A 57,023-nucleotide genomic window follows, 5' to 3' on the forward strand; every position below is an offset into this window, starting at 1 on the left:
CCCGCGCCGAGCACCAGAGGTGCTGCGGCTGCGGGAAGCGTCAGCAGAGCGGCGAGCAGCATGGCGCGCCGCTCCTGGCGGACCGGCAGCGCGGCGAAGCTCGCTGCCAGACCTTCATTGCCGCGGGCCATGGGGAAGCGGGCCATTGCCCGCACCATGTACCAGCGGCTCCACACCGGCGGCAGCAGGAGCAGCGGCAGCTCGTAGTAACGGCTGCCCCCGATAAAGGCTGCCAGGAGCGCTGCCTTCAGCAGCAGCAGCAGCACGCAGGCCAGCACGCCCATGGCCCCCACGCGGCTGTCCTTCATGATCTCCAGCATCCGCTCCCTTGAGCGGTAGCTGAGCAGCGCATCCGCGCTGTCCATCCAGCCGTCCAGGTGCAGGCCGCCGGTCAGCCCCACCCACAGGATGAGGGTGATGACAGCAGCGGGCCAGTCCGGCAGCAGCCAGGCAGCAGCCGCTGCTCCGGCCGCTGCGCTAAGTCCGATGGCTGCGCCGACCAGCGGGTAATAGACCACACTTCGCCGCAGCAGCTCCGGCGAGAAGTCCCCGCCGTCCCTAACCGGAAAGCGGGACAGAAACTGAAAAGCGGCAGCGGCATCCCTCCGCGCGCTCACAGCTTGTACTCCCTGCTCTTGAGCTCTATCGGAATGCCGGCGGTGACCAGAAAGACCTGCTGACAACGTGCAGCCAGTCTGGCATTCATCCTGCCGGCCAGATCCCGGTACAGCCGTCCGAGCGCATACTCCGGTACGATTCCGTCACCAACTTCATTCGTTACAAGGACCAGTGTCCCTTGGAAGGACGACACGCTATCCTCTAGTCGGGCGATCTCCTGCTCCACCCGTTCCTGCCTGTCCGGCTCACTTTCAACAGCCAGCAGCACATTCGACAGCCAGAGCGTCAGGCAATCCACCAGCACCGCTTTGCCTCCCGAGAGGCGGTCAAGCACTCCGGACAGTTCATGCGGCTCCTCCAGCGTCTCCCATTGTCCGCCGTTTTCCCCGCGCTGCCGCCGGTGCAGGGCAATCCGCGCCTTCATCTCATCATCAAATGCCTGTGCGGTCGCCACATACACTGCCTGCTCTGCCAGTGACAGCGTCAGCCGCTCGGCAAAGCCGCTTTTGCCGCTGCGCGCACCGCCTGTTACAAGAATGCTCATCGGCTCTCCGCTCCCGAGACCCCCGCGCTTTCGAAGGTGGCCATCTCGCGCATAATGCGGCTGGCTGCTTCAATCAGGTGGAGGCAGAGCACGCCTCCTGTCCCTTCCCCAAGACGCAGCCCAAGATCAAGCAGCGCTGTAAGTCCCAGCCGCTCCAGCATCAGCTTGTGCCCCTGCTCGCCGGAGATATGGGAAGCGATCATGTAATTAACGGATTCCGGGGCAAGCGCCTTGGCAACAAGCGCCGCCGCTCCGGAGATGAAGCCGTCGAGCACCACTGGAACCCTGGCCGCTGCCGCCCCCAGTATGAGTCCGGCCAGACCGGCGATCTCAAGTCCGCCAACCTTGGACAGCACATCAATTCCATCCCCGGGATCAGGTGCATTCAGCTTCAGCGCACGTTCTACAACGGCAATTTTGTGACGCAGCCGCTCATCGTCAATGCCGGTACCGCGGCCTACAGCCGTTTCAGCCGGGATGCCTTCCAGCGCACAAAGAACCGCAGCGCTGGCTGTTGTATTTCCGATCCCCATTTCGCCGGTAATAAAGATCTCGGTTCCGCCCTTTACAGCTTCCTCAGCGACGCTGATCCCGGCCGCAATAGCCTGCAGCGCTTCCTCGCGGCTCATCGCCGGACCTTGCGCCATATTGCCGCTGCCGAAGCGCACTTTACGTGCGATCAGCTCAGGATGGCTGACGTCCCCGGCTATCCCGATGTCAACCAGCTTGACCTCTGCTCCGGCCTGCCGGGCCAGCACATTCACCCCTGCTCCGCCGCCGAGGAAATTGTACGCCATCTGCACAGTAACCTCCTGCGGAAAAGCACTGACTCCTTCACTGCATACCCCGTGGTCGGCAGCCATCACCACTACTGTCCGCTTGCCGTAAGCCGGCTGCTCCGTACCGGAAATACCTGCCAGCCGTACCGCCAGCTCCTCCAGCCGTCCGAGGCTTCCGGGCGGCTTGGTCAAAATGTCCAGCCGTTGCTCCGCCCGCCGGACCGCTTCCTGATCGGCCGGTGTGATTCTGTTGATTACTTGGTCAATTGCTGTATGCATTCTTATTCCTCCTATGTATTATGAATCTGCCTCTCACCTCATAATGCCCCTAAGCCGATTGCCGTTTACCGCTTACCGTATACTCCTCACATACAGCCCACCATTCATCCGTTACTGCTCACTGCCCGCCACCGTACTGACGCCAAACGAGCCATCGTCCTAACGGACCGTACAGCCCTTACTGCTGCGTTTGGAACAGCCCCAGGCCCGGCAACTTCTATCCGCCGCCCGTTCCACGCAAAAAATCCCCCTCCGGAGAAGGGGGCTCCTGCCTAACGCCACTACACTGCAGCTTAAGCACACGCCTTATTGCCATGTCCCCTTTTCTTCAAGGATTATAGGGGATACGTCATGATCTTACAATTACATTTTTACCTTCATGAAGCCTTCCATCCGCTCCAGCGCCTCAGTCAGCTTAGCTGTGGAAGCTGCATAGGAGCAGCGGATATGCCCTTCGCCGCCGCTTCCGAACACATGCCCTGGAACAGCTGCAACCCCTGCTTCCTGCAGCAGCCTCAGTGCAAATTCCTCCGACCGCATTCCGGTGCGGGCAATCGACGGGAAGGCGTAGAACGCCCCTTCCGGCTCGCGGCAGTCCAGGCCAATGGTCCGCAGGCCCTGGACGAACAGCGTTCTGCGCTGCCGGAAGACCTCCTTCATCCGGTCCTTGTCAGCCAGACCGCTGCGCAGCGATTCCAGTGCAGCAATCTGACCCAGCACCGGTGCGCACATCGCGGTGTACTGATGGATCTTCAGCATCGCTGCCAGCAGCTCGCGGCTGCCGCAGGCGTAGCCGACGCGCCAGCCGGTCATGGCGAACGCCTTGGAGAAGCCGCTGATCAGGATCGTCCGCTCCTGCATCCCGGGAAGCGAGGCGATGCTGACATGCCGGCTCTCATAGGTCAGCTCGGCATAGATTTCATCTGACAGCACCAGCAGGTTATGCTGCTTCACCAGTTCAGCAATCGGCAGCCAATCTTCATAAGACATCACCGCCCCGGTAGGATTGCTGGGGAAGTTCAGCACGAGCAGCTTGGAGCGCGGTGTGATCACCTTTTCCAGAGCTTCAGCCGTCAGCTTAAAGCCCTGCTCCGCCTTAGTCTCCACCTCGACCAGCGTACCCCCGTTCAGATGGGCAATCGGCGAATAAGCGATGTAGCTGGGCGAAGGGATAATAATTTCGTCACCCGGAGCAGTGAACGCACGCAGCGCCAGGTCCAGCGCTTCGCTGCTGCCTACAGTAACGATCACCTCATCAGCAGCCTGATAGCTCAGTCCGAAGCTATTACGCAGGTAACCTGCAATCTCCTCCCGCAGCTCGGGAAGCCCGCTGTTGGGCGTATATGTGGTCTCGCCGCGTTCCAGCGCACGGATGCAGGCAGCCCGGATATGCTCCGGCGTTTTAAAGTCAGGCTCCCCAACACCAAGTGATATAATATCGTTGTTACCTGCTGTAAGATCAAAAAAAGCGCGGATGCCCGAAGGCGCAATTTCCCGCACACGCGGGGCAATCCACCCCTGCGTGTACGGAGACACCTGCTCATTAAACATGGCTGGTCACCTCCCGTATGCCTACTTCCTCCGTTGCCGCGTGTGCTCCGGCCGCCTCGGCTTCCGTATAATAGCCCCGTTCCCGCAGCGAGCCCTCAATAATCGCATCCAGCAAGCCGCTGAACGTATACCCGGCAGCAGCGGAGCTGCGCGGAAGCAGGCTCGTTTCTGTCATGCCCGGCAGCGTGTTTACCTCAAGCACGTAAGGCACGCCCTTTTGCAGCAGCATATCCACTCTGGCGTAGACAGAGCACTTCAGCGCCTTATAGCAGGCGAACGCCGCCGTCCGCACCCGTTCATGTGTGCCCAGTGACAGCTGGATAACCTGCTCATCTGCCCCGCCTTGCTCGTATTTGGCGCTGTAATCGAACCATTCTGCCCCCAGCGACTGAATGCCGACCACCGGCAGCAGCTCCCCGCCGAGGATAGCGCAGGTAATCTCCTGCCCTTCGGTGAAGGCCTCGATCAGGATCGCACGATCCTCGGCAAAAGCTTTTTCCACCGCCACACGCAGCCCCTCAGCGTTATCCACCTTGGACATGCCGATGCTGGAGCCGCCGGAATTGGGCTTTACCATAACCGGGTAGCCCAGCTGTCCCACAGCTTCCTCTGAATAGTCCTCCATGCTCTCCCAGCACAGCCAATTTGGGGTCAGCACGCCTTTGCTGCGGAGAATGGTTTTGGACAGATGCTTATCCATGCACAGGCTGCTCGCCAGCACACCGCTTCCGGAGTAGGGGATACCGAGCGTTTCCAGCGTTCCCTGGACCGTTCCGTCCTCACCGTAGGCGCCGTGGAGCGCCAGCAGCGCGAAATCCAGCCCTTTTACCGCATCAACCAGCTGTCCGCGCTCCTCAATCACAACCGGCACCGCCTCATATTTGCTCCGGTCCAGATGCTTCATCATCTCTTTACCGGTATTCAGCGACACTTCGTATTCAGAGGACACTCCGCCCATAATTACGCCTACTTTTAACATATCCCCATTCCCCTTTTCATCTCATCCGAGTAGTAGTTGCCGTGCTGTCCTGCCGATAATCCCGATTCCCCTGCGTATATCGTCATCCGCCACCCTGGAAAAGCCCAGCCGCAGCGTGTTCTGTCCTGTTCCGTCTGTAAAGAACATATCCCCCACCGTAAAAATAACCCCCTGCTCCCGGCACGCCGCCAGCAGCTCTCTCGTACTGAAGCCCCCCTGAAACGTGACGAACAGATGCAATCCCCCGTCCCCGCTCACCTTGCAGTCAGGCAAAAACTCCTTACAGCATGCCATCGTCAGCTCATATTTACGCTTATATTCCGTTCTGGCCCGTTTGAGATACTTCTCCAAATTCCCGCCGAGCAAATATTGATACAGTATGGACTGGTCGAGCGTGGAGGTGTGGATGCTGCGTGCTCTTTTGACACTTTCCAGATAGTAGATCAGCTCCTGGTCCGCCAGCACCCAGCCTACTCTAAGCCCCGGGAACAGCACCTTGGAAAAGCTCCCCAGATAAATCACACTGTTGCCGCCCCCGGCCGCCGCGATCAGCGGAGCCACATGCGAGCCGGAATAGCGCAGCTCCTCGTTGAACCCGTCCTCAATCACCGGCACACCGTAGTCGGCCATCAGCTTCATCACGCCCAGCCTTTTTTCAGGAGACATGACGATTCCGGTCGGATTGTGGTAGGACGGCACGAGGTAAGCACAGTCATACATCCCTTCCTCCAGCGCCTGCTTCAGCTCACCGAGATGGATGCCGTCACGCTCCATGGCGACTCCACGGATGCCGAAGCCGTTCAGCCGCAGGTTTTTGAGCGCCGTATGATGGGTCGGATTCTCGCAGAGCACCTTCCCGTGCCGCTGCCCCAGCGCTGACAGCACAATATCAAAACCTTCCGTGAACCCGTTCGTAATCAGCAGGTCCTTGCCGCGCATGTCTACGCCCTTATGCTCCATATATTGCTTCAAATAATCTATCAAAGGCTTATACCCCTTGGCATAACCATAGTTCAGCAGCACATTGCCTTCTACAGACATCCGCTCCAGAAAGGCGCGTTTTACATTATCCAGATCGAACAGGCTTTCATCAGGTGCGATACTGGTAAAAGAAATCGTGTCCTTCCCCGCGCGGATGCCGCGTTTCATAATATCCAGCTCTTCGGCCAGCAGCGCCCTGCTGTTCAGGCGGCTTTTCCAGTCCACATTCCAGACGGGCGCTGCTGTATTCTCCGGGAGGGCCGCGTTACTGACATAACTCCCCTGCCCCTGCACCGTATAAGCAAACCCATCATCCTCTAGCGCCATATAGGCGGAGATCACGGAGTTGCGGCTGACCTTGAGCAGCAGGCTCAGTTCCCGGGTAGAGGGCAGCTTCTGCTCCCCCTGGAGGGCACCCCTCAGAATGAGGCTTTTCATATAATCCTTAACCTGCACATACACCGGCCGTCCGGCAATGAGCGTGAAATCATTAAACATCCGTAAGTCGCCCCCTGTAGCTATCATGGCATAATCTTTTCCGTAAAAAAAGAACCACAGACCCGGCATTTTCCCCCGCCTGTGGTTCCTCTTGTCTGTTACTGCCCGGTCCGCTGGCTGCTCCGGTAGGCTGTCGGCGATACGCCGTTCAGCTGCTTGAACATTTTGCTGAAATGGTATTCCTCATAGAAGCCGCACAGCTTGGCAATTTCCCTCACCGGATAATCCGTAAACGTCAGGTAGCGGCAGGCCTGCTGGTTCTGGATGTGCATATGATATTCCTTCGGCCCCATGCCGGTATATTTCAGGAAAAGTTTGCGCAGGTACGAGGCCGAAATGCCGTACTCCTCCGCCAACTTCTCGATCCGGTGATGATCCATGTAAGCATTCTCAAGCTTGCTCTTAATCTGCTCAAAAGCGGCAAAAGCCCCCGACTCCATCAGATTCCAATCCGCCCGGACGCTCTGGTGCAGCTTATGGAGCAGAATCTGTGTTTTGGCGCGGGGAACGGCCGTCCCGGCAGTCTGCCCCGGCAGCCACTCCTGGTTAATCTCCCGGAACATAGCGCCGATCTCCTCAGCCTGCCCGGGGCTATACTGGCTCAGAAAAGGAAGCCGCAGTGTCTCTATGGGCCGGACGTTCCTCCAGACCGCATCATAGCCGAGCTCCGCACAATCGAACAGCAGCATCGTGATGCGCAGCGGGGCTTCCATTTCGGAACGCATGGACATTTTGAGGCCGGGCTTCAGATAAGCTAGCATCCCTGCCTGCACCTTATGCTCCACATTGGTCCGAAAAATCCCCTCCCCTCATGAATCCAGTACAGGCTATGCACATTGACCATGTTGCGGATGTCCTCCCAGCCCGGAAAAGTCACTTTATCCAGCACAAAATGAATATGCACGCTAAGTTCATTCAGGTTATAGGCATTCTCTTCCAAGACAGTCTCTCCTTTGCTGCTGCTGGCGCGATTTATACAAGACATTATTGTTTTTTTCTATTCAATGCCACAGTGGTAAATGATACTATCCATACTAACACGATGCCTGTAAAAGACAATGCCATCGCACAATAACGGGGAGGCGCACACACTTGTTAAGAACTTTTCGTCAGCATAATATCCGCGTAATAAAGCTACTGGACGGGCCTTGGGATTTCGCAAAAGATCCTTTAAATGTTGGCCTTGAGGAGAAATGGTTTGAGCGTTTTCCACATTCTCCACAGACCCTTTACGTTCCTTCCTGCTGGAACAACGAGCTGGGAATGTATGAATATGAGGGCGCCGGCTGGTACCGCAAAAAATCGTGCTGGCCAGTGAGCAGCATGTTCGGCTGATTTTCCACGCGGTGCAGGGCCACTCCGATGTTTATCTGGACGGGCAGCATCTCGGCTACCACTACGGCGGCTTTACGCCGTTTGAGTTCCTTGTGCAGTCCCTGGCTGCAGGAGAGCATGAGCTGATTATTCGCACGGACAGCACGCTGGACCGCTTCACTATTCCGACGGAGCAGGTGGACTGGTTCCATTACGGCGGTATCATCCGCTCGGTGGAGCTGCAGTTTTTGCCGGATCTCTATATCGAACAGCTGAAGATTGATTATGAGCTGCAGGGTGCAGAGGCAGAGGTGTCTGTTCAGGTGCAGTTGCGTTCTTTGCTGACGGATGCGCTGGCGACCAGGCTGGTGCTCAGTGAAGGCGGGCAGGAGCTGCACGCGGAGGATGTGCAGGTTGAAGCTGGTCAAGTATTAAAACATGTAATCAAGCTGCAGCTGACGGACGTACGTCTATGGAATGTCGGCAAGCCGGAATTGTATACGTTCCAGCTGCGGACTGCGCATGACGACAAAATTGAGCGGATCGGCTTCCGCACGATTGAGACCAAGGACCACCGGATTCTGATCAACGGCGCCCCGGTCTATCTGAAGGGTGTGAACCGGCATGAGGAGCATCCGGAATGGGGCTTTGCCTTCCCGCCGAAGCTGATGCATAAGGAGCTGGATATTATTCTGGAGCTGGGCTGCAACACCGTCCGGGGCTCCCATTATCCGCAAAGCTCCTATTGGCTCGACCTGCTCGATGAGAACGGGCTTGTATTCTGGAGCGAGATTCCGATCTGGGGCTGCTTTCTGCCGAATGAGACCGTCAGCGAGCCGCTGTTCCGGGACCGCGCCCTGACCATGATTGAAGAGATGATCGGGACGCATTATCATCATCCGAGCGTGGTGTTCTGGTCTGTGCACAACGAGATCGATACCCGCACGCAGGAAGCCTATGCATTCACAGAAGCACTGATCGGACTTGTGCGGAAGCTGGATACCTCACGGCTTGTCACCTATGCGACCATGCATCCGCTGGAGGACATTCTGCTGCCGCTGTTTGATGTGATCGGCATCAATAAATATTTTGGCTGGTACGAAGGCGAGGTCAGCGGCTTCAAGGGCATGCTGGAGCAGTTCCATGAGCGGGCGGAGCAGCTGGGAGCGGGCGACACGCCAGTGCTGATGACCGAGTTCGGCGGTGCCGGACTGTTCGGGGACGTCGGCTGGGAGCCGCGGCTGTTCAGCGAGGACTATCAGGCGCATATCGTGACCGAAGCGCTGAACATCTTCCGCGCTGATCCGAAGATCGGCGGCACGTACATCTGGCAGTTCGCCGACATCCGCGGCGACCTGAAGAGCAGCAGCCGGAACTTCCGCGACCGGGCCCGCGGCTTCAACAACAAGGGCCTCGTCAACGAATACCGCAAACCCAAGCAGTCGTTCCGCGAGGTGCGGCGGATTTATCAGTCGTGGACTGACTGAGGATTGGTTGGTGGTTGGTGGTTGATGGTTGATGGTTGATGGTTGATGGTTGATGGTTGATGGTTGATGGTTGAAAGCCCATGCCTGACGGCATGGGCTTTTTTTAACCTTACAAACAGGCTAACGGACTCAGATGACGTTATCTTCGCCAATTCACCCCACGGCCCAATGTAACGGACTCAAATGACCTTATTTGCTGCCGAATCGCGTCTCCGGGTCCATTTGGCGGCAAATAGCGGCTGCTGATTCCGTTAGATCAGAAATACTCGCGAAATCCAGCAAATAACGCCTCCCGGGTCCGTTAGCGGGGCCGAAGTCGCAATTAAAACAGGCGAACCAGCGCCCCCAATCCAAGGAGCAATACCGGTTGGCCTGTTTTTTGCATATAGTTACTTAATAAAGGAGCAGCACTGTTCTGCCGGACCTTTAGCGATATTACCTATGAAGAATGCCGCTGCTCCGCCTGGCTTTTTGACGATTAGTTACCTAACGAATCCCACATTTGCTTCACCTAACTTTTTGCGGGCAGGATACAGACGCTAACCGGGCCTGCCCTTCCCACTTACCGCCCCAGCTCAATCACCGCACAGAGGAAGGCAAGCGCCAGCCCCTGTCCCCAGCCCTGCGCCCACTTCCGGTCGATGCCCAGATAGCCGGCCAGATCGTTCATTACTGCCGTTCCGCCGGACACATTCAGCACACGGCCGTTGCCGGCAATATTATCCAGCAGGCCCTGCAGCGCCCGGTTGACATACTTTCCGTGCAGCGGATTTCCCTGCATGACCATGGCAGCGGCGATGCCCGCCGTAGCTGACACCTCGCCATACGCCTCCGTATGGTCGAGCACAGTGCTCCAGAGGCCGTCAGGCTTCTGCAGCTTTTTGATGGCAGCGAGCTGGTCGCGGAGTGAGCTGGAAATGTGCATATACGGCGGATACAGGTAGGCTTCCGGCAGGATTTTACCAACTCTGGACATGGTATAGGCTGCCCAGGCGTTGGCGCGTGCCCAGTAGAGGCCTGACATGTGATTCTGCTCAATGTGATTGTATCCGTGATACCACAGGCTGGTAGTTTCATCCTGCAGGTAGTTAATATGCCAGAAGAACTGGTGGAGTGCGTCGTCGATCCACTTTTTCTCCCCAAGCAGCACCCCTGCACGCAATTCGAAATAGGCTGCCATGAACAGCGTGTCGGCCCAGGCCTGCTCCGGAAAATCATTTTTGGCCGAAACCGTATGCTGAAGCACCCGGTCACCAAAACGCAGAGCCCGGTTCTGCAGATAGTCCAGCTTACTGACAATCAGATCAAGATACTTCTGCTCCTTGGTCTGTTCGTAGAGCGTGAGCAGCATATGCCCCATTGCACAGGTATTGACCGTCCACTCAGCCGGCAGTCCCGCCTCAATGTACTCTGCACACCAGCCGGCCATCCGCTCCAGATAGCTTTGCTCCCCCGTGACTTCAAAAGCCCGGCTGACTCCGTAATAAGCAACCCCGCAAGGCCAGTTCCAGGTCAGATCCATGCCGAGGGTGTAATTGACTACGCTGTCTGTAACCTTTTTCAGATCAAGATTAGATAAGTCCAGCTTCATTGTACAAAAAGCCTCCCTGTTGTTTATGTACTGCCGTTATTACACGGTCCCCTCTTCAAATCTCTCATTGCCTGAATCGTATCATGCTCCGCCCGGGCACTGGAATGGAAAAAAATAAGCTTCATTTGTAAGATTCGAGCTTTTTTCTGCGGATGTATCCGCTTTCCGACTCACGTATCCCTGGTCATTGTCATTCTAAACTATCTGTGCTAGTATCCTTTTTGAAATTGAGAGCTGTGGAAAAAATAAACAGGGGTGTTGCAGCATGCGCTTATTCTTGTTAATCGGACAATCCAATATGGCAGGCAGAGGACCACTTGAGGGGCCGGACATTAACGCGGAGCCTGAGAAAAATATATATAAGCTGGACGACAACGGGGTCTGGCTGAACGCAAAAGAGCCGGTACATAATGACAAGCCGGAGCTGGTCGGTGTGGGCCCGGGACTGGCGTTCGCACGGACAGTTCTCGGTACCCTGAACGGTGAAAAGATAGGGCTGATTCCCTGTGCAGTCGGCGGAACCAAAATCGGGCGCTGGATACCCGGCGGGGATCTGTATGAGCGGGCGGTTTCCCGGGCTTGGCTGGCTTTGGAGAGCGGTCAGCTAAGCGGCATCCTGTGGGCCCAGGGGGAGAGCGACTCCGAGCTGGAGGCTGATGCGGCGGTCTACAAAGACCGGTTATTCAGTCTGATCCAAGGCCTGCGGCAGGAGCTGGCTGCAGAGGAGGTTCCTTTTATTGCGGCAAAATTGGGCGGATTCATCGGCCGGAAGAATATCCGTATACGGGCCAGATTAACGGGGCGCTGGAGTCCGCTGCTACGGTTTTTGACAAGTTCTTTCTGGCAGATTCGGCTGGACTTACCCATAAAGGGGATTATCTGCATTATGACGCTGCCTCGGCAAAAGAACTCGGCCGGCGTATGGCTGAGGGTTGGCTAACTATGCAATAAGACACTGGATTAGAAAATAAACAAACGCTCCGCCTTCCTAAACAGGATGGCGGAGCCGTTTGTGCGAGCAGGTCTACTGCACCTGAATTACCGCTGCCGTTCCCGGAGGGGGAGCGATCGCGTTGCGGAACGTGACGCCCGGCTGTGTCTTGGCCAGCAATTGGCGGATTACGCCGCCGTGCGTGACAATCAGCACGCGCAGCTTCTGCCGCTCATTCTGTTTCTGTTGTATGGGGTCCGTGCAGCAGATTGTTGAGAGCCGGGCCTCCTGCAGCAGGTCTGTCAGGAACTGCTCCAGCCGGGCTGCAAAGGCTGCCCAGGCTTCCCCACCCGGCGGTGTAAACACCGCCGGATCATCAATCCAGCTTCTGTACAGCGGATTATCGCTAAGCTGCTCATAAGTGCAGCCCTCCCATTCCCCGAAGGACATCTCCCGCAGACGCGGGTCATACACGGCCCGGGCTGCCAGTGATGGCGCTGCCGCGGCCAAAGTCTCCCGGCAGCGCAGCAGATCACTGCAGTATACCCGCCAGAAGTCTCCGGTTAGTTCCGGCAGCTCCCTGTGTGCAGCCAGCCCGTCCCGTTCCTCAGGAAGCAGGGGCAGGTCGCTGCTCCCGAGATAGCGGCGCTCCTTATTCCATTTGGTGTGTCCATGGCGAAATAGTACGAGTTCTATAGGACACGGGCTGGCTGTTGAAGCCGCGTCCGGTTCTGCCGGACTGCTGGATATCATCCGGACCGGATCCAATTCAGCCATACTGCCAGTCTGGCCTTTTTCCAATTCGTTTCTCTTTCTCTGTTCCTGATCCTCCATGTTCTGCTTATCCTCCAAACCATAAGAAGGCTGCTGCTGCGCATAGGATTACAAATATAGTTGACGAGAGCAGCATCAGCCGGGAAGTTATAATAATATCATCCGGCTCCATACTGCGCAGAGGCTCGCCCATATAAGCACGAAACGAGGCTACGCCGTGATAGACGTTCACCCCGCCCAGGCGGATGCCCAGCGCTCCGGCCACTGCCGATTCGGGGTAGCCGCTGTTGGGACTGGGATGCAGACGGGCATCACGCCGCACCATCTGCCAGCATCTGCGCCAGTCCAGCCGCAGCAGCCATGCACAGAGGGTTAAGAGCAGTGCAGTGATGCGCGCCGGTATGTAATTCGCCACATCGTCAAGGCGTGCAGAGGCCCAGCCGAGATGGATGTATTTATCATTCTTATAGCCGACCATGGAATCCAGTGTGTTAACGGCACGGTAAGCCATAGCAAGCGGCGCACCGCCAAGCAGCGCGTACAGCAGCGGAGAGATGATTGCATCCACAATATTCTCGGCAACCGTCTCCACCGTACCGCGCACAATTTCCGGACTATCCAGCTGAGTCGTATCACGGCCGACAATCATGCCAAGCGCCTGCCTTGCTGCCGGAAGATCACCCTTCTTAAGCTCTGCATAGACGGCCATCCCGGCATCCTTCAGCCCCCTGGAAGCAATGGTTGTAGAGATCAGCCAGGCTTCGGCCGCCAACGCCAGCCAAAGCGAGATCTGCGCCAGCAGCCAGAGCAGCACGGCTGTTATCAGCCAGCTGCTCCCGGCTATCAGCAGCGGCAGCAGGACACCGGCACGTTTCAGGCTGCGCGGATTACGGACAAAACGGCGGATTGCCCGCTCCAGCGCGCTAATTGCTTTTCCCATGAGTACAACCGGGTGGGGCAGGCTGCGGGGATCGCCGATAAGGCGGTCCAGTACATACGCTGCAAGCAGCAGGATTGCAACTGTCATGGGCAATTCCTCCATGGCCGGCCTGGGGCAGTGCTTATTTGCCGAGCCCGCTCGGTCCGGTTCAAAGCAGCGTCCATTTGCCGGTTATTAATCATCCGGCGCAGAGAAATGCTCATTCGGTATTCTTCCTTGTCTGCTCCTGCACGGCATGCACCGAGCGGAGGCTGCCCGTTACCGCTGCATACACCAGCCTGCCAATCGCGCCGCCAAGATCAGTAGCTGTACCGGCATACACATGCTCCGCCCCGTAACGGCGGCTTCCGCTGACTGCCAGCACGATTGCATCTGTCGTCTGCCTGTGGCGGTCAGCCCGTTCTCTGGATCGGTGATGCCGAGATCTGCCAGAGCAGCGGCCTTGGCTTCGGTTGCCGTAATCACGGCGTTCACCATCGCCGGCGGAGTCAGGAGCCCGTCTATGCCAAGCATAATATTGATCGTTCCCGGGCGGTAAGCCTTCAGCACACTCCGTTCCACCCCCGCACGGGCCGCATTGCCCGCAGCTGCAGTCACGCAGCAAAAGATTCCCGCCGAGCCAGTATCCTCTTCGGCAACCGCAGCATGCTCCAGCGGAACTGCCGTCATCAGACCTGCGCAGCCCTCCAGCGGATAACCCCACTCTGTCAGTTTATTCTCCATATCGCGCACCGGATTGCTGCACTCATAGTCACGGCTCACATATTGGTTCACAGCCCGCTTCAAATGGCCCATTCCTCCGCCGTACACTGCACTGGAGATACTGTCAGCCTCAGCCGGAAACTCCAGCAGCAGGTGCTCCTCTTTCCATTCCAGCACCAGCCCCGGCCAGACGCTGGAAGAATACGATCGCGATCCGCCCTCAAGCTCAAAGGGAGTCTTTACTTCTGCCATACTAATCACGCCCTTTACGTTTACTTATACCTTTATTTTAGGGTACTTTACCTGCACATTCTATTTACCTTATTTGTTTTATTGGCTTTACTTGCTCTACTTAAAGTCTGCTATTTCAATGCTGCTCTCTCTATCAAGTATTCCGCTCACGAAACGAAGCTATCTATGTCATGTCTTTTTCACCTTCGCTGCCTCAAACATTTAGTTGGATTTTTGACACCTAATTCCTTCATTTCTCCGCAATTTCAATGATTAGTTGGAAAATCATCACCTATTTCAGCCCGAAATCCTCTTTATGGGCAAAATCGGTGGAATTAAGTGACCTTTTTCCATCTAGTTTCTTCCTGACAACAGTTAGACTCGAAATAGATGACGAATTTCCACTTAGTTTAATTAAAGTGCTCAGCAGAGTCCATTTCACCCCTAGAAGTTGCCTGCCTTCTACCAAACTGTGTACCGCAACCGCCTAATCAGCCTGGATGCCTTTATCCCTACAGATGGGTACTCATGCATACCATAACACTCGCAGCATCTAGTAGTATCCAGTAGCATTTAACAGTACAAAGTAGCACTCAGCATCATTCAACAGCAAACAGTATCAGTAGCATCAAGCAGAGTCAGCATCATCCAGCAGCATTAATTCACTAGCCTTGCAGCATCCAGCCGCCGCAAAACTTATTCCCCCGCCAAAACCGCCTCCAGCTCCCGCAGCAGCCGGGCGTTGTCCTCTGGCCCCTTAACGGCCACGCGGATATGCCCGGCGGCCAGGCCCGGGTACATCGCGCAGCTGCGCACGAGGATGCCCCGGCGGCCAAGCTGCTCCTGCGCGGCCGCAGCTGTCCACCCTTCCGGCAGCTCCGCCAGCAGGAAGTTCGCTTCGCCCGGCGGCACGCTGCAGCCGAGCCGCCGCAATCCCGCCCGCAGCAGCTCACGCTCTGCTGCGATCAGTCCACGCGTGCGCGCGGCGTACCCGCGCCCGCTGCGCAGGCACGCTTCCCCGGCCAGCTGCGCCAGGCCGTTTACGCTCCAGGTCACCTGCTTGCCGCTCATCCTCGCGGCAAGCTCCGGGGCTGCTATCGTGAAGCCCAGCCGCAGCCCCGGAATGGCAAAAAACTTCGTCATCGAGCGGATCAGCACCGTATGACGGAACCCGGCCAGCTCCGGCAACAGCGATTGCCGCCGCTCCTCCGGGATGAAGTCGATGAACGCTTCATCCACGGCAAGCAAGGTCCCGCAGGCCTCTGCCTTGCGGGCCAGGAGCCGCAGGTCGTCCAGCGCATACTGGACGCCGTTGGGGTTGTTCGGCTGGCCGAGGAACAGCAGATCGACCTGCTCCAGCAGTCCGGCGATTCTATCCGCATCCGCCCGGTACTCCTGCTCCCTGGTCCCCTGTACAGAGAGCACCTCCGCACCGAATTGCTCAGCCAGCTGGCGGTACTCGGAGAAGCAGGGCTCGACGATCCCCACCCGGCGCGGGGCAACAGCCAGCAGCAGCAGCGCCATCGACTCCGCCGCCCCGTTGCCCACAGTAATCCATTCCGTGCTGACGCCCAGGTCCGCGGCCAGCAGCGCTTTTAACCGGCGGTGCCCCGGATCGGGATACGCCGTCACGGCAGCCGCAGCATCCCGCAGCAGCTCCAGCACGGCAGGCGGCGGGCCAAGCGGATTAATATTAGCGCTAAAGTCAAGAAAGGCGCTGTCCCTGCCCCCGTCGCCTCCCCCGTAAAGCTCCGCTGCCGTCAGCAGATCACCGCCGTGGCCATATTTTTCAAGCATCGTTACACTCCCTCTGTTTGTCTCGTATTGTGTTACCCATAGCCCCCATTATTGCCTTTAGCGCAGAAGCGCGTCAATGATGGATGTAGGACTATTTTGCCAACGTAACCGGCACGCACAAATCGCTCCCGCTTTTGGCCCCCTACCAGCTCCCAATCCGCTCAACATCGCCTAATAAACTGATATACACTTTCTATTTTGTGAAATGCGGGCTTTTAGTTTAGAATAAATGCAGTAGTTAACCATGTACAGGCGGAGGAATATACTATGCTCTTTATTGATAACACCGGCATTACAGACGCTTCGATCAACCTGGCCATTGAGGAGTTCGCGCTCAAAAACCTCCCGATGGACGACAGCTACCTGCTCTTTTATATCAACAGCCCGTCCATCATCATCGGCAAGCACCAGAATACAATTGAAGAGATTAATCAGGAATATGTAAAAGAAAACAATATCCAGGTCGTACGCCGGCTCTCCGGCGGCGGAGCGGTGTACCATGACCTCGGCAACCTGAATTTCAGCTTCATTACCAAGGATGACGGCGAGTCGTTCCACAACTTCCTCAAATTCACCCAGCCGGTTATCGACTATCTCCAGTCCATGGGAGTCAACGCTGAGCTGAGCGGACGCAACGACCTCCAGGTCGGTGAGCAAAAAATCTCCGGCAACGCCCAGTTCTCCACCCGCGGACGCATGTTCAGCCATGGCACCCTGATGTTCGACCTAAACCTTGATGATGTACAAGCCTCCCTGAACGTAAATCCGGAGAAGTTCAAATCCAAGAGCACCAAGTCCGTGCGCAGCCGGGTTGCCAACATCAAGGACTTGCTTGGTACAGACATGACAATCGAGGAGTTCCGCGACGGGCTGCTGCGCTCGATCTTCGGCATGGAGCCTTCCGAGGTTCCGCAGTACAAGCTGACGATGGACGACTGGGTCCGCATTAACGAAATCTCCAAGGAACACTACCAGAACTGGGACTGGAACTACGGCCTGTCGCCGAAGAGCAATGTGAAGCACACCCGCAAATTCCCGGCCGGTCTGGTCGATATCCGCATGGATATTGAAGACTCCTACATTAAAGATATCAAAATCTACGGAGATTTCTTCGGCGTAGGTGACGTAGCGGATGTAGAAAATGCACTGCGCGGCAAGCGTTACGAGAATGCTGAGGTCAGAGAGGCGCTGTCCGGGCTTGATCTGAAGCATTATTTCGGACGGATTGAGCCGGAGGACTTCATCGGACTGGTATTCCTGGAGGAATAGCTGTCTCGGCCTTTGTTTTATTCGCAGGTAAAATAGAACCAGCCAATTCCGGGACCCCGGGGTTGGCTGGTTTTTTTAACAGAATTCGCTCACGCCTTGGAAAGTCTGCGTTTCCGGTACAGCAGGAGCCCTGCCGCAAAATAAACCAGTGTGAGCAAGGTGATCATAATAAGCTCCCATCCCACATCCGGCAGTCCTGCTCCATCATTCAGAATTTGATTAAAGGCACTGGCAGTATGCGTAAGCGGAGCAGATCTGTCATTCCAAAAGCGCGCCCGTGTACAGTAATGAGATTCAGCTCCGGAAGGGGAAACAGGCTGCCCGAAAAAAACATCAGGATAAAAAACGGAAAACAGCCGACCGTCAGCACATCAAATACCGTGTTCAAAAAGCTGGCCACAATCAGGCTCACAGCAACCATAGCGATACTCGACAGCACCCCGACAGCCAGAATAGCGCCAAAATGCCCTACCGGTTCATACCCCAATCCGAGTGCCGTCCAATATGACAAAACAACCGCACCGGAGGCAACTGCCGCCTGGGTAATGCAGATTCCGCCCAGAAAGTTAAAAGCGCCAAGCCGGCTGAGCTTGAGTCTAAGCAGTGTTTTATTGTCATTTTCCTTCACAATGGAGGCTGAAGCCGTGAACAGAACCATTAGCACAGCAAGGGAGATCAGTCCAGGGACGTAGCTTTCGAACTCATTCACGGGCTGCTTTTTCTCAACAAAAGTTTCCTGTATAACGGCCGGAAGCGTGATTTCGGCTGCATTCATTCCCTGCCTGTTCACCTGCCCGGCCGCCCAGACTGCTGCAACAGGATACCTCACATTCCCCATACTCCCGTAAAAGCTTACCTGCGCCTGTATCTCGCTGACCTTCCTTCCTTTAGCCTTAGACGCAAGTGCCGCTGAATAGTCCTCCGGAATGACCAGGCCGATGTCGATTTCCTTTTCTTTTACCTTGGCCTGCAGCTCATCCCCGTCCTGGAAGCTTCTTATATTAAATACCGGAGACACGCCTGCCTGCCCCTCCATCTGCTCCAGACTGCTTATAAGCTGAACCGACGCACGCCCCGCATCCAGATTCAGAACGCCAAGCTTATAAACAACAGCATCTCCCCCGTAAAAAAAGGACATTAGCAGCAGAAAAAACGGCGAGAACAGCAGCACCATCGCGAGCATTTTCCAGTCCCGGATACTCTCCCTGACGGATTTGTTAACCGCTGCCGCAAGCTTCATTCCCGCAGCCCCCTTCCTGTCAATGCAATAAATGCATCCTCAAGCGTCCGTTTGCGGATTGTCATATCCAGAGTCTGAATTTGGTGAGCCCTGAGCAGCTGCTGCACCTTTGGAACCCATTCAAGAACGCTGCCTCCCCCAAGGAGGAACAGTCCGTCGGTGTAGGTTTTTTCTGTACATTCCGGCGGCATTGTCTGCAGAACCCTCTCGGCAAGCTCCCTGCTGATTCCATCCACCCGGAGCTGCAAAAGCTCTCCCGTGCCCGCTTTGGCCTTAAGCCTGGCAGGGCTGTCCATCAGCACTATTTGTCCGTGATCGATAATGGCTACCCTGTCCGACAGCCTGTCAGCTTCATCCATGTCATGGGTAGTAAGGATTACCGTTTTATCCCGGGCCAGCCCCCGGATGAAGTCGCGCACCAGAATTCTGCTCTGCGGGTCCAGTCCCGCCTGCGGCTCATCCAGAATGATCAGCTGCGGATCGTGGACTATTGCGAGCGCGATATTCAGTCTCCGCTGCATCCCTCCGGAGAGCGTCCGGCCCAGCCTGTTTCTTTTGTCCCACAGACCCATTGCGTGCAGCAGTATTTCTGCCCGTCTGCTGGCTGCTCTGGACGAGAGTCCGTAGGCGATGCCTGCGAAACGCAACTGCTCCAGACAGGTCAGCAGCTCCCAGATGACAATCTCCTGCGGACATAATCCGATCAACGGCTTAATCCGCTCATAACTGCCTGAAGTCATTGGTATACCATTGACCGAAATCCGGCCGGAATCTGCCTTGAGCAGGCCACACAGCATTCTGATCGTGGTTGTTTTGCCTGCTCCGTTAGGCCCCAGCAGGCCGAACACTTCCCGTTTGTGGACTGTGAAGCTTATGTTGTCTACGGCGGGCACCGTCCCATACTGCTTGCTCAGACCCGTTACCGCCAGAACCGCCTCATTCTCCATGCAGCACCTCATATTCCATTTATTTCAAAATGGTACTACAACCAATTTATCAGAGCTTTCGGGGGGATGCAGTGAGCTACCGCTCATTGTCCATGGTGGCTGCCTTCTCTTTGCCACAGCCTGCCTACCAACGCAAAAAAAGGCCCTCCGCTGCAGACAGCGGAGAGCCTTATCATGCCCTTCCGGGCTCCCTCCGTTTAGGAGGGGGTAATAACGAACACATAGACAACCAGCAGCAGTGTGAGCACAATGCACACCTTCTCCACTCCGCTGCCCTTCTTCGTGCCGGTGCTCATCAGCTTCAGACGAAGCTTGAAGGGCAGCGGCGGCAGCGGGGTAATCCCGCGCTGGGTCAGCGAGTCGGCCAGCAGATGCAGCGCATACGACAGGCCTCCGGCAATCCACAGGCTGCCGCCGTCATTCATGCCGAGGGAGACAAAGTACAGCAGCGCCCCCCAGCCGGCTACCGCATACAGGGTATGCGTGATTCCCCGGTGCGGAACAACAGAAGCTACCACGAGTATGCAGGCGGCGATGTAGTTCCACGGATCATAATCGTCGGCGAATGCAAACAGCGCCAGAGCGATTAGCAGCATAACCAGCTGCCGCAGCCTTCTGCCCGGAAGGAACGATACACTACCCACGAGCAGCGCCAGCACGATATGCCATGGCGGTTCAGCGATGCCGGCAAAATAAAGATATATCGCCGCGCCGATCAACGCCACCTGCAGCAGCCTCAACATAGGTTCCGGTACAGCACTGCGTACCAGCAGCGAATTCGGCTCATCAATATCGGGCAGCAGGGAGCTGACCGCCGCTACAGCAACTGCCGGAACCGTGATTTCGTAACCGAGCAGATTCATCACAGAGAGCGTAATCCCGGTGCTGATAATAAAATGGGATTTGCCCATCATCTTTGAAACCGCCCCTTTCTAGGATGTCAAAAATAAGAACAAATGTGCGGTTACCAAAGTATACTAAGAGAGCGTTTTTTTGTCTAGCCTGCGGCTGTAATATTCGCTTCAAAACCCTTTAGCCGCCGGGCTTCCTTATAGTTTTGGCTTGTCCTCCCCTGTGTTTTAGGATACAATTTGGACAACTTGATACGTTTTCTGTATTTCATGAAAGGATGACGACTGTGAGCCGCTCGCGAATCGCCGATCTCAGCCTGCTGCTGGTGGCGCTGATGTGGGGCTGTACCTTCCTGATCGTCCAGCACGCCGTCAGGGTACTGCCGCCGCTTGCCTTCAACAGTATCCGGTTCACAGGCGCCGCCTTGCTGCTGGCGCTGATTACGGCTGTCTTTTACCGCCATGAATGGAAGCAGCTGAGCTGGCGTATGGTTCTGCATGCCCTGCTGCTGGGCCTTTTTCTGTTCATGGGCTACGGTCTGCAGACGATGGGACTGCTGTACACAAGCACCTCCAATACCGGGTTCATCACGGGCCTGTCCGTTGTGATTGTCCCCTTCCTGTCGCTTGCGCTGCTGAAGCATTCTATCTCCCGCTACACTTGGCTTAGTGCAGCTATTGCCGTTGCAGGACTGTATCTGCTGACCTTCACCGGCTCGGCATTTTCGCTTGGGCTGGGCGACAGCCTGGTTCTGCTCTGCGCTGTCGCTTTTGCCCTGCAGATTGCCTATACCGGCGTGTATGCGCCGCGGTATCCGGCACTGCCGCTGGCAACGCTTCAGCTTGCTGTTGTCGGTCTGCTCAGCATCGTTGCCTCGCTGATCTTTGACGGCAGCGTCCCGCTGCTGCAGAGCCGGGAGCTGGTGAGGGAGCCCGATGTGCTCTGGGCGCTGCTGATCTCCATCGGGCCGACCAGCGCGTTTGCTTTCTGGATTCAGACGGCCTGCCAGAAATACACCACACCGTCCCGGGTGGCCATTATCTACGCGATGGAGCCGGTGTTCGCCGCTTTTACCGGACTTGTCTTTGGCGGTGAAAAGCTCGGTTTGTCCGCCGGGCTTGGCTGCCTGCTCATCCTTGCGGCGATGCTTACTGCCGAGCTCAGTCCTGCGCCTGACAAGGATGGGAGCTCAGAAGAGGATGCCGTTCCTTTAGCTTCATCAGACGGATAATTTCATTTATACTAGTACAATAACCTTTAGGAGAGAACCCGAATGTACAAACTGATTGCAATTGACATCGACGACACATTAATTAATGATGACAAGGAAGTTACCCCTGCCACCCAGACCGCGCTTGAGCAGGCTGTCGCTGCAGGTGTGGTAGTAACTCTGGCCACCGGACGCGCTTATGCTTCCGCTCAGGCTATTGCCCGCCAGACCGGCCTTAACGTGCCGATTATCACTTACCAGGGGGCCCTGGTCAAGAACCTGATGGACGAAAAAGTGCTCTACGAGCGTTATGTGCCGCAGGATGCTGTACGCAAGCTTTTCCAGTATTGTGTGGAGCACGATCTGCACCTGCAGACTTATATTGATGACAAGCTGTATGCGCGTGAAGAGAACCAGAAGCTGATTGAATATTCCCAGCTGAACCGGACTCAATACTTCATTGAACCGGACTGGGAGAACAAGCTCGTTCCGCAGAAGACTCCAAAAATGCTCATCATCGACGACCCGGCCTACCTGGACGAGCTGTCCCCGATCCTGCGGGAGCTGCTGGGCGATTCCGTCCACATTACCAAATCCAAACCGCACTTCCTCGAAATCATGCACAGTGAAGGCACCAAGGGCATCGCGCTTGAGTTCCTGGCCGGCCACTTCGGCTGCGAGCTGTCCGAAACGATCGCTGTCGGCGATTCCTGGAATGACCATGAGATGCTCGAAGCGGCCGGTCTTGGTGTGGCTATGGCCAATGCTATTCCTGCGCTCAAGGAAATTGCCGATTTCGTCACCCTCAGCAACAATGAAGACGGCGTGAAGTATGCGATCGACAAGTTTATTTTGAAGACAGTAGAATAGTTTTTTAAATTTATAGCAAAAGGGTGCGCTGCCGCCGGTTCTCCAATCAACCGGCGCAGCGCACCCTTTTTATTGCTTGCCATCCTCTTATAAGGCCGATCTGGTAATACGCAAATCCCGCGTAGTCTCGCAAGTCCGCTTCCGGCTAATATTCCGCTCCGCGCACCTTGGCATACACTTTGCTGTCATGCAGCTCTCCGTCAAAGCCGCGGGTGTTGAGCCGCAGCACTCCATCCAGCTTATAACCGGCACGTTCTGCTACGGCAGCGCTTTTGGCATTGCGTCCGCTGCAGCGGATTTCAATCCGGTTAGCCCCAAGCTCATGAATGGCGAAATCCGTGATCGCATTTACTGCCTCCGTCATGTACCCTTTTCCGGAGCAGGAGGTTCTGATCCAGTAGCCCATTTCAAACGCACGGACATCCCAGTCTATATGGTGAAGCCCGCTGCAGCCGACGAATGTTCCGTCAGCCTTGTTATAGATGTTCATATGCATGTTAGTGCGCTTCAAGTAATTGATCCGTGCTTCCCGTACGAAGATTTCACTTTCCTCTGGTGTCTGCGCCTTTTGGGCGAAGATCATCCACGGCTGCAGCTCATTCAGACTCTCCATGATTGCCTCGTTCATCTTCACTCCGTCGCCCCATTGCGCTGCCCGGATCAGCAGGCGCTCCGACTCTATACTTTCAGGAATATCAAGCAAAATGGGAATTACCGGCTCAGCCATATTATTAGCCCCTCCTATTTTCTAATTTAATCTCCTTCCCGGAATTATATTTGGAAAACCTTTTTCTGGAAGTGATAAATCTTATGTGCGTTCGGCGGCCTGCGGCCAAATCAAGGGCATTTATGCCCTTCATTTCGCTCATTCCGTCAGCGGCTAATTCAAAGGCATTTTTGCCCTTCAATTTACTCATTCGGCCATCCGCTCCCGAATCAAGGGCATTCCTCCCATTATTCCAACCGTTCAGCCCCCAGCCCGACTCACACCCGCTCCAGCGCAACCCTCATCCCGGTAACCGCCAATGTAACGCCCTCCGGCAAAATGTAGTCCTTGCGGATGTCAACGTCATGCGACATATGCGTATAGATGGTGCGGGCCGGCTGGACCACCTTCAGCAGCTCTGCCGCTTCCGTCATATCATACACGGAGCGTGTGGAGAGCTCAGCCGCTTCATAATAGAAGCTGGTGCCCAGCACCAGCAGGTCAGCTCCGTGCATCGGAGCGTACTCCTCCGGTCCGAGTGAGATGGAATCGGAGCAATAAACCCATGTATACTCAGCCTTCTCCAGCTTGTATGCGTAAGAGTAGCCGTTCTTGCCGTGATTCACCCGCCAGGTACTGATCTGCCAGCCGTCCAGTTCGATCCCCTCGTCACAGGCAATCATATCAATATGACCGCCCAGCCACGGGTACTGCCGCTGAATAATCGGGATTACCTCGGCCGGAGCATACAGCTCTCCTCTGTAGCCCATCCAGCGGCAGGCATCCGCCCATTCCGGCAGCCCGCCGATATGGTCAAAATGGGCATGGGTAATCAGCATTCTGCGCATGCTGCGCAGCCCCTGCTGCTCCATCTGCCGCCGCCAGTCCGGCCCGCAGTCAATCGCAAAAAAATCACTGCCGTTATCTATAAGCACGGATGAGCGCAGCCGGGCATTCAGCCCGCCTGTTCTCGCCTCCATGCAGGTCTCACAGCTGCAGTACACCCGGGGTACGCCCATTGCGTCGCCTGTCCCCAAAAACACCAACGTATCCATCTGCACTCGCTCCTCCAGTTCAAACAGCTAAGATTAGTAACCCTCATTATAGTACATATCGGAGTTCATCTCATCCATTCCTCCCCTCCGCCCCTTTTTCCGCATCAAAAAGGCCGCCCTCCAGCTCTGGAGGAACGGCCCCGCTTACCTTCATTGTTGTTTTCCCTTGCCGGCCGGAAGAGCCTCCGCTGAACCGCTAAATGCCCGCCAGCACCTGATACCAGATGCCGCGCTTGGAATACAGCGTCTCCCGGACTTCCGTCCAGCCGCCGAGATAATCGATGCCGAACAGCCCCGCCGGAACCGGATAACGGCTCTCATTGGCCGCATAGACCTGCTCGTTCACCGGACGGAAGCCATGCTCCGCGAATACCTCCTGCGCAGCAGGTGTCGACAGATAATCGACCAGCGCTTCGGCAGCTTCCCGTGTACCGCGCTCATCCACATATTTGTCCACGACTGCTGCCGGATTTTCAATCAGAATCGTATCCTTAGGGATAATGACTTCATACTTCACGCCTTTGGCGATCCGCGCCAGCAGCTCATTCTCATAGGTAACGATAACATCGCCTACGCCATATTCAAAAGCCGCCATCGAGGCCCGCCCGCTTTTATCCAGAGATTCCACGTTAGCATGTACCTGCTCCAGAAAAGCTTTTGCCGCCGCAGGGTCCTTCGTTCCCGTCTGCTCCTCGGACATCTTTAGGCCCGCTCCATAGATCGCGTTGATATCCCACTGTGCTCCGCCGGAGGTCTTAGGGTTGGGGTAGAGCACCTTCACACCCGGCTTCGCCAGATCGGTAAAGTCCTTAATTCCCTTCGGGTTGCCTTCACGTGTCCCCAGCGCCACCACCGAACGGGTAATCATGCCGTCAGCACCGTGCTCCTTCCAGGTATCCGCAACCAGTCCCGCTTTGACCAGCTTCTCAACATCACCCTCCAGCGCAAGCAGGGTCACATCCGCTTCAAAACCGCCGGCTATGGCTCTGGCCTGCGTTCCCGAAGCCTCATAGGATTCCTGAAAAACAATAGTCTGGCCAGTCTTGGCCTTCCAGTCCGCCGCGAACAGGGGCAGAATGTCGCCCATTGCATCTTTGACCACGCTGTACGCTCCGACCACCAGGGTCAAATCGCCCTGCTGGGGAGCCGCTTCACCTTCTGCCGTTTCCTTACCGTCTCCGCAGCCGGCCAGAGCCAGTGCGAGCAATGCCAGCATCAGGGCTGCCAGCCATCCGTGCAGTTGTCTGCTCCTTTTGTGAACCCTCATACCGGCACACATCCTTTACTTAGATAAACACAGGCATCGGATCTTCCTTCAGCCCGTTCTCCTGAATCCAGCTGCGCTCGTCATTGAACAGATAAGCACGGTGGACCAGCACGGAGATTTCCTGGCCCGGTGTAAGGGTCTCCTTTTCAAGCGAGCGGTACGTCACCAGCTTGTGCCCGTTTACTTCTACCTCTACCAGCCACTCGCTGCCGCGGAAGTGCAGATGCTTCACGATGCCCTGCTCTGTGGCTGAGGCCATTTTGAACTCGTGCAGATGTCCGACTTCGATATACTCGGGACGGATCAGCGCCTTGGTCGGCTTGCTGCCTCCGGCATTCTTGAAGCCCTTCAGCTCGCTGGTGCTCTCGATCAGTGTGGATTCACCGATAAAGGTGGCCACGAACGGTGTCTTGGGCTCTTTATAAATATCCCACGGGGTTCCCTTCTGCTCCAAACGTCCCTGATTGATGATCATAATCTCATCGGCCACTTCAATCGCCTCATCCTGGTCATGCGTGACGAAGATTGAGGTGATCCCGACCCGTTCAATCAGCTCGCGCAGCCACGAGCGCAGCTCCTGGCGTATCTTCGCGTCGATTGCGGCGAACGGCTCATCCAGCAGCAGCAGCTGCGGCTCAGGCGCAAGCGCCCGGGCAAAAGCGACACGCTGGCGCTGCCCGCCTGACAGCTGATGCGGATAACGCTTCTCGAATCCTTTGAGTCCGGTAAGCTCAACGAGCTCTGTAACCCGGTCACGGATCGTATTCTTGTTCGCTTTCTTGACCTTCAGCCCAAAAGCAATATTCTCATACACGGTCATGTGCTTGAAGAGCGCATAGTTCTGGAACACAAAGCCGATTTCGCGCTCCTGCGGCGGAAGATTGTTAACCGTTTTGCCGTGAAAAACAATTTCACCGCTATCCGGTGTCTCCAGTCCTGCCAGCATGCGCAGAATCGAGGTTTTGCCGCCGCCGCTCGGGCCGAGCAGGCCGATCAGATGACCTTTGGTAATACCGAAATTAACGTCCTTCACGGCGTGAAAATCTCCAAAATGCTTATTTAGTCCCCGAACCTCTACATGCATCTCTAATGCACACCCTTTCGTCTCTTACTCCATTCCATCAGCAGCAGCAGACCTGCGGAGAAAGCAGCCAGCACAAGAGCCACCCCGCCCGCAGCCGTTACATTAAAGTTCTCTACATCCTGGTAGACCAGCGTAGTTGCGGTCTGTGTTTTATTCATAATGTTACCCGATACAACGAGCACGGCGCCAAATTCCCCCAGAGAGCGGGCCACCGTCAGGATTACGCCATAAATGACCGCCCAGCGGATGGAAGGCCAGGTAACCTTCCAAAAGGTTGTCCAGCCGTATGCCCCGAGCGTCGAAGCGGCCTCCTCCTGCTGTGAACCGATCTCCTGCAGCACCGGCATTACCTCTCGCACCATCAGCGGGAAGGTCACGAACAGAGTCGCAATGACCATGCCGGGAAAAGCATAAACGATATTGACCCCGATCTGTTCAAATAGCGCCCCCAGCGCACTGTCCGGACCGAGCAGCAGGACAATCATCAGCCCGCCGATAACCGGCGATACGGCATACGGCAGATCGACAATGCTGTTCAGCAGACCCTTCAGCCGTTTGCCCAGCCAGTTCGCCCGCACCAGATACAGCGCCAGCATAATGCCGAACAGGGTATTCAGCAGTGTAACCACTACTACCACTAACCCGGTCATCATCAGCGCGTGCAGCGCCTCAGGTCTCGACAGCGAGGCCCAGAATCCGCTAAACCCGCCCTTGAACGCCTCCGTCGCCATTTTTCCCAGCGGGGCGGCAATCAGCAGGATAAATACGAGATAAGTCAGGATAATCCATAGTTTTCTCATGATCTTCTCCCCCGCATCTGCAGCAAATTAATCAGCCAGAGGATCAGGAAGGACAGGGTCAGCAGAATGACCGACACCGCCGCAGCACCTACGGGATTATCACTTTCCACTTCACCGAAAATAAAGACCGAGGACACCAGCGTCCGTCCTGGAATATTGCCGGCTACCAGCACGACTGCACCGAATTCAGCCAGCGCCCGCGAAAAGGCCAGCATACCGCCGCTGATCATTCCAGGAGCCATTGAGGGCAGAATCACCTGCCGGAATACCCGGCTGCTCCCCGCGCCCATCGTATAAGCGGCTTCTTCCTCGGATGGGTCAAGCTCCTCCAGCAGCGGCTGTACCGCCCGGATCACGAACGGGAACGTTACGAAGATCATCGCAATGACAATCGCCGGCTGATGGAACACAATCTCGAAGCCGAGCTTCTCCGCCAGTCCGCCGATCAGACTCCCTGGGCCCAGCAGCAGCAGAATCATCAGGCCTCCGACCGCCGTCGGCAAGGCAAAAGGCAGATCGACCAGGCTGTTCAGCAGCGCCTTACCGGGGAACCGGTAACGGATCAATACCCAGGCAATCATCGTACCCAGCAGAACATTAATGACAGTGGCGATAACCGCCAGCTTCAGTGTTAACAGGACCGATTTCCAGGCAATCGGGTCGCTTACACTTTCGATAAAGGTGCTGAAGCCCAGCGAAAAGGAATTGTAATATACGCCGAGTATCGGCAAAACAATCAGCACGACAAAATACAGCAGAATCGTTGTGCGGAATCCCCAGGTCCAGCCCTTGTGTCTAAGCAGCGAATTCAAATTAGAAGTCCCCCCACCTCCGGATATCCGGTCGGTATAGTAGCCATTACAGCCAGCATTATTCCTATTAATATACTTGGTATTATAATTATCACTACTTTACCAAAGCCGCTTGTGTCCGTCAATTACTTTCGTTCATTTTGGGGTAAACTATAGTATATTTTATTTATAGCACAGGGAGGGGATAGCATTATGTTACATACTATCGAGATTTCGACCAGCAAACGGGACGAATTACGTGATATTACCCGTGAAGTTATTTCCTATGTAAAAAAGAGCGGAGTGCAAAGCGGCATTGCTGTGGTCTACTGCCCGCATACCACTGCAGGAATCGCCATTAACGAAAATGCCGATCCGGATGTGAAGCACGACGTGCTGATGAGGCTGGACGAGGTGTATCCTTGGGAGCATCCGAAATACCGCCACGGGGAAGGTAATACTGCCTCCCATCTGAAATCGATAACAGCTGGTCCGTCCCAAAGCATCATCATTCATGAGGGCTCGCTGCTGCTGGGCCGCTGGCAGGGCATTTATTTCTGCGAGTTCGACGGGCCCAGACACCGCCAATATTATGTAAAAATTATTGAGGGATAGAAAATTCTGCGGAAACAATTAAAAATACGGCTCCGCCATTTAGGGCGGAGCCGCCTCTATATAATATATAGTTTCTATAACACTTTCACTATGCAAAGTTATACCAATGCACAGCTCTAAAGCGGTAAGCCCCAAAAAAGGATGACAGCCTACAAACTGCGGCTAAGTACCTTTATATGGGTAAGAGCCGCCTGTTTAACATCATCAAACGATACTTTATCCTGGATATAATAAGAAATAAATCCGTGCGCGGACAAAAACAATGTCAGCGGAACACTCTGCCAATCCTCGGAAACATAGCCTTCTTCCTTCATGTGCCGGCGTACAATGCCTGCGAATAACTCAAAACATCGGCCCTGTTCTGCCCGGCAATAAGCCAGAAGCTCTTCGTCACGGATCATGAACATGATCTCATACTGATGCGGATGATCCAGTCCAAAACGGATAAATTCCATTACCAGCTGTTCCACCCGGGTCATTCCTGGTTCAGGCGGATTATTCATTGCCTCACTGAGCAGACCTGCCACATGATTGAAGTCTTCAACCACAATCGCGTAGAACAGCTCCGCTTTTTCCTTGAAATGATAATAGAGCGAGCCATGGCTGTACCCCAGATGCTGTCCGATGCTGCGCATTGAAATTGCACGGTATCCTTTGGTGATGAACAGATGCCTGGCCGCCTCCAGAATTCTCTCTCTCGACAACTCCCGCTCCACTGCTCTTCTTGCCATAATCTATTCCCCTTCGCTGAAGTAAAGCCGCCGCCCTTCTGTAACCAGCGCTTGCCCCTGGGTAAGATCCGTTATCCATGCTACAAAAGCGTCACCTTCATCATTTCGCGGCAGACACAGCAGCGTCACTGTATCCGTAAAGGAAGTTTCACCTGTTTTGGTGCCTTTGGCACGCAGCTCATTCTCGACCTTGCCCAGCCACGTATAATCGATCTGTACGAAGACCTCACGCCTCAGCACCCTGGTTATGACTTCTCCAGCCTCAAGCGCCAGCACAGCGCCGTCAGCATAGGCCCGGATCAGTCCGCCTGCACCCAGCATAATGCCTCCGAAATAACGGGTAACGACGATTGCTACATTTTTAACTTGTTGGTTGCGGATTACTTCCAAAATCGGTTTCCCGGCCGTTCCACTCGGTTCCCCGTCATCTGACTGTCTTTGAATCTCATCTCTTTCGCCAATCATGTAAGCAGAGCAGTTATGCGTCGCATTGCGGTGCTGCTTCTTGATGTCCTCGATAAATTGCATAGCCTCTTCTTCATTGTCCACCGGCATGACATGGCCGATAAACCGCGACTTACGAATTACGACTTCCCGAGACCCGGGAGAACGCACCGTCCGATATTGTTCAAGCATCCTTAATCCAGTCCTTACCTGTATTTATTAACTTGATATAGTTTAGGAGCAGCCCCGGTATGGTTAACCTATGGACTGCTCCCAGTTACTACATTTGTATGAAAGATCTGCGGTGTGCTGTAGTTCTATTCAGTAAGTCTGGCTTCCAGCTCGGCTTTTTCTTTTTCGTAGCCCGGTTTGCCCAGCAGTGCGAACATGTTCTTCTTGTATGCTTCCACACCCGGCTGGTCGAACGGATTAACGCCCAGCAGATATCCGCTGATACCGCAGGCTTTTTCAAAGAAGTAAACCAGATAACCAAAAGTATATGGAGTTTGATCTGGAATGGTCACAACCAGGTTCGGCACTTGTCCGTCTGTGTGCGCCAGCAGCGTTCCCTGGAATGCCTTCTTGTTGACAAAATCAACCGTTTCACCGGCCAGGAAGTTCAATCCGTCAAGATCGTCAGCATCGCTTTCGAGCGTAATGTGATGACGAACCTGCTCAACCTGGATAACCGTTTCGAAGATGTTGCGGTTACCCTCCTGAATGAACTGTCCCATGGAGTGAAGATCTGTAGAGAAGTCAACAGAAGAAGGATAGATCCCCTTGTAGTCCTTGCCTTCACTTTCGCCGTACAGCTGTTTCCACCATTCGGAGACAAAGTGCAGGGAAGGCTCGTAGTTGACCAGGATTTCTGTCGTTTTGCCTTTGCGGTACAATGCGTTGCGCACTGCAGCATATTGATAGCTCTGGTTGGTAGCTACATCCGGATTGTTGAACTCATCGGCTGCGGCTGCGGCACCCTGCATCATTTCTTCAATGTCAATGCCTGCTACAGCAATCGGCAGAAGTCCTACAGGTGTCAGTACGGAATATCGTCCGCCTACATCATCAGGGATGATGAACGACTCGTAGCCTTCTTCAGTAGCCAGCTTCTTGAGTGCGCCCTTCTCCTTGTCTGTTGTAGCATAGATGCGTTTGCGTGCTTCTTCCTTGCCGTATTTCTTCTCCAGCGCTGCGCGGAAAATGCGGAACGCGATTGCCGGTTCAGTGGTTGTCCCGGATTTGGAGATCACGTTAACGGAGAAGTCCTTGCCTTCAACCAGGTCAAGCAGGTGCGTGATGTATGTAGAGCTGATGTTATTACCTGCGAAGTATACTTCCGGAGTCTTGCGCTGATCCTTAGGCAGATTATTGTAGAAGGAGTGAGTAAGTGCTTCAATCGCAGCACGCGCTCCCAGATACGAACCGCCGATACCGATAACGATCAGGACATCGGAATCATTCTGGATCTTCTTGGCTGCCTCTTGAATACGGGCGAACTCTTCCTTGTCATATGCGGTCGGGAGATCAATCCAGCCCAGGAAATCGGAGCCGGCCCCAGTCTTATTATGCAGTTGCTCATGGGCTAGTTTAATCGGAGCAGCAAAGTAGTCAATTTCATGCTGGTTAAAGAAGGACAGCGCTTTGCTGTAGTCAAAATTAATCTTCTTGGACATCGGTTATGGTAACCTCCTGTTTATCTCTTTGGATTTGACACCGTTTGTTACAACTTTATAATCTAGGATACTTTAATTTGCCTTGACTGGCAAGGTCTTAGGGCACAGCGCCGGCTTTTGGAATATGTTTTCGGGAATTACATGAAAGCGTTTGCTGATACAGCATGCTCTGCTAACACGGTGGAACAACCCCATATGCCGTGATAGAATGTAGAAAAAAAGTGAAGGCGGAGATGGAATGAAACAGATCGGCTTTATCGGACTCGGAACCATGGGGGCTCCCATGGCGGAAAATCTGCTCAAAGGCGGATATCAGGTTACGGTGTACAACCGTACTGCGGCAAAATGCAAGCCACTGGAGCAAGCAGGCGCTGCTGTTGCAGCTACCCCTCAAGCCGCAGCACAGGACAAGGATGTTATTATTACCATGATCAGCAATGACGATTCGATCCGTGAGGTTTTTTACGGAGAGAACGGCATTCTGGCCGTGCTCAAGCCGGGGGCGGTAATCATCGACTCCAGCACTATTTCTCCGGGACTGGTCAAAGAAGTCGCGGCAGCCGTGGAAGAACGCGGCGGCAGCTTCCTTGATGCCCCTGTAACCGGCAGTAAGCCTGCTGCGATCGAGGGTACGCTTGTATTCATGGTCGGCGGCGACGCCAGCGTTATTGAAGCACACCGTGACCTGTTTGATACGATGGGCCGCCTGCTGCTGCATATGGGTGAGAACGGCAGCGGCGCAGTGGCCAAGCTGGCCCACAATACCATGGTCGGCATTCATAACGTTGCCCTTGCCGAAGGCTTCTCCATCGCCGTGAAAAACGGCGTTCCGGCAGACAAGTTCCTGGAACTGGTCCAGAACGGCTCCGCAGGCAGCAAACAGGCTGAGCTGAAAGGCCGTAAAATTATTGAGAATGACTTCAGCAACCAGTTCTCACTGGCGCTTATGCTGAAGGATCTCAAGCTCGCATCGGCACTCAGCGATGCCACAGGTGTACCTGCACCCATGCTCGGACTGGCAAAGAGCATGTTCCAGGCCGGATACACACAAGGCTACGGTGACGAGGATCTGTCCGCAGTAGTCAAAACCTATGAGGACTGGATTGGCCGGAAGATCGGTTCAGACACGGCAAACCAGGAGTAACTTTGGTACAGTTCAATTAAAGAAGGTGTTCCACAGCCCGCATTGCGGCAGTTGGAACACCTTTTTTGTAGGGATAACTGGCTCCGGTAAATGGATTGCCTTACACTTCCGGGGCGCTCACTGGCTCCGCGGTGATTTGCCCTGAGCCTTCACCTTCAGTTGCCGCTCCCTGTCCTTCGTCCTCAACGGGCCACCGCAGCTCTGCCGTACGGCCGTCAATCCACCAGCTTCCTGCCGGGGTTAAAGCCTGCAGCCAGTTGCCCCATCGGCCGGTCACCTGAACTGTCTGAGGCTCCAGCATAATTACCTTAGGAGCATAGGTGTCCGGATATTTGTACGCCGGTACACTCTGATTCAGTACAGCTGCCGCTTCAATCTCCTCGACCATTGTCAGCTTTCCAGGGGAGGGGTGAATCCAGCCGGTGCCTTCACCTGCCTGCACCTGATACCAGTCCCCTTTTTTGGCGGTTACATGCAGCATTTGCGGCTGAATGCTGATACCGCCGGTCACCACCCCTATCTTTGGATACATCTCTGTTCCGGCTAATACACTCATGGACTGCTGAAGATACTGGACCTTTTGCTTGTTCAGCCATAAGGAATGAGACTGCAGCCCGGAGTAGAGACCAACTGCCCGGTTATCGTTCCAGACGCTAGCAAACTGGCTTAACGGAACATTGCTCTCCCCGGCATATTTGGCGATTTCAACTGTAAATCCGGGACGGCCAAACTCCTGGATGAACCAATCCTTGTATCCTCCACCCGAAGGATTCTTCTCCGGGGCCACCAGAGCATATCCGGTCATCCGGCTAAGTGCACGGGCCATTGCCTGATCGCGGGCTACATTAGCGCTAAGGGTATTAAAATGCCAAAAAATAATTTCACCTGAGCTATGATAGGAGATTGTTACCTCCGGATCAATACGGCGGGTGAAGTCCATCATCAGCTGGACTTCCGGTGCCTGGCCGGGTCTTTGCCCCTTATAATTCTGATACCACGGGAAGGCGCCCGCATTCTTAATAGTACTCCAGTTCGCCGGATACTGGCGGTTAAGATCGATTCCCTGCATATTCGCCTTCCAGCGGCTAAAGTTTGTACTGTTGCCGTTATAACGCTGCAGCGTCTTGGCCAGCTCTGCCGGCAGTCCTGCGGTGCCCTGCTGGGACAAGGTAACCCCATCGGGATTGACCATCGGAACGATCCAGATGCTTACCTCGTCCAGCAGCCGGCGGACATTGTAACCAGCGATAGTTGTATTATTCACGTAGGCCCCGGCATAAGTGTCGATCATTTTCATCAGCACCGTGCTTGTCATCCACTCTCTGGCGTGATGGGAACCGTTCAGAGACAGCACGGCTTCCCCTCTGCCCAGCTTTACAGCCCATAGCTGCCGTCCGTATGGACTTTGTCCCAGCGACTCCATAGATACCAGATCCGGATACGCTTTCACCAAACGTTCAATATCTCTTTGCATAATAGTGTAAGAATAGATCTGGTTGGGATTCACAACAGCCGCCGATGCAGATGCCTCTGCCGGTTTTATTGATAGTAACAGGACCAGCAGCATACAACTCCACAAGCCCAGCCAAACCTTATGTACCCGCCTGTACTTCCGCGAACCTTTCATCTTCATGCCTCCTACTAATCTATGTACTCTAGCAGCTAGTGGAAGTATAAGAGAATGTCCGTATATCGTCAATATTCAACATTTTTCTGCGAAATCTAATACTGCTGCCAAGTCAGGTATAAGGCAGTACACAATCGCGAATCGGCAGACAAATAAAAGAAGCCCTGCAATTAAGCAGAGCTTCTTTCTGTAGAACAGATGAAATTACAGGTTCGGGTAAGAACAGCAATAATCAGTTAAAGCGAATACTTCCAGCGCAAACTTGGAGTTGCCGGGAACGTGGAACGTTTCAGCACCCTTGATTTCTTTCCAGACGTCAGTACCGGGAAGCAGAACCTTCAGATCGCCGGACAGGATCTCCATGGTTTCCGGACCTTCCGTACCGAATTCATACACACCCGGCAGCATGATGCCGAGCGTTACCTTCGTGCCATTCTCCAGAATGACGGTACGGCTGGTTACTTTTCCATCGTAATAGATATTGGCTGCTTTGTGAACTGTTGCGTTGGTAAACTGACTCATGCGCTTATTCTCCCCTTTATGTTTATTCCGTCTATTATAGCAGGGCTTTAACGCGGCTGACTACATTTTCTACTGTAAAGCCATATTCTTTCATTACGATATCGCCAGGCGCGGAAGCGCCGAAGGTAGTGATACCGAGAATGTCGCCCTGATCGCCTGTGTAACGCTCCCAGCCGAAGGTTTGTGCCATTTCCACTGCCAGACGAGCCTTAACTTCAGGCAGGATAACGGAATCACGGTAAGCTTTGTCCTGTTTCTCGAACAGATCCCAGCTCGGCAAGCTGATTACACGTACATCGATGCCTTCTTCAGCCAGCGCTGCCTGAGCTTTTACAGCCAGCTGTACTTCGGAACCTGTAGCAATAATCTGTGCCTGCGGAGTACCGTTCTTGGCATCGGACACAACGTATCCGCCACGTTTGATGTTCTCACGTACGCCTTCTACAGTTCCGGCAAGGATCGGCAGATTCTGGCGGGTAAGCACCAGTGCCACAGGGTTAGCAGTGTTCTCAAGCGCATATGCCCAAGCCGCGGATGTTTCGTTGGCATCAGCCGGACGGATTACAGTCAGACCCGGAATAATGCGCAGGGAAGCCAACTGCTCGATTGGTTCATGTGTAGGACCGTCTTCACCGACAGCGATACTGTCATGAGTCAGGACATAGGTTACCGGCAGCTTCATGATGGATGCCAGACGGACAGCCGGACGCAGGTAATCGGTGAATACGAAGAACGTTCCGCCGAATACTTTGAGACCGCTGTGCAGGGCAATCCCGTTCATTGCAGCAGCCATACCGAATTCACGTACGCCGAAATAGATGTTGCGGCCGTCATAGGATTCGGAAGTAAACTGGGTCAGGCCTTTCAGGTGAGTCATTGTGGAGCTCTCAAGGTCAGCAGAACCGCCCACGAGCTGCGGAACTCCGGCTGCCAGTCCGTTCAGTGCATTACCGGAAGCAACGCGGGTGGACACGGCTTTGTCTTCTGCTGTGAAGAACGGAAGCTGTGCATCCCAGCCCTCAGGAAGCTCACCGCTGATTGCTGTTTCGAACTGTGCTGCCAGCTCTGGATAAGCTGCTTTGTAGGCTGCAAATTTCTCGTCCCAGGCTTTATTTGCGGCAATCCCTTTTTCCTTCACTTCAGCAAAACGTGCACGTACTTCATCCGGTACAAAGAAGTCCTCTTCATATACCCATTTGTAGAAGTCTTTAGTCAGCTTCGCTTCGTCAGCGCCCAGCGGGGAACCGTGAGTACCGCCATGGCCGCCTTTACCTTGTTTGTTCGGGCTTCCGTAGCCGATAACCGTTTTAACTTCGATCAGGGTAGGCTTGCTTGTATCTGCCTGTGCATCAGCAATAGCCTGTCCCAGCGCCGGCAGATCGTTACCGTCCTCAACGCGCAGAACCTGCCAGCCGTAAGCTTCAAAACGCTGTGCAACATTCTCGGAGAATGCCAGGTTCAGCTTGCCGTCGAGCGAGATATCATTGGAATCGTACATTACAATCAGCTTGCCCAGCTTGAGGTGTCCTGCCAGGGAGGCGGATTCGGAGGAGATACCTTCCATCAGGTCACCGTCGCCGCAGATTGCGTACGTATAGTGGTCGATTACGTTGTGATTGTCTTTATTATAAGTAGCTGCCAGCTGAGCTTCAGCCATAGCCATACCTACTGCCATACCGATACCTTGTCCCAGCGGACCGGTAGTCGCATCAACACCTGCAGTGTGACCGAACTCAGGATGGCCTGGAGTCAAGCTTCCCCATTGGCGGAACTGCTTCAGTTCTTCCATCGGCAGGTCGTAGCCGCTCAGGTGCAGCAGGCTGTACAGCAGCATAGAGCCGTGTCCCGCGGACAATACAAAACGGTCACGGTTAACCCATGTCGGGTGATCTGGATTATGATTCATTGTTTTGGCAAACAGTTGGTAACCCATCGGTGCGGAACCCATCGGCATACCCGGGTGGCCGGAGTTAGCTTTTTCGATAGCATCGATAGCGAGCGTACGGATCGTAGTGATCGCCAGGTTATCCACCGTCGAATTTTCTTCCTTATGGATTGCTTGCTCTTTTGCCTGCTCAGTCATTAAAATAATCCTCCTCTAAATCAAGAATGTCATTTTGACTATTATTGTATCACTAATGTGGAAGCATTACCAATTGTTTTTGCAAAACACAGGCTTTCAACAGCTTATATTCTGCTGATTCCCGCCGGATTATGCACTGGCCGCACACAGAAACATCATCTAATCTGCACATCACATACTGGTCTCAAGACCAGGTACTTAGCCTTTAGTCCAGTTTCAGGTTAAGACTAAAGTTTGTTTCCCGGAGACGGATTATACAGTAAGATGAAGTTACCTAACGAGGATTTTACCGGATTATCCATAACTTCCAGCAGAAAGGAATCTTGAGCATGAATGCACGCAAAAACATTTATATCGTACTGACCGGAACGGGCACCGCCTTCAGCGGATTAATCAAATGGTTCACCAAAGCTGAGTTGAATCATGCTTCGATTGCCTTTGACCGGGAACTGCAGGAGGTCTACAGCTTCGGCCGGAAAAAAGTGCATAACCCGTTTGTGGCCGGACTGATCCGCGAGCATTTTGACCATCCTTTTTACAGTACGGCGGATTGCGCGGTCTATGAGATGAATGTGAGTCTTGAGGAATACGATACCATGTACAACCATGTACAGGGCATGATGGAGAACCAGAAGCGCTACAAATATCACCTGCTTGGCCTGATCGGAGTACTGCTGAACGTAAAATTCAACCGCGAGGACGCCTATTTCTGCTCCCATTTTGTCGCTTCTGTCTGTGAGGAGGCTTCCTGCCGGCCCGTGGCCAAGCCCTCCTACTTTGTCACACCTGAGGATTTCGCTGAATCCCTGTGCGCAAGTAAAATATACAGCGGTAAACTGTCCTATTATATGCACCTAACACAAGGTAACACCTACATAAACACAGCAAAAGTAACTGCCTCTTCCACAGCAGCATCAACCGCACGCAGACTTCTGCTGGCAGAAGAACGGGCCGAGGGAATCGTTTGAAGATTCGTCCTCAGCCCGTGTTATAAGGCTATACGCCAGCACAATCCGCTATTTTATCCGGTGACTTTGAAAATAATCCTGCCAGTCCCCCTGAATGGTCACCGTTACCGTATCTGTTTTGGTGCTATATGCATTCCTTGCTGTAAAAGTAAACGTGACCGGCCCGTCGGGCAGCCTTTCGAATGATGAATCATACAGCTCACCGCTCCACAGCGTCTTGCCGCTGTCATTCGGGGTCAGCATGGTCCGGTACCCTCCCGTCATCGCGACCTCAATTGTATCCGGCATCCCTGTTGCGTTCGAATGCAGCACGAAGCTCTCTCCCGCCCAGAATACGCTGTAGCTCCGCGGACTCTCTGCTGTCCCGCTTCTTTTCAGATTATAAGCCTGACGGTTGTTATTCCATTCCGCCGTATGGCGCACAGCACCTTGTACAGACAGCAGATTGACCATAAAATACTTGCGCGGAGACACACTGCTCCAGTTAAATCCGTCATACACCTCAACCTCCACGGCGTATTTCTGGTTCTCTGTTAATGCACCGGCCGGGATCTGCCACTCCTCTACGGAGGAAGTCTGTTCTCCTGACTGTACAGTAACAGCCCCGGTAGCCAGATTAATGACTTTCACTTTATAGCGCTGCTGCGCATCCCCGTCCTCATCCTCATAGTCCCATTTCAACACAGGAGTCAGTGTATTAACAACCGTTGGAGCGGTCTGACTGCTGCTTCCCGGATAAGTGATGTTAGCTGCAGGAATGCGGTTTGCCACTGTAATCGTCTGTGTCAGCTCTCTACTGAGCCCCAACGAATCTGTTACAACCTGCCGCAAGATAAAGGTTCCGTTAGTGCTGAACTGCTTGGTGAATGTACTTAGCGTGCTGGCCAGCCCTTCTGGTCCGCCGGACGGTTTTAAATAATATTGGTAGCTGATGCTGTCGCCTGCAGGTATATCAGAATCTGTCGCCGTTCCTTGAATGGTCAGTGTATCCGTACGATAGATCAGCGAACGGGCAGCATTACGGCCAGTGTCTGTTGTAAGTGTAAACCCGGGCTGCGGCGGATTGTCGATGATGAATGCCTTCTCATTGGAGACTTCCGACCAGGAGTTCATCGAGTAAACCCGCCCCAATACAGTAAAGAGCTTAAACCTTTCAAAGGTCCCATTCGGCACCTGATATTGCCTTATCGTGCCGCTGCTATCTGGAGCTTCTACCGCTTTGGCCAAAATGCTGTCCTTGGTGTAAAACTCAAGTGTGTATTTTTCCTGCGGATCACTCTCCGGATCGATGTAAGTCCAGGCAATTGTTGGATCACCTGCAATGCTGGTATCGATTATAGTCGGGCTGATTACAGTGCCAGCCGGGGACGTGAGAGTCATAGAGGGCTTCAGATTTTCCCGAACAGTGACTTTGAGGCTGGCCACGTTAGATTTTGCACCAATCTGGTCGGTTACCCAATGCTCCACCGTATATATTCCGGTATGGTGGAAATTCACATCGATTGATTTATGATTGCGAAGGATACTGGCCTGCCCCTCGCTGTCGATGATCCTCCAATAATACTGCAGGCTGCTTGCATCTGAGCTGTCAAGATCGGTTGCTCCGGAAGTAAAAGTCCTCGCGATGTACTGCGTGGCTTCCGCAGGTCCAGACAGCTCGGCTGTAGGGACATGATTCAGTATTTCAAACATCCGGGTAGCATAAGCCTCCTGGCTGCCATCCGATACGTTAAGCCTCATTTCCCAGTCCCGTGATATAGCAGCCTTATCTGTTATGCCAAGCCCGCTAATCAGATTTCGGATGACTACATTCTGGTTCCGTGTGCTGCCGCTGTATATATAACTGCTGTTACCTTTACGGCCGTACCAGGTGTAGGCCAGTGCATCACCGTCTGCATCCGGATCAGGAGTCGTATTTTCCATCGCCACAATATCATCACGGTACACTTGTGCAGGCATGTTGAATTGCGCTACCGGTTTTTGATTGATGACATTTGCCCATTGCGCGTAGTAGTCGGACCATGCTCCTCTGTTATCTCTTACCCTCAGGACAACCTGATAACTTCCTGCTCCGTAGCTAGTTAAGCTTGGCGGAATAGTAAACGCGCCGTAGTGGTAGTACACCTGGGTTCCATTTTTGCGGATTACCCATTCGTAGGTGTCCAGGTAATCATTGTCGGGGTCATATGATTTATCTGTTATTGCCGTGCTCTTTCGGTAACTCACATTAATCGGATCGATAATGAAGTTTGCAACCGGCGGTAAATTGGCACCTGTACCCAGAACCTGAGATGTCCAGTCGGACCAGACGCCGATACTAAGCGGCCCGTCCATATCTCTGACACGTAAACGTATTTCGTAGCCATCATTAGTTGGCCGAGCATTCAGCTGCCCATCATTCCAGGATTCATTGCCCACTTTCCGCCACTGCCATTGCCGATCAATTAGCCCCTTGTTATATGCAGTTGTATGGTCAATATCATAAGAATTATCAGTAATTTGAATACTGTTTCCGATAAGCTTAGCTGCAAAAAGAGCAGTTGGCTTCCGATGGATAAGAAAGGTAAGCGATGACTCATTGTCTCTGCTCCATTTTCTAAATTCATCAAAACTATCTCCTTGCGGGTTATCCTTGACTTGAACAATTGCATTATATACACCAGGGTAAGCAAATGATGTGTACATTGTTGAACGCCATAAACCAGAATCAGAAAGGGTTCCTAAAGGATTGTCAAAGAAAGTCGGGTCATGATCATATCTAAATCGGGTTGAATATTGTGGATCACTTTCATAGTCCTTATAAGACGTACCAATCTCAAACTGTGAATTGATTAAATAGTAGTTTTTATTGAGCAGTTTGTTTTTTACGCTGAATGTGAATTGCCCGCTCGCTTTATAGTTTCGCCTATCTACTACTGTAACAGACCCCGTATAACTGCCTGGCGGTAAGGAATCATTAACGGCATCTATAGGGACAGTAAATTGCTGGGCAGTGTATGAGTTATAGATTTTGATCCGGCGGTAATACACATTTGGGACCTCTACGATGACATCCAGCTCTTCATTATCCGGATCTTGCGCATAACCGGTAACATTCAGAATATTTTGTCCGTCCACATTATAAAGCGTGGCTCCGTTTTGAGTGGTCAAATTAAGCGTAGGTGGTGAATTCACTTCAAGCTTAGCTTCTACTTTATCTATCAGAGGATAAGTGTTGCTGGGTCCGTTATACAGAACATCTTGAAATTTAAAATTTGTACGTATCACTTTGGGATCATTTATTAATAGACGGTTATTAAGCCAATCTCGAACTGAATAGTCATTAACATAGTAAGCAGCCTGTATCGTCTTTTCCGTGTATACATGTGGTGTTAAAGCTTCGTTATAAAATGTGTTTGGGTATCTGTGATATACATCAAAGAATGGTCCTGGGTTTGGTATTGTAGTCGCTGCCCCATATGCGTAATAGTAAGGAGCAGCAAAATTTTCTTCTATTAATCCACTCGTACTTTGAAAATCTCCGATAATCCACTGATCTACCAATATTTGTGAATAGCCGTAAATGTTATTAAACCCCCAGGAAGAATCTGGATCTCTTTTAACCCGGTCTATATTGATGGACATATTGATTTCTGACATATCATAAGTCAGTTGCCTCGTCACCCGGTTGAACTTTATGTTTGTAATTTTAAAGCTGCTACGGTGGGCGGTAATTGTAGATTCAATATATTGTGACCATTGTGCCCAGCTATCCGTATTCCCATCTTCTACAAACCGTGGGGTAACATAAGTCCCATTAAACTCCGGAATCTCCACATCCATAAAGTTGACGATTGTAGTGTCAGCAGCATTTACTTCAGTCTCTGGCATGTACGGGATCATTGATGTAAACATAGCAAAGCATAAAATGATTTTGCCAATTAATCTATATACAGATGATTTCTTTCGCTCTTCCACCAATACCTATCCCTTCTCCATTACCATGACCAATCTGAGGTCGGAGGACGATTTTCAACCGTTACAATTCGTTCGAGTACCGGCTGCGTATCAGTATTCGCAGATTTGCGATCTGCCGCAGTCACAAAGGCATCTATCGTAGGCTGCCCAAATTCTTCTGTCACGGTTAGCCGGATCTCGTATCTGCCCACTTTTGTCGGATAAAAATTAATGCGGTCAAGGTTAGCGTTATTTATTTGAACCCATGCTTCTCCTGTGAAATTACCGTTGTTATCCGAATCATAGCGATATTCCCAGACTCTTTTTGCCAGATAGTCGTAGTCAGGTGAAACGGTGAAGTCCTCCAGAGTTACACTTGCCTTATTTCCATTGTCCGGATCACGGTAGACTATTAATGGCATGGAAATGTACGGTACAGGCGCTTCGTCAGGGGCAACCGTGAACGTCCACGAAGTTGTTCCGGAGTAGCCGGCAGTATTTTCAACATACAGGGCAGCCTTGTACTGACCAGGCGTTTTCATCAAGACATCTATTTCTTTTACCCCTACAAGACTTCCACTATATTTGATATCTGCATTGGTTCCGCCAGAGACTGCGGTGATTGTAAAGCGTGTACTGCCTTCTATGATTGGGAAATCATCGGATATGTTCTTAGTTCCGTTCCGTATTGTTATCTTCCGATTCTGTTTCAAAGTTCCCAGGAGTTCGATTTTTGCTTTTGGTGCAGGAGCTACTACCTTAATGTCGCGTGTGGTAGTGGATGTAAGACCATCATTATCTGTAACTGTAAGCGTGATGGTTTGCGTAGTGTCAATGGAGTCTAGGCCGTATGAGGTATCACTAGACTTGCCGTATAATGCAAGATTTACGTTAGGATGCTGCCAGGAGTACTTGACGATTGTACCGTCAGGATCGAAGGACCCGGCTCCGGATACGATGAACTTTTCACCGGCAACTACTTGGTCAGGCATAGTGATTCGGGCAATCGGCGGTTTACCGGTAGCCGGTGTGGGTGTAGGAATAGGTATACTACTTGGCGGTGGACCGTTATAGGTTCCAGCATTAATGGTAAAGTTCTCACTTAATGATGATATGCTTCCGTCTGCCGTAACCACCGGCTTAGCAAATCTTACAGTTACGGTCAAAGTGTAATTCTGAGTAAATTCAGGCTGTGTGGCAGCTTCTTGTTTTGAAATGGTGAAATCAAATTGCCGCTCACTGGACAGCACCTTTGCCGTATCTTTTTTGGTGACTAAAGATGCATCATCACCTGTCTTTTTGGCATAAAAAACCCATTCCAGGATGTTTGATGTATCGGTGTAAGCAGCTAGAGTTCCTTTCAGGGACAACTTTACCGGCACGGCCTTATCCGCGTACTTCTCCGGATTTGGGTTAGGGGTAAGTAATCCGACCTCGCCGGTTAAGGTGGGCTCTGTAGGTAGTTTGTAATCGAAAGTAACAGTACCTGCATAACTGTATGTAGTAACTTTTGCGGTGGCCTTGTAGTAGTACGTAACAAAAGCAGAGTATCTTCTACCTTCCGCAACACCGGAAAGACCACCAACTTCTTCTTCTGTGAATGGCATAGAGTTAGGAATCCAGTAATTTATAATAACTCTGTTATTTTTAAATTTCGGCTCCCCTTTTAAATAGCCACTTTTATCGATAACTTCCGCTTCGACGGTTGATTGAATAACATCTCCGGAATCGATCACCTCAGTTTTGAGCCATGGTACCATTTTAAATATGCTGTATCTTGAGGAGGGCCTGCACTAATGACTGTAGAAGGTGGGTTTTGAGATGGAACTCCATCAGTTGCCAGAACATCCCGGTGCGCATTGTTCACATCATTTTTTTCATCGTACTCATTAATTTGCCAGCGTCTTCCATCCGAATATAACCAAATGGAGTTATATATATTGGCTTTGTATTGTTCCCCATAAGAAGCTCTATAACCTTGTACATCAATTGTTTTAGTAGTTTGGTTCCCTTTGAGATTGAGTTTAATCTTCCCATCAGTAAGAGAAGGATTTCCCACTGGTGTATTATTGCCAGTGTATTTTATGGTACTTGTTACAATCGACGAAGGTGCAACTCCACTAGGTAAATCTAATGAAAATGACTTTGCACTATTATCAGAGCCTGTTAGCCCTGTTGAAACTGGAATAGTAATTGATGCAGTATTTAAGTCAGCTGCAAACGTAAATTGTGGAACACTTGTAAGTACAATAGCCAATAACATTAAAGATAAGATAACTTTGCTATTTTTCATAACAGGATCTATATTTCCTCTACAATATATTTTTCTGCAAATGCCCCATTAAAAAATAAATTAATCCGAAAATAATTGAAATTTGCTTTGTAGTAATAGGCTTGATAAGATGACAACTGTTCTCCAGGATTGAGTCTTATCCAGCTTACTGCAGATTTATCATTAAGCTTAACTGGCGCAGGTCTATAAACAGGATCAAGAGATTTTAAGTTCTGAAATTTCAGAGACCACTTTTCACCACTATTAGAAGTATTAAGAACTACATTACTATTATTTTTCACAGTAAATTTTGTCCATACCATATATTTTGGATCAGTCACCAATCCACTTTCTTCTCCGTATTTGTATGTCTTCCGTAAAGCCACTGCTTCCTTTGACTTAAAATCAAAAATCATTATTTTCTCTAGCGTATAACTCAGCCCACCAGCCGTAAGAGTAACAGGCAGCTCAACATCCTTCTTCAGCCCATACTTAAACAAATTATCCGTCATAACTGTGGCTGCAGGTTTGGCGGAACTGGGAGCTGCAGCTGCGGCAGTGACCCGACTATTCTGTACTCCCCCACCCATTGAGAGCAGCTGACTCAACAACAATACCGCTGCAGTTACTTTAACAATCGACTTTTTCATAATAATATCCCCTTTAATGTTTTTAGATTTAACTGCCGGCTTGAGCTAATGAATCCCCCGCCTAGTCCCCCATCCTATACTCCTGCACCGCCGGTACAATGATGGCTTCTTGAACTTTTGAGCGGGAGATCAGGACCGGGTGCTGTGTCTCGATGACGGCGATGACCGAGGGGCCTTGTATGTATTTGGTGATGCCGTAGGTACTGTCTTCGTAAAGGAACGGAAAAGACGCTCCGGTTGAATCATCGACAATGTCAAATTTCATAATCTTCACTTGTGTTTGCAGCCTGCTGCCCGTGATAGGGGATAAGCTGTCGTCAAGTCCGAGGTTTAACTGCAGTGACTCCCGGAAGGTGTTGTACGCTTCAGCGGGATCAATGATCAGGCGTCCCCGTACACGCTCGGCTTCATTAAGCTCCTGTGATGCATCGTGTACAGCCATGTTGTTGGCATCTTTCAGCATGCTGCGCACCATGTCCCACTCCTGATTTTGAATCTGAAAAAACCAGGAGTAGACAAAGATCAGCAGGACAAAGGCCAGTTTGATTATGTAGTCCATAGCTCGGAACCATTCCTCAATCAATCAAGATATTCACTCATTATTGAACCGTGTCCGTAATAACGTGTTGGCTGAGACTTTCCCGAGAAGTCATAAGGAAACAAATGTAACCGGGGAGCAATAATGTACACGTCAAGCCGCTGTTTACGCTCCTGCACAATCTCCGTATTGCTGGAAATAACAATAGAAGCTTCCGGAAAGCCAACAGCCTTCAGATTGGCAATGACTTCATTTTTCATAGAGCTGGTGACTATTCCTTCTGTAGCTGCCTTTTGCGTGATGTAGGAGGTGTTGGCTTTGACCTGCAGATCGAGCAGATAATCGATGTAAGTAAAGATGGGCTGAAGAAGAATAAAAAAGACCAGCCACAAAAATAATGCCCGGAGGACCGTTTCCTTCACACCCGTCCCTCCTTCTAGTATTGCTCAACTTGTTTGGTATGCTCGATGATATCATCCTGGCTGCCGCCGATTATATGGGTAGCTGCCGTGATAAAAATCCCGGCGATCACAAAACCGATGGCCAAAAACATGGCAACAGAGATCGAATCTTTTTTCATAAAGGCTTAGACCATGGACCGGGTTGGGGCTTGTACCACTGCTATTGCCCGGCCAGGCTCTTTGGACTGAATCACACTTACACTCACAGCAGGAATAACAGGTCTGTTATCGTCCGCATCATTGATTACATCACGGACTACAGGGACAAGAATCGCGATAACAATTGCCACACAAAGGAACCCGATAGCGATAAACAAACCAGTCGAAATAGCGTCTTTTTTCATTGTAAATATCTCCCTTTTCATTTTATATTTTTAATCAGTGCTTGAATATAACAAAAACCTCAAAGTTATAACTTCATAGTTGCCACATCTGAATCACTGGAACATTCCCACTCCGTTAAAATTCCCTTTAATCAGCATAATGTACTGCATCGCGAGCGATACGATCATCAGGAATGTGGCGATAGAGGGAATAACGTTGATAATAGTAGAGACGTCGCCGATGAAGGACCATTTTTTCAAATACTGATCGCTGGATATTTTGGTGATAATCTTGCCCTGCTCCCTCAAATAGTTGGCGGCCTCGTTATCGTCATCCATCCCTTCCGTTGCCAGCAGAATTGAGCGGATATCGTTGATAAAAGCATGCCTCTCCGGGAATTTTCCGCAAAACCATTCAATCGCCTTCTCTGTCCCCTCATCCACCGCCCGCTCGGACAGCTCGTACAGCTCCTGCCGGATGTAATGGAATTGATTGGCCGTCCCTGCGCAGAAAGCGCCGAACTGTACATACCCGCGCTTGCGCAGCCGGTTGTTCTCGTATAGCCGGATGAAGGAGATCAGCTCTCCGTCCTTTTGGATCAGCGTTTTTTGATGCAGCCAGGCCAGTAGCCAGCCAAACGGCAGATAACGCATGGGACTGCTGACGATCAGGATAAGCAGAGCTATCAGCAAATCCGTACCGGAAAAAGGGGCAACCTGCACAAAACCGCCTACCGCCTGAACTGCCAGGTACAGCAACGCCGCCGAATATCGAAAAATCGTGATTTTACCTGCTGATACCGAAAGCCCGCCGGATTGCAGCAGCTGTTGCAGCCGTTCATTTTGCATCTTTTCACCGAGTGATGTCCACTTGATCCCCAGCCGTAATGCATAACGCTCCTGTTTGCTGCTGCTGCTCACAAAAACAAGCAAGGCTAGATAAACAACGCCGCAGATGGCAATCAAAAGCAATAACCGTTCCATCTTTTTATCACCTCAGTGGTAGTCCAGTTTGGGTCTGGCAAGTATGGTACTGATAAGAAAGGATACGAACAGTCCGGCTATAATGACCATCAGAAAAGCAAGACCGACGCTCGTCTGAAACTGCAGTTTGAAATAGACATCAGGCTTCAGCATATACATGAAGGTTCCGACGGAGGATACCAGCACAACTAAATTCCCGTAAATCCCCAGACTGATTGCATCCCGGCTGCCTGCTTTTACCGTCAAAATGGTCTCCCGCTGCTGCTCCATCGAGCGGTTCAGCATCATCAGCGAGCTTTTGAGATGACGGGTCCCCTCCTTCTCGCAATATAGCAGATCAGATACAAACTCTATGGCAAAAGTAGTGCCGATTGCGCCCGAGAACCTCATCGCCTCCTCCTTAAGCTCATATTCATTACTGTAATTGGCAAATCCCGCTCCCAGCAGCCTTATCGGAGTTTTCAGCACATTGTCCTCGGTCAAAAAATCCGCCGTCCTCGACAAAATGCTGTCTACCGACAGGTGCGTGAACTTGGAAGCAATTTTGATCACATCAAGCAGATCGTAGCTTCCCCGTACTTTCCGCTGGGCGCAGGTGTATCTCATCCGCAGGTATGGAATACTTGCCGCCAGGACTGATACAAACAGCGGAAGCCGCCAGGCCTGCTCAATCGGCATCCGTTCCCCGAAGCTGATTCCATCCAAAAAAGGATTGCTGAAGCTCATATGCCCGGGCAGCTCCCTAAGCGTAAGCATGGTGGACACAAAGACCGCAGCGAATAGAAAGGCTGTTTGCAGCGAAAAGCGCATTACACTGATTCCCGGTTCATATTTCCGGTGTGCGAAATACAGCAGGTCATCCAGGTGCCGGTACAGCCAGATCCGCCTATCCGCCCTGCTGACTTTTTTGCGGAGCAGACTCCTTCTAAGATTCATCTGCATATCGACTTTCTGCCCCAGCTGCCGTAAATGCCGCTCAATCAGCGGTCTCACCATCAGCGATAGACCAAAAACAACCAGCAAGTGCAGGGCAAAGCGGATGATATAAAAAACAAGCTCCACGCCTAACGCCCCCTCATTCGTTCAGCACAATCTTTGACTTCAGGCTTTCCTTTAGCGGCTCCTCCATCGGTTTCATTGCTGCCAGGTGTCCCAGTTCCCGGATGAATGTGCGCATAGCTGCGGCATTCTTTTTGGTCATCTTGGCCATCAGCTTCCCGGTCAGCTTGTCATTATAGCTCCAGGCCGAACGCTCTTCCTCCCAGCGCATCAGATCATTGGCAAATACTGAATTGCGCTCTTCGTCATAAAACACCTCGGAAATCCGTGCCAGCCGCTTCTTCCCGTCCGGAACGCTTTCCAGAATAAACACCAGCTCACACGACTTCAGCGCTGAGATCAGATGTCCCTTCAGGCTGCCGCCGATCCGTGTGGAGACTGCAAAAGCGCCCTGGTACGGAATATCCTCAGAATCAACGGTATGAAAGGTTCCTGTAATCCCGTCATAGCCCTTCTCGCCGCTCCAGAGATAAAACTCCCACTCGTTGTAACGCATTTCGGTCATGTAGAGGATGTTCGGATCATGGCGCAATGACTCCACTCCAACCTCCATCAGCTCCTCGTTGGTAGCCTGAATCGGAATGATCCGGTGACCTTTAATCTGGTACGGCAAAATCGACTCCGGATGCTTCTCGATCATCACCACACCCATGCAGGAGCTGGAGCCCAGCAGCTGTTCGCCGACGATCGTGTTGGCAAAGGTTGTTTTGCCTGAACCTACAGCCCCCGCGATGATAGTGTTGCGGAAAGTGCCGGCCAGAGCACGGATTAGCTCTATGGCTTCTGCCGGGATGCATTCTGTTCCCGCCTGATCCTCCAGATCAAGAAACTCAACCACCTGCCTCCGCATGGAAATGGTTGTGAACCCGTCCCACACCCTGGGCGATACCCAAATCGCCAGCCGGATGAACCGGCCGGGCCACAGCGGATCATCCATTTTGAACTCCACCGAAGGATTGTCTTTGTTCAGCTTTTTGCCCGGATCACTTTTGAGGAGAGAGCGTTTGAGCTGCTCCACCCGGTCCAGCGAGGGCATCTCATACGGATAAGCAACAAACCTGCCGCGGTGATTATAAAAAATCTGCCGTCCGATCATCTGCAGCCCGGTAGATTCACTGTAGGCACGGTCTGTGAACCAGCGGTAAGCCGGACCAAACCCTTTCCATTCATGAAAAAGCGCCTCTGCAGCTGTACGATAAGCCTCCGGCACTTCGCCGGTGAACGGTGTCTTGCGCAAATATTTTTCAATCTCATTCATAAAAAAGCTAACTGCCTGTGGATCACCAATCAGCGCCTTGGCATTCAGCTCGAAATAGCTGTCATCCTCCCGCTCCAGCCCTGCGTTCATGTCCTGCTTCATCTTGTGCAGAAAAGCAAAGAAGTCTTCTTTTCCCGGCTTGCTGGTACGCAGGACACTCTGTTTCAGAGAAAAAAGAGGGCGTGCTTCATGTAACAGATCTGCTCCACACTGCCCGGACAGATTGAACGGCAATGCTGTTTCAGTTGCCTGCGCGTTCTGCTTCTGTCCTCCCGGATTGACATAACGCAGCCCGCTCACCCTGCGCGGCTTCGGCCGCATCTCCTCACGGTATTCAATCATTGAAAGATCCCCTTCTTCCGGACTTCCAGTGCCAGCCCCAGAGAGACCAGCAGGGCGTGAACCTTATCATCTACGTGCTGAAGCTCTTTTTTACCTAAAGGCAGGCTGTCCAGCAGCGGCTGATAATACGGCAGCTCCAGCAAAATTTCACAGCCGAAACGCAGCGCCAGACTTTTGGGCGAGGACATCTCCTCTACATTGCTGCGGTTGATGATCCACTGAAAATCCTGCGGATGCAGGTCCATATGTCCGGCAAGCTCCATCAGAGCCTGCAGCCTGTATTCGTGTCTGGGATGCGTCACCATCATGCGCAGTGCCGATTTCTGCATACCGGTATACCATGCGGCGCTTTCGGGAATCGAACCAAAGTCAGCCACCACCACATCCGCATGCACACGCGCTTCTGCCAATAGATATGCGATCTCCTCCTCCTGGTAATCATGGACGCTCAAATAGTCGAAATTGCCTGGCAGGTATAAATATCCGTCCTGCTTAACCAGCCCTTCGAAGTCCTCGCCATGGAGCATCTTGCCGGTGATACGCGGCCGCAGCCTGTCCAGGCTGATCTGCGTTTTACGGTCATAGCCGGGATCATACAGATCCAGCCCCAGTAAAATCACCCGAAACCCTGCCGCAGCAATCCTTCTGGCGAACAGCTTGGCAGTGCTGGTACAGCCAATGCCCGGTCCCGAGCCGAAAAATCCTACCAGGTTACCGCGTTCTACACGTTCCTCCTCAGTAATAAATCGCAGCTTTTCGATTATTGCCGAGGCTGAGGAGCGAGGGGGTACAAAAAATATCCCCAGACTTTCGCACAACATATGAATAGCCTGATAGCCGTGCACCCCTCTTTGCAGATACAGGTACAGGATCGTGGAACGCGTGTATTGGCGGCTTAGTTCGGTTAAAGCAGACACAGGCACCAGTTCACTTGTTACCATCAGCAGATGGCCTTCGGTGTGCGCCGGTTCTGGCAGTACATTTTGCGTAATGACCGTAAACCCTGCCAGTTTGATCTCATTAATCGTCAGCTGCTCGAGCCCCAGACTGAATATTTTCATGACTGCTCCTCCTTTCTACTCCACACGGACAATCCACAGCCTGTAGCCCTGCTCCAGAAACTGTCCCAGCAGCTCACCGTCGCTCTTCTTGAGCTTTAATTCAGGTGCCGCCACCTTGCCAGTGGAAGTAACGCGGTTATTGGTGTTGCCGTTTTCCGAGTCAAGCACATCATTGTTATCCTCAGAACGTACATAGTTCACGGTAACGCTGCTTAGAAACACCTTTCGGGCGGCTGTTGCGAACCTGGAATCCTTCTGCCCGCTGTCAGGTGCAGGTGCAGTTGTACCTGTCGGCGGGAAGCCCCCTCCGGCATTACTGCTTCCATTCTCCGTCATGTCTGCTTTATCGCCTTCCACCAGGTAAATATCCACCTTGTCTCTGCTGCGTAGCGAGCCGTTAATGGCATATATCGCCTCCTTGGGAATTGGGAAAATTCCTTCATCAGCCTGCGGCTCCAGGTCACTGACATCCACCAGCGATGAAGTAAGAATGCTGCCGTCCATCAGATTGACATTGGTTATCTTGTCCTTTACCTGGCTGAACTCCGTAATGACACCTGAAGGAATGTCCTTAGTCTGGACTGAATCGAGATAGAGATCGCTTTGCTGCAGCTGATAGTTTTTTGGAATAAATCCGCCGTCAGCCGCTTTAATTTTGACCACAGTCTGCGAAAGCACATACGGCTTAAAGTAAAGGTCGTAGCCGAGCAGTCCGCCGAACCCGGCGAACAGGATTAGAAAGGCAAACAGATAATTGCGTTTTAACAGTTGTCCGCGCTGTGAAGCCAAGCCCTTACCTCCTTGAGTACTGTTTATTGGAACGAAAAAAGGCACTTTGGCAGACTTCGCCAAAATGCCGGTAAAATGCTTTTTTACCTGTAATGCTCTTCAGAACTATAGGGTTAGTTAAACACTACTGTTTTGTTGTGATGCACAAGAATACGGTCTTCAATATGCCACTTGACAGCCCGCGCCAGCACAACCCGCTCAATCGTACGGCCGATCCGCTTCAGCTCGTTCACATCATCGCTGTGGCTGACCCGCTGCACGTCCTGCTCTATAATCGGTCCGCCATCCAGCTCCTCGGTGACATAGTGGGCGGTTGCGCCAATAATCTTCACCCCGCGCTGGTAAGCCTGCGCGTAGGGCTTGCCGCCGACGAACGCCGGCAGGAACGAGTGATGGATATTGATGATCCGGTGCCGGTAATGCTCGATGAACGACGGTGAGATGATCTGCATATAGCGGGCGAGGATGATCACATCGATGTCGCTGCCGATCACCTCCAGCTGGCGCTTCTCAGCCTCAGCCTTGGTCTCAGCCGTAACCGGAATATGGTGGAACGGAATGCCAAACGATTCAACGTAAGCCTGCATATCCGTATGGTTGCTGACCACCATGGCAATATCCGCATCCAGATCACCGGCCTGCCATTGCCAGAGCAGCTCAACCAGACAGTGGTCTTCTTTGGAAACAAAGATCGCTAATCTTTTCTTATGACTCACATTAAAAATCTGCCAATCCATCTTAAAGCGCTCGGCAACTCCGCCAAAAATATTGCGCACCTCATCCAGCCGCTCATCCAGCTTGGGCAGATCAAACTCCACTCTCATGAAGAACATACCGCCGTCCGGGTCCATTGTGTACTGGTCCGACTGCACGATATTAGCTCCATGCTGATACAAAAAATGCGAGACAGCCGCTACAATACCCGGCCCGTCCGGACAAGAAATGAGCATGCGCGCCCGGTCCGGATATTGCCCGCCTGAAGAATGATCTCTTTTCACATGTAATTCCATAGTCCCCTGTCCATCCTCTCATCTGCTAGCGCAATCTGTAGTTATCCTTAAGCGTTCACGAGCGCCTGTCTGCCTGCCAGCCAGGCGATCAGGCGCTGATTGACAGCTTCCTCACTAAGCTGCGGGAAGAGTCCGGCTGCCAGCACATTGTCATATAGACGTTCCAGCGGTTCACGCGGATCTGCCTTTTTGGCTTTGGCATCATTCTTGAGCAGCTCCCATACATCGAGTACATACCGGCGCGGATCAAGCTCCTGCTTGGCGAAGAACGAATGCAGCTCTTCCACTTCCTGCAGGAACTCTGCACCGAAGCGTTCTGCGACATTACCGCGCAGCAGGGCGATTTCGATCTCGTACATCGGGCGGAGCTTCTTGGCATCCTTCCCGATCCATGGAGTCTCCAGAATAAACGGCAGCCCTGCAAGTGCTTCGTGGTGGACGACCTTATTAATCGTCTCGAAACCGATCCAGCCTGAACCAATTGGTGTATGGCGGTCTTTACCTGCTCCGCGCGGATTTTTGCTGTCATTGATGTGGATGACACCAAGACGCTTAAGGCCGATAATCTCATCGAATTGGCGGAGCACCCCGTCCAGGTCGCCAACGATGTCATAGCCGGCATCATGAATGTGACAGGTGTCAAGACAGATGGACAAGCGCTCGTTATGTACGACCTTGTCAATGATGGAGGCAATTTCCTCAAAGCTGCGGCCGACTTCTGTTCCTTTACCGGCCATCGTCTCCAGAGCAATATGCACTTCTGTCTCGTTCGTACCGCCAAGCACCTCATTCAGCCCGTCGGCAATCCGCTGGATACCGTATTCTGCATCCTTGTCAGTATACGCCCCCGGATGAAGTACAATATGCTTGACCTCCAGCTGATGGGTACGGCGGATCTCCTCCTGCAGAAAATCAACAGCAAGCTGATAGGTATTATCCTTATAGGAACCCAGGTTAATGATATAGGGAGCATGTACCACAATCTCTTCTACGCCGTTCGCTTTCATCGCGAGCTTTCCTTCAGCAGGGTACATAGCCTCAATCGGCTTGCGGCGCGTATTCTGCGGCGCCCCGGTATATATCATGAACGAACTGGAACCATACTCATTTGCTTCATTGGCTGCGCTCAAGAGACCCTTGTCCGCGCAGGACACATGTGAACCTATTTTCAGCATGCCTTTTTTCCCTCTTTCCTTCACGAATTAACCCTTATTCTACCGTGATCGGGAAAATAAATCTAGGCAAGCTGCGGCAGGCCGCTTCAGCTTCGCAAAACTTTGGAAATACGCTATACTTTAGATGAGATGAAGGTTTGTGACAATCATCATTGTCAAAGGCGGTGTATACATGTCTTCTGAACTGGGATTCAGGCTATTATCGTCCATGCCAAGCAACTGGTTTATGAACTCCATCGCATTTTGGACTTTTTTACTGCTGGGCTGCATGTGTATCGGCGGTTTTTTCATGTTCCGCAAATTCCTCAAGGTGCTGCCCAAAGCGGACGGCAAGTCCAAGCTGGACTGGCAGAACTACTGGGTGGAGCGCAGCCGGCCGCTGTGGAGCGACGAAATGAAGGCTTTTCTGGACCAGCTCGTGCAGCCGGTGCCCGGACCCTTCCGCGATATCGCCAAGCATTCGATCGCTGCCGAGATCGGCAAAATTGCTGTTGAAAGCGGCGCTCCGGCGGTTACCCGGGAACACTGCATTAAAGGCTATATCGTAGCTACCCCTCGCCGGGACAACAAGTTCCTAGTTTCTTTCCTGGAAAAGAACGGGATCGACTACTCTCCCTACCGTCATCTGATCAAGTAAGCCGCATCCTGAAACGGAGGATTTCAGCATGAAATACATTATCTGCGGCGGCAGCGGCTTTATCGGCCGTGAGCTCACTGAATTGTGGCTTACAGCCGGACATCAGCTCATTATCGCCGGACGCACGCTGCCCAAAGACGCATCTTCTCACCCTGCTCTAAGCTATACAACCTGGGACAACCTCGCAGCCAATCCGGAATTGGCTGAGAACGCAGATGCGCTGGTCAATCTGGCCGGAGCTTCGCTTAGCCAGCGCTGGAGCGCTGACGGTAAGCGGGCTATTATGCAGTCCCGGCTTGAAACGGTGGAAGCCGCCGGCAAACTGGTTGCGGTGCTTAAGCATAAGCCGCCTGTCATTGTGCAGGCTTCCGCCGTCGCCATATACGGCACCTCGCTCACGGATACCTATAACGAGGATTCACCTGCTCGGGTGGTAGATTTCCCCTCAGAGGTGGTCCAGACCTGGGAGGCCGCCGCTGATGCAGCCTATCAGGATATACGGCTCATCAAGCTGCGGACAGGTGTTGTGCTCGGCAACGAAAGCGGAGCCTTTCCCAAGATGAAGCTGCCGTATAAGCTTGGCTTTGGCGGGAAAATCGGCAGCGGCAAGCAGTGGCTCTCCTGGATCCACCTGGAGGATATCGCCAGACTGATCGATTTCTGCATCATCACTCCTGAAATCACCGGACCCGTTAATGCCACCGCCCCCAATCCGGTGACTAACGAGCAGTTCGGCCGGATGATCGGCAAAGTCTACCATCGTCCGCACTGGTTTCCGGTTCCTGCATTTGTATTAAAGGCAGCTGTTGGCGAGCTGTCGGAAATCCTGCTGGAAGGCCAGCGGGTACTCCCCTCCAAAGCAGTAAACCATGGCTTCACCTTCAGCTATCCGACTCTGCAGCCGGCACTGGAACAGCTGAAATCAGAGAAGCGATGATTCATTCAGGCCGTTCGAAAAGTATAGCTGCCCTTAATAATTGTAAAGACGCTGCCTTCGGTCAGCGGATATTCTTTATAAGGAATCATAGGGCTTCCCTGATACAACGTCCCGTTCCGCGAGTCCAGATCCTTAATAATGTAACCGGCAGGGCCTCTGGAAATTTCCGCATGCACTCTGGAAGCCCCCTCGGACTTCTCTACATACTGGGCTACATCAGGTGAACGTCCGATTATGAAGCTTGCGCGGTCCAGTTCAATCTTCTCGGGTGCTCCATCCTCATCTGCCCCGGTGCGTTCCAAAAAGGGCCCGGCAGGGCGAAGGGGCAACTTCGCCTGCCCGCTAATCGCACTATCGCTGGCCGTAAGCAGCGCTGTCGCCGCCACAGCAGCGGGCTGAGGCGGCACTTGTCCCGCAGCCCCAAATAACGAGCCCCCGGAATTCTGCCTCACCTGTGAAGTCAGCTTCTGTTCACCCCCCTGCTGAATATGCAGCCTTGCCGGCACTACCGGATTTCTGCCAAAATCCCACTCCGAACGGGGCGGTTTTTGGCTCACACTGCGCTCCCGGGTCCCAGCTAATGCAGATTCAGGTCTCTCTCTGCTTTCGTCAATGACAGGGTCCTGCACAGCCATAATCCTCCCGCTCCACACCATCCAGCTTACAGCCGCAAATATAGCAGTAGCGGCAATACAAACAGCCAGCCAAATGGTCATCGGCCTGTCCAGGTACAGGAACTTCCAGAGCAAGGCATCAGCCAGAACAGCACCAAATACAGTATAAGTTCTGTAGGAAGAAGGCACTGTGACGGCGGTTTCTCCTGCATCCTCCTGATCATCTGACACGACTTCCTCACTCAGCCTCAGCTTTGGCAATCCGTTTCCCCATCGCTGCTCCTTAGCGTGGTTACTGTCATTTGCCGGTTCCTCTGAACGGGCACTTAGCTGCCTCTGCTTCATAGATATTACAGAAGCTTCAGGAGTGGCAGAAAATCCTGCCGCTACATAAGCCTGCGGGCCCTCTCTAAGCCGGACTGGTATTTCCCCCGATACAGCATTTCCCCCATCAGACGGCACCTTTAACGATACAGCTTCTATACTGCCTGCAAGCTTCCCGGCGGCGGAATGATCTTCTGCGAGCAGCTCTGCCAGCAGGCCCTTGAGCCCGGACGGTGAAAAATCCCCGCTCCCGCAATACTGAAGTAATCGCTGCAGCCCGCTTCCCGATAACTCCGTCACAGATGCAATGAGCACCATAATGAGTGACTTCACTGCTTCTCCGGGAGATATTGGCGTTCCTGACGGCTGCAAAGGTATGTAAGTAAGAAACACCTTGCCGCTGCCAAGCGGCCCCTCAATAAAAATATAATCCTTATGAAGCGCGTACTGCTCAGCCCGCAGCATGTATTGTCTGCCTTCCTCCATTCCCCGGGCAATCTGCAGCAGCAGGCCGAAGAGCTCCGCCATACTCATTTTTTCGCTTTTTAGCAGGTGACTGAGCATTTTACGCCGGGATACGGCGTACTCAAGCGTCACCTTAAGATCAATTTCCCTAAGCAGCAGCCGCAGATGATGCGGGATAGCAGTGTTCATCAGCATCTTCGCCTGGACCATATTCAGCTCTGCCAAAGATAATCCGCCGGCAGTACCAAGCTGCATGGAGATGCCGTCCTGTTGTATGAAATCACGGTTTAATCC

At 52.8% G+C, this 57,023-nt stretch carries 56 protein-coding genes (1 of these 56 running past the window's edge); 11 read left to right on the forward strand and 45 right to left on the reverse strand.

The annotated features are described in order from the left end of the window. The 8 genes from AWJ19_RS06090 to AWJ19_RS34595 form a co-directional block, all read right to left on the reverse strand. Window positions 1–617: adenosylcobinamide-GDP ribazoletransferase (locus tag AWJ19_RS06090; protein ID WP_068722162.1), on the reverse strand; the 617-nt coding region annotated here is incomplete at its 3' end. After that, window positions 614–1,162, reverse strand: coding sequence for a bifunctional adenosylcobinamide kinase/adenosylcobinamide-phosphate guanylyltransferase (gene cobU, locus AWJ19_RS06095; RefSeq protein ID WP_068722163.1), 549 nt, complete (start codon window positions 1,160–1,162; stop codon window positions 614–616). The genes AWJ19_RS06090 and cobU, both read right to left, overlap by 4 nt. Continuing rightward, window positions 1,159–2,220, reverse strand: coding sequence for a nicotinate-nucleotide--dimethylbenzimidazole phosphoribosyltransferase (gene cobT / locus AWJ19_RS06100; RefSeq protein WP_068722164.1), 1,062 nt, complete (start codon window positions 2,218–2,220; stop codon window positions 1,159–1,161). The genes cobU and cobT overlap by 4 nt, the downstream gene beginning before the upstream one ends. Before the next feature lie 363 nt (window positions 2,221–2,583). Then, window positions 2,584–3,771, reverse strand: a complete 1,188-nt coding sequence (locus tag AWJ19_RS06105; protein ID WP_068722165.1) for an aminotransferase class I/II-fold pyridoxal phosphate-dependent enzyme — start codon at window positions 3,769–3,771, stop codon at window positions 2,584–2,586. Next, a complete protein-coding gene (locus AWJ19_RS06110) occupies window positions 3,764–4,750 on the reverse strand; it encodes a D-alanine--D-alanine ligase (protein WP_082707725.1) in 987 nt (328 codons plus the stop codon). The genes AWJ19_RS06105 and AWJ19_RS06110 overlap by 8 nt, the downstream gene beginning before the upstream one ends. 21 nt (window positions 4,751–4,771) lie before the next feature. Beyond that, window positions 4,772–6,229: a PLP-dependent aminotransferase family protein gene (locus AWJ19_RS06115; protein WP_068722256.1), complete on the reverse strand. Its 1,458-nt coding sequence runs from the start codon at window positions 6,227–6,229 to the stop codon at window positions 4,772–4,774. A gap of 98 nt (window positions 6,230–6,327) precedes the next feature. Then, window positions 6,328–6,990, reverse strand: a complete 663-nt coding sequence (locus tag AWJ19_RS36295; protein ID WP_241781620.1) for an AraC family transcriptional regulator — start codon at window positions 6,988–6,990, stop codon at window positions 6,328–6,330. Beyond that, window positions 6,984–7,169, reverse strand: a complete 186-nt coding sequence (locus AWJ19_RS34595) for a hypothetical protein (protein WP_128083516.1) — start codon at window positions 7,167–7,169, stop codon at window positions 6,984–6,986. Before AWJ19_RS34595 ends, AWJ19_RS36295 begins: the two co-directional genes overlap by 7 nt. A gap of 152 nt (window positions 7,170–7,321) precedes the next feature. Here AWJ19_RS34595 and AWJ19_RS36300 point away from each other — a divergent pair, with 152 nt between their 5' ends. Continuing rightward, window positions 7,322–7,564, forward strand: a complete 243-nt coding sequence (locus tag AWJ19_RS36300) for a hypothetical protein (protein WP_241781621.1) — start codon at window positions 7,322–7,324, stop codon at window positions 7,562–7,564. Next, window positions 7,534–9,030: a glycoside hydrolase family 2 TIM barrel-domain containing protein gene (locus AWJ19_RS06130; protein WP_241781622.1), complete on the forward strand. Its 1,497-nt coding sequence runs from the start codon at window positions 7,534–7,536 to the stop codon at window positions 9,028–9,030. The genes AWJ19_RS36300 and AWJ19_RS06130 overlap by 31 nt, the downstream gene beginning before the upstream one ends. A gap of 562 nt (window positions 9,031–9,592) precedes the next feature. Here AWJ19_RS06130 and AWJ19_RS06135 read toward each other — a convergent pair. Then, a complete protein-coding gene (locus tag AWJ19_RS06135) occupies window positions 9,593–10,621 on the reverse strand; it encodes a glycoside hydrolase family 88 protein (protein WP_068722167.1) in 1,029 nt (342 codons plus the stop codon). Between the two features lie 265 nt (window positions 10,622–10,886). Here AWJ19_RS06135 and AWJ19_RS06140 point away from each other — a divergent pair, with 265 nt between their 5' ends. Further along, complete coding sequence (locus AWJ19_RS06140; protein ID WP_068722168.1) at window positions 10,887–11,561, forward strand: sialate O-acetylesterase; 675 nt, start codon at window positions 10,887–10,889, stop codon at window positions 11,559–11,561. A gap of 84 nt (window positions 11,562–11,645) precedes the next feature. Here the strand turns inward: AWJ19_RS06140 and AWJ19_RS06145 are convergent, their stop codons facing one another. From AWJ19_RS06145 to cobD, 4 genes are all read right to left on the reverse strand, one after another. Then, window positions 11,646–12,386: a histidine phosphatase family protein gene (locus AWJ19_RS06145; protein WP_082707727.1), complete on the reverse strand. Its 741-nt coding sequence runs from the start codon at window positions 12,384–12,386 to the stop codon at window positions 11,646–11,648. A 7-nt stretch (window positions 12,387–12,393) separates the two neighbouring features. Then, window positions 12,394–13,353 (reverse strand): adenosylcobinamide-phosphate synthase CbiB, encoded by a 960-nt coding sequence (gene cbiB, locus AWJ19_RS06150; RefSeq protein WP_068722169.1) that lies wholly within the window; start codon window positions 13,351–13,353, stop codon window positions 12,394–12,396. Between the two features lie 171 nt (window positions 13,354–13,524). Continuing rightward, window positions 13,525–14,220, reverse strand: a complete 696-nt coding sequence (locus AWJ19_RS37515; RefSeq protein WP_347231086.1) for an adenosylcobinamide amidohydrolase — start codon at window positions 14,218–14,220, stop codon at window positions 13,525–13,527. Between the two features lie 675 nt (window positions 14,221–14,895). Next, window positions 14,896–15,996, reverse strand: a complete 1,101-nt coding sequence (gene cobD / locus AWJ19_RS06160) for a threonine-phosphate decarboxylase CobD (protein ID WP_068722170.1) — start codon at window positions 15,994–15,996, stop codon at window positions 14,896–14,898. 267 nt (window positions 15,997–16,263) lie between these two features. Here cobD and AWJ19_RS06165 point away from each other — a divergent pair, with 267 nt between their 5' ends. Then, window positions 16,264–17,265, forward strand: a complete 1,002-nt coding sequence (locus AWJ19_RS06165) for a lipoate--protein ligase (protein WP_068722171.1) — start codon at window positions 16,264–16,266, stop codon at window positions 17,263–17,265. Window positions 17,266–17,473: 208 nt separating this feature from the next. Here the strand turns inward: AWJ19_RS06165 and AWJ19_RS06170 are convergent, their stop codons facing one another. From AWJ19_RS06170 to AWJ19_RS06180, 3 genes are all read right to left on the reverse strand, one after another. Next, a complete protein-coding gene (locus tag AWJ19_RS06170) occupies window positions 17,474–18,505 on the reverse strand; it encodes an ABC transporter permease (RefSeq protein ID WP_068722172.1) in 1,032 nt (343 codons plus the stop codon). Next, window positions 18,502–19,452 carry an ABC transporter ATP-binding protein gene (locus AWJ19_RS06175; RefSeq protein WP_068722173.1) on the reverse strand — a complete coding sequence of 317 codons (951 nt, stop codon included), beginning with the start codon at window positions 19,450–19,452 and terminating at the stop codon, window positions 18,502–18,504. The genes AWJ19_RS06170 and AWJ19_RS06175 overlap by 4 nt, the downstream gene beginning before the upstream one ends. A gap of 197 nt (window positions 19,453–19,649) precedes the next feature. Continuing rightward, a complete protein-coding gene (locus AWJ19_RS06180; RefSeq protein ID WP_068722174.1) occupies window positions 19,650–20,366 on the reverse strand; it encodes a metal-dependent hydrolase in 717 nt (238 codons plus the stop codon). Window positions 20,367–20,590: 224 nt separating this feature from the next. Between AWJ19_RS06180 and AWJ19_RS06185 the strand changes: the two genes are divergently transcribed. Beyond that, window positions 20,591–21,535 (forward strand): DMT family transporter, encoded by a 945-nt coding sequence (locus AWJ19_RS06185; RefSeq protein WP_068722175.1) that lies wholly within the window; start codon window positions 20,591–20,593, stop codon window positions 21,533–21,535. 42 nt (window positions 21,536–21,577) lie between these two features. Beyond that, window positions 21,578–22,384 (forward strand): Cof-type HAD-IIB family hydrolase, encoded by an 807-nt coding sequence (locus tag AWJ19_RS06190; protein WP_068722176.1) that lies wholly within the window; start codon window positions 21,578–21,580, stop codon window positions 22,382–22,384. Between the two features lie 145 nt (window positions 22,385–22,529). Here AWJ19_RS06190 and AWJ19_RS06195 read toward each other — a convergent pair whose 3' ends face one another. From AWJ19_RS06195 to cysT, 7 genes are all read right to left on the reverse strand, one after another. After that, a complete protein-coding gene (locus AWJ19_RS06195) occupies window positions 22,530–23,111 on the reverse strand; it encodes a GNAT family N-acetyltransferase (RefSeq protein WP_068722177.1) in 582 nt (193 codons plus the stop codon). A 4-nt stretch (window positions 23,112–23,115) separates the two neighbouring features. Further along, window positions 23,116–23,301: a hypothetical protein gene (locus AWJ19_RS06200; protein WP_068722178.1), complete on the reverse strand. Its 186-nt coding sequence runs from the start codon at window positions 23,299–23,301 to the stop codon at window positions 23,116–23,118. Between the two features lie 67 nt (window positions 23,302–23,368). Next, the gene (locus AWJ19_RS06205; protein WP_068722179.1) at window positions 23,369–24,145 is read right to left on the reverse strand and encodes an MBL fold metallo-hydrolase; all 777 of its coding nucleotides are present in this window, start codon (window positions 24,143–24,145) and stop codon (window positions 23,369–23,371) included. A 196-nt stretch (window positions 24,146–24,341) separates the two neighbouring features. Further along, entirely contained in the window at window positions 24,342–25,412 is a 1,071-nt protein-coding gene (locus tag AWJ19_RS06210) for a sulfate ABC transporter substrate-binding protein (protein WP_068722180.1), read from the reverse strand. 19 nt (window positions 25,413–25,431) lie between these two features. Next, window positions 25,432–26,496 (reverse strand): sulfate ABC transporter ATP-binding protein, encoded by a 1,065-nt coding sequence (cysA, locus tag AWJ19_RS06215; RefSeq protein ID WP_068722181.1) that lies wholly within the window; start codon window positions 26,494–26,496, stop codon window positions 25,432–25,434. Between the two features lie 2 nt (window positions 26,497–26,498). After that, window positions 26,499–27,296 (reverse strand): sulfate ABC transporter permease subunit, encoded by a 798-nt coding sequence (locus tag AWJ19_RS06220; RefSeq protein WP_068722182.1) that lies wholly within the window; start codon window positions 27,294–27,296, stop codon window positions 26,499–26,501. After that, complete coding sequence (cysT, locus tag AWJ19_RS06225) at window positions 27,293–28,108, reverse strand: sulfate ABC transporter permease subunit CysT (protein ID WP_068722183.1); 816 nt, start codon at window positions 28,106–28,108, stop codon at window positions 27,293–27,295. The genes AWJ19_RS06220 and cysT overlap by 4 nt, the downstream gene beginning before the upstream one ends. A gap of 192 nt (window positions 28,109–28,300) precedes the next feature. Here cysT and AWJ19_RS06230 point away from each other — a divergent pair, with 192 nt between their 5' ends. Continuing rightward, a complete protein-coding gene (locus tag AWJ19_RS06230) occupies window positions 28,301–28,702 on the forward strand; it encodes a secondary thiamine-phosphate synthase enzyme YjbQ (RefSeq protein ID WP_068722184.1) in 402 nt (133 codons plus the stop codon). Window positions 28,703–28,851: 149 nt separating this feature from the next. On the opposite strand, the gene AWJ19_RS06235 is transcribed toward AWJ19_RS06230, so the two are convergent. The 3 genes from AWJ19_RS06235 to AWJ19_RS06245 form a co-directional block, all read right to left on the reverse strand. Beyond that, window positions 28,852–29,433: a TetR/AcrR family transcriptional regulator gene (locus AWJ19_RS06235; RefSeq protein ID WP_068722185.1), complete on the reverse strand. Its 582-nt coding sequence runs from the start codon at window positions 29,431–29,433 to the stop codon at window positions 28,852–28,854. Window positions 29,434–29,436: 3 nt separating this feature from the next. Further along, window positions 29,437–30,069: a YigZ family protein gene (locus tag AWJ19_RS06240; protein WP_042173638.1), complete on the reverse strand. Its 633-nt coding sequence runs from the start codon at window positions 30,067–30,069 to the stop codon at window positions 29,437–29,439. A gap of 125 nt (window positions 30,070–30,194) precedes the next feature. Beyond that, window positions 30,195–31,550 (reverse strand): glucose-6-phosphate isomerase, encoded by a 1,356-nt coding sequence (locus AWJ19_RS06245; protein ID WP_068722186.1) that lies wholly within the window; start codon window positions 31,548–31,550, stop codon window positions 30,195–30,197. A 238-nt stretch (window positions 31,551–31,788) separates the two neighbouring features. Between AWJ19_RS06245 and AWJ19_RS06250 the strand changes: the two genes are divergently transcribed. After that, window positions 31,789–32,694 carry an NAD(P)-dependent oxidoreductase gene (locus AWJ19_RS06250; RefSeq protein ID WP_068722187.1) on the forward strand — a complete coding sequence of 302 codons (906 nt, stop codon included), beginning with the start codon at window positions 31,789–31,791 and terminating at the stop codon, window positions 32,692–32,694. A 100-nt stretch (window positions 32,695–32,794) separates the two neighbouring features. On the opposite strand, the gene AWJ19_RS06255 is transcribed toward AWJ19_RS06250, so the two are convergent. From AWJ19_RS06255 to tkt, 3 genes are all read right to left on the reverse strand, one after another. Beyond that, window positions 32,795–34,321, reverse strand: a complete 1,527-nt coding sequence (locus AWJ19_RS06255) for a M14 family metallocarboxypeptidase (protein ID WP_068722188.1) — start codon at window positions 34,319–34,321, stop codon at window positions 32,795–32,797. 204 nt (window positions 34,322–34,525) lie between these two features. Further along, a complete protein-coding gene (locus AWJ19_RS06260; protein WP_068722189.1) occupies window positions 34,526–34,843 on the reverse strand; it encodes a pyrimidine/purine nucleoside phosphorylase in 318 nt (105 codons plus the stop codon). Between the two features lie 34 nt (window positions 34,844–34,877). Continuing rightward, complete coding sequence (gene tkt, locus AWJ19_RS06265; protein WP_068722190.1) at window positions 34,878–36,926, reverse strand: transketolase; 2,049 nt, start codon at window positions 36,924–36,926, stop codon at window positions 34,878–34,880. 329 nt (window positions 36,927–37,255) lie between these two features. Here tkt and AWJ19_RS06270 point away from each other — a divergent pair, with 329 nt between their 5' ends. Continuing rightward, the gene (locus tag AWJ19_RS06270; protein ID WP_198536475.1) at window positions 37,256–37,894 is read left to right on the forward strand and encodes a hypothetical protein; all 639 of its coding nucleotides are present in this window, start codon (window positions 37,256–37,258) and stop codon (window positions 37,892–37,894) included. A 48-nt stretch (window positions 37,895–37,942) separates the two neighbouring features. Here the strand turns inward: AWJ19_RS06270 and AWJ19_RS06275 are convergent, their stop codons facing one another. From AWJ19_RS06275 to AWJ19_RS06335, 15 genes are all read right to left on the reverse strand, one after another. After that, window positions 37,943–41,854, reverse strand: coding sequence for a hypothetical protein (locus AWJ19_RS06275; RefSeq protein ID WP_128083517.1), 3,912 nt, complete (start codon window positions 41,852–41,854; stop codon window positions 37,943–37,945). A gap of 17 nt (window positions 41,855–41,871) precedes the next feature. Then, complete coding sequence (locus AWJ19_RS06280; RefSeq protein WP_068722192.1) at window positions 41,872–43,590, reverse strand: hypothetical protein; 1,719 nt, start codon at window positions 43,588–43,590, stop codon at window positions 41,872–41,874. Next, a complete protein-coding gene (locus AWJ19_RS34600) occupies window positions 43,563–44,123 on the reverse strand; it encodes a hypothetical protein (protein WP_128083518.1) in 561 nt (186 codons plus the stop codon). The genes AWJ19_RS06280 and AWJ19_RS34600 overlap by 28 nt, the downstream gene beginning before the upstream one ends. 8 nt (window positions 44,124–44,131) lie before the next feature. Further along, a complete protein-coding gene (locus tag AWJ19_RS06285) occupies window positions 44,132–44,752 on the reverse strand; it encodes a hypothetical protein (RefSeq protein WP_068722193.1) in 621 nt (206 codons plus the stop codon). Between the two features lie 61 nt (window positions 44,753–44,813). Continuing rightward, window positions 44,814–45,311, reverse strand: coding sequence for a hypothetical protein (locus AWJ19_RS06290; RefSeq protein ID WP_068722194.1), 498 nt, complete (start codon window positions 45,309–45,311; stop codon window positions 44,814–44,816). Window positions 45,312–45,331: 20 nt separating this feature from the next. After that, window positions 45,332–45,712, reverse strand: a complete 381-nt coding sequence (locus AWJ19_RS06295; protein WP_068722195.1) for a hypothetical protein — start codon at window positions 45,710–45,712, stop codon at window positions 45,332–45,334. A 14-nt stretch (window positions 45,713–45,726) separates the two neighbouring features. Next, the gene (locus AWJ19_RS35115; RefSeq protein ID WP_157889954.1) at window positions 45,727–45,870 is read right to left on the reverse strand and encodes a hypothetical protein; all 144 of its coding nucleotides are present in this window, start codon (window positions 45,868–45,870) and stop codon (window positions 45,727–45,729) included. A gap of 6 nt (window positions 45,871–45,876) precedes the next feature. Beyond that, window positions 45,877–46,095 (reverse strand): hypothetical protein, encoded by a 219-nt coding sequence (locus AWJ19_RS06300; RefSeq protein WP_068722196.1) that lies wholly within the window; start codon window positions 46,093–46,095, stop codon window positions 45,877–45,879. A 93-nt stretch (window positions 46,096–46,188) separates the two neighbouring features. Further along, a complete protein-coding gene (locus AWJ19_RS06305) occupies window positions 46,189–47,058 on the reverse strand; it encodes a hypothetical protein (protein WP_068722197.1) in 870 nt (289 codons plus the stop codon). A 12-nt stretch (window positions 47,059–47,070) separates the two neighbouring features. Continuing rightward, entirely contained in the window at window positions 47,071–48,120 is a 1,050-nt protein-coding gene (locus tag AWJ19_RS06310) for a hypothetical protein (RefSeq protein ID WP_068722198.1), read from the reverse strand. Between the two features lie 13 nt (window positions 48,121–48,133). Beyond that, complete coding sequence (locus AWJ19_RS06315; protein ID WP_068722199.1) at window positions 48,134–49,717, reverse strand: ATPase, T2SS/T4P/T4SS family; 1,584 nt, start codon at window positions 49,715–49,717, stop codon at window positions 48,134–48,136. After that, window positions 49,714–50,778 (reverse strand): hypothetical protein, encoded by a 1,065-nt coding sequence (locus AWJ19_RS06320; RefSeq protein WP_068722200.1) that lies wholly within the window; start codon window positions 50,776–50,778, stop codon window positions 49,714–49,716. Before AWJ19_RS06320 ends, AWJ19_RS06315 begins: the two co-directional genes overlap by 4 nt. A 15-nt stretch (window positions 50,779–50,793) precedes the next feature. Beyond that, window positions 50,794–51,567, reverse strand: a complete 774-nt coding sequence (locus tag AWJ19_RS06325; protein WP_068722201.1) for a hypothetical protein — start codon at window positions 51,565–51,567, stop codon at window positions 50,794–50,796. A gap of 113 nt (window positions 51,568–51,680) precedes the next feature. Then, on the reverse strand, window positions 51,681–52,577 hold the full coding sequence (purU, locus tag AWJ19_RS06330; RefSeq protein ID WP_068722202.1) for a formyltetrahydrofolate deformylase: 897 nt from the start codon (window positions 52,575–52,577) through the stop codon (window positions 51,681–51,683). Between the two features lie 47 nt (window positions 52,578–52,624). Next, window positions 52,625–53,752 carry a deoxyribonuclease IV gene (locus AWJ19_RS06335; RefSeq protein WP_068722203.1) on the reverse strand — a complete coding sequence of 376 codons (1,128 nt, stop codon included), beginning with the start codon at window positions 53,750–53,752 and terminating at the stop codon, window positions 52,625–52,627. A 172-nt stretch (window positions 53,753–53,924) separates the two neighbouring features. Here AWJ19_RS06335 and AWJ19_RS06340 point away from each other — a divergent pair, with 172 nt between their 5' ends. Together AWJ19_RS06340 and AWJ19_RS06345 are read left to right on the forward strand one after the other, a co-directional pair. Beyond that, the gene (locus AWJ19_RS06340; RefSeq protein ID WP_068722266.1) at window positions 53,925–54,389 is read left to right on the forward strand and encodes a DUF2621 domain-containing protein; all 465 of its coding nucleotides are present in this window, start codon (window positions 53,925–53,927) and stop codon (window positions 54,387–54,389) included. Window positions 54,390–54,417: 28 nt separating this feature from the next. Further along, window positions 54,418–55,326, forward strand: a complete 909-nt coding sequence (locus AWJ19_RS06345; protein WP_068722204.1) for a TIGR01777 family oxidoreductase — start codon at window positions 54,418–54,420, stop codon at window positions 55,324–55,326. A 5-nt stretch (window positions 55,327–55,331) separates the two neighbouring features. Here the strand turns inward: AWJ19_RS06345 and AWJ19_RS06350 are convergent, their stop codons facing one another. Then, window positions 55,332–57,023, reverse strand: partial view of a DUF6382 domain-containing protein gene (locus AWJ19_RS06350; RefSeq protein WP_068722205.1) — the 3' portion only. Its footprint extends 6 nt past the window's final position; only the last 1,692 of its 1,698 coding nucleotides appear in the window; the start codon falls outside the window, past its right edge; it ends in the stop codon at window positions 55,332–55,334.

Source organism: Paenibacillus sp. DMB5 (genome assembly GCF_001517085.1).
Taxonomy (GTDB): domain Bacteria; phylum Bacillota; class Bacilli; order Paenibacillales; family Paenibacillaceae; genus Paenibacillus_AQ.

Excerpts from the sequence above, each read along its gene's own strand:
- cobD (WP_068722170.1), bottom strand. The coding sequence starts at position 15,996 with ATGCTTGAAAAATATGGCCACGGCGGTGATCTGCTGACGGCAGCGGAG.
- AWJ19_RS06200 (WP_068722178.1), bottom strand. The coding sequence starts at position 23,301 with ATGAGTAAATTGAAGGGCAAAAATGCCTTTGAATTAGCCGCTGACGGA.
- AWJ19_RS06270 (WP_198536475.1), top strand. The coding sequence starts at position 37,256 with ATGAATGCACGCAAAAACATTTATATCGTACTGACCGGAACGGGCACC.
- AWJ19_RS06240 (WP_042173638.1), bottom strand. The coding sequence starts at position 30,069 with ATGCTTGAACAATATCGGACGGTGCGTTCTCCCGGGTCTCGGGAAGTC.
- AWJ19_RS06260 (WP_068722189.1), bottom strand. The coding sequence starts at position 34,843 with ATGAGTCAGTTTACCAACGCAACAGTTCACAAAGCAGCCAATATCTAT.
- AWJ19_RS06190 (WP_068722176.1), top strand. The coding sequence starts at position 21,578 with ATGTACAAACTGATTGCAATTGACATCGACGACACATTAATTAATGAT.
- cysA (WP_068722181.1), bottom strand. The coding sequence starts at position 26,496 with ATGCATGTAGAGGTTCGGGGACTAAATAAGCATTTTGGAGATTTTCAC.
- cobT (WP_068722164.1), bottom strand. The coding sequence starts at position 2,220 with ATGCATACAGCAATTGACCAAGTAATCAACAGAATCACACCGGCCGAT.
- cbiB (WP_068722169.1), bottom strand. The coding sequence starts at position 13,353 with ATGACAGTTGCAATCCTGCTGCTTGCAGCGTATGTACTGGACCGCCTT.
- AWJ19_RS06290 (WP_068722194.1), bottom strand. The coding sequence starts at position 45,311 with ATGGACTACATAATCAAACTGGCCTTTGTCCTGCTGATCTTTGTCTAC.
- AWJ19_RS06165 (WP_068722171.1), top strand. The coding sequence starts at position 16,264 with ATGCTCTTTATTGATAACACCGGCATTACAGACGCTTCGATCAACCTG.
- AWJ19_RS06300 (WP_068722196.1), bottom strand. The coding sequence starts at position 46,095 with ATGAAAAAAGACGCTATTTCGACTGGTTTGTTTATCGCTATCGGGTTC.
- AWJ19_RS06205 (WP_068722179.1), bottom strand. The coding sequence starts at position 24,145 with ATGGATACGTTGGTGTTTTTGGGGACAGGCGACGCAATGGGCGTACCC.
- AWJ19_RS06210 (WP_068722180.1), bottom strand. The coding sequence starts at position 25,412 with ATGAGGGTTCACAAAAGGAGCAGACAACTGCACGGATGGCTGGCAGCC.
- purU (WP_068722202.1), bottom strand. The coding sequence starts at position 52,577 with ATGGAATTACATGTGAAAAGAGATCATTCTTCAGGCGGGCAATATCCG.
- AWJ19_RS06335 (WP_068722203.1), bottom strand. The coding sequence starts at position 53,752 with ATGCTGAAAATAGGTTCACATGTGTCCTGCGCGGACAAGGGTCTCTTG.
- AWJ19_RS06170 (WP_068722172.1), bottom strand. The coding sequence starts at position 18,505 with ATGAAGCTTGCGGCAGCGGTTAACAAATCCGTCAGGGAGAGTATCCGG.
- tkt (WP_068722190.1), bottom strand. The coding sequence starts at position 36,926 with ATGACTGAGCAGGCAAAAGAGCAAGCAATCCATAAGGAAGAAAATTCG.
- AWJ19_RS06180 (WP_068722174.1), bottom strand. The coding sequence starts at position 20,366 with ATGATGGGCAAATCCCATTTTATTATCAGCACCGGGATTACGCTCTCT.
- AWJ19_RS06345 (WP_068722204.1), top strand. The coding sequence starts at position 54,418 with ATGAAATACATTATCTGCGGCGGCAGCGGCTTTATCGGCCGTGAGCTC.
- AWJ19_RS35115 (WP_157889954.1), bottom strand. The coding sequence starts at position 45,870 with ATGAAAAAAGATTCGATCTCTGTTGCCATGTTTTTGGCCATCGGTTTT.
- AWJ19_RS06115 (WP_068722256.1), bottom strand. The coding sequence starts at position 6,229 with ATGTTTAATGATTTCACGCTCATTGCCGGACGGCCGGTGTATGTGCAG.
- AWJ19_RS06175 (WP_068722173.1), bottom strand. The coding sequence starts at position 19,452 with ATGGAGAATGAGGCGGTTCTGGCGGTAACGGGTCTGAGCAAGCAGTAT.
- AWJ19_RS36295 (WP_241781620.1), bottom strand. The coding sequence starts at position 6,990 with ATGCTAGCTTATCTGAAGCCCGGCCTCAAAATGTCCATGCGTTCCGAA.
- AWJ19_RS06235 (WP_068722185.1), bottom strand. The coding sequence starts at position 29,433 with ATGGCAAGAAGAGCAGTGGAGCGGGAGTTGTCGAGAGAGAGAATTCTG.
- AWJ19_RS06315 (WP_068722199.1), bottom strand. The coding sequence starts at position 49,717 with ATGATTGAATACCGTGAGGAGATGCGGCCGAAGCCGCGCAGGGTGAGC.
- AWJ19_RS06255 (WP_068722188.1), bottom strand. The coding sequence starts at position 34,321 with ATGAAAGGTTCGCGGAAGTACAGGCGGGTACATAAGGTTTGGCTGGGC.
- AWJ19_RS06280 (WP_068722192.1), bottom strand. The coding sequence starts at position 43,590 with ATGGTACCATGGCTCAAAACTGAGGTGATCGATTCCGGAGATGTTATT.
- AWJ19_RS06140 (WP_068722168.1), top strand. The coding sequence starts at position 10,887 with ATGCGCTTATTCTTGTTAATCGGACAATCCAATATGGCAGGCAGAGGA.
- AWJ19_RS06245 (WP_068722186.1), bottom strand. The coding sequence starts at position 31,550 with ATGTCCAAGAAGATTAATTTTGACTACAGCAAAGCGCTGTCCTTCTTT.
- AWJ19_RS34600 (WP_128083518.1), bottom strand. The coding sequence starts at position 44,123 with ATGAAAAATAGCAAAGTTATCTTATCTTTAATGTTATTGGCTATTGTA.
- cobU (WP_068722163.1), bottom strand. The coding sequence starts at position 1,162 with ATGAGCATTCTTGTAACAGGCGGTGCGCGCAGCGGCAAAAGCGGCTTT.
- AWJ19_RS06340 (WP_068722266.1), top strand. The coding sequence starts at position 53,925 with ATGTCTTCTGAACTGGGATTCAGGCTATTATCGTCCATGCCAAGCAAC.
- AWJ19_RS06135 (WP_068722167.1), bottom strand. The coding sequence starts at position 10,621 with ATGAAGCTGGACTTATCTAATCTTGATCTGAAAAAGGTTACAGACAGC.
- AWJ19_RS06285 (WP_068722193.1), bottom strand. The coding sequence starts at position 44,752 with ATGAAAAAGTCGATTGTTAAAGTAACTGCAGCGGTATTGTTGTTGAGT.
- AWJ19_RS06250 (WP_068722187.1), top strand. The coding sequence starts at position 31,789 with ATGAAACAGATCGGCTTTATCGGACTCGGAACCATGGGGGCTCCCATG.
- AWJ19_RS37515 (WP_347231086.1), bottom strand. The coding sequence starts at position 14,220 with ATGGCAGAAGTAAAGACTCCCTTTGAGCTTGAGGGCGGATCGCGATCG.
- AWJ19_RS06105 (WP_068722165.1), bottom strand. The coding sequence starts at position 3,771 with ATGTTTAATGAGCAGGTGTCTCCGTACACGCAGGGGTGGATTGCCCCG.
- AWJ19_RS06195 (WP_068722177.1), bottom strand. The coding sequence starts at position 23,111 with ATGGCTGAGCCGGTAATTCCCATTTTGCTTGATATTCCTGAAAGTATA.
- AWJ19_RS06305 (WP_068722197.1), bottom strand. The coding sequence starts at position 47,058 with ATGGAACGGTTATTGCTTTTGATTGCCATCTGCGGCGTTGTTTATCTA.
- AWJ19_RS06320 (WP_068722200.1), bottom strand. The coding sequence starts at position 50,778 with ATGAAAATATTCAGTCTGGGGCTCGAGCAGCTGACGATTAATGAGATC.
- AWJ19_RS06220 (WP_068722182.1), bottom strand. The coding sequence starts at position 27,296 with ATGAGAAAACTATGGATTATCCTGACTTATCTCGTATTTATCCTGCTG.
- AWJ19_RS06110 (WP_082707725.1), bottom strand. The coding sequence starts at position 4,750 with ATGTTAAAAGTAGGCGTAATTATGGGCGGAGTGTCCTCTGAATACGAA.
- AWJ19_RS06230 (WP_068722184.1), top strand. The coding sequence starts at position 28,301 with ATGTTACATACTATCGAGATTTCGACCAGCAAACGGGACGAATTACGT.
- AWJ19_RS06145 (WP_082707727.1), bottom strand. The coding sequence starts at position 12,386 with ATGGAGGATCAGGAACAGAGAAAGAGAAACGAATTGGAAAAAGGCCAG.